The sequence below is a fragment of the Bacillus sp. EKM202B genome (genome assembly GCF_011066025.1).
Classification (GTDB): Bacteria; Bacillota; Bacilli; order Bacillales; family Bacillaceae_G; genus Bacillus_A; species Bacillus_A toyonensis.
In genome coordinates this window covers 57,672-115,342 of the sequence record NZ_JAAMNK010000012.1, presented here as the reverse complement: position 1 = coordinate 115,342, position 57,671 = coordinate 57,672, and the positions used below count along the sequence as shown (strand labels likewise).

At 34.7% G+C, this 57,671-nt stretch carries 55 protein-coding genes, 1 pseudogene and 1 riboswitch (2 of these 57 cut by a window edge); of the genes and pseudogenes, 22 read left to right on the top strand and 34 right to left on the bottom strand.

The window, feature by feature from the left end:
• Positions 1–279: the 3' portion of an octanoyl-[GcvH]:protein N-octanoyltransferase gene (gene lipL / locus G9F74_RS16255; protein ID WP_000071939.1), read on the top strand. Its footprint begins 567 nt before the window's first position; the window shows 279 of its 846 coding nt (coding positions 568–846); its start codon lies beyond the left edge, outside the window; its stop codon occupies positions 277–279.
• Positions 280–328: 49 nt separating this feature from the next.
• On the opposite strand, the gene pta is transcribed toward lipL, so the two are convergent.
• On the bottom strand, positions 329–1,300 hold the full coding sequence (pta, locus tag G9F74_RS16250) for a phosphate acetyltransferase (protein WP_000067215.1): 972 nt from the start codon (positions 1,298–1,300) through the stop codon (positions 329–331).
• 279 nt (positions 1,301–1,579) lie between these two features.
• Between pta and hemQ the strand changes: the two genes are divergently transcribed.
• From hemQ to gerQ, 4 genes are all read left to right on the top strand, one after another.
• The gene (gene hemQ, locus G9F74_RS16245) at positions 1,580–2,323 is read left to right on the top strand and encodes a hydrogen peroxide-dependent heme synthase (protein ID WP_001287596.1); all 744 of its coding nucleotides are present in this window, start codon (positions 1,580–1,582) and stop codon (positions 2,321–2,323) included.
• 258 nt (positions 2,324–2,581) lie between these two features.
• Positions 2,582–3,853, top strand: coding sequence for a serine hydrolase (locus G9F74_RS16240; protein WP_016107317.1), 1,272 nt, complete (start codon positions 2,582–2,584; stop codon positions 3,851–3,853).
• 328 nt (positions 3,854–4,181) lie between these two features.
• Complete coding sequence (gene cwlJ, locus G9F74_RS16235; RefSeq protein WP_000538157.1) at positions 4,182–4,604, top strand: cell wall hydrolase CwlJ; 423 nt, start codon at positions 4,182–4,184, stop codon at positions 4,602–4,604.
• Positions 4,605–4,631: 27 nt separating this feature from the next.
• Complete coding sequence (gene gerQ, locus G9F74_RS16230) at positions 4,632–5,060, top strand: spore coat protein GerQ (protein ID WP_000068641.1); 429 nt, start codon at positions 4,632–4,634, stop codon at positions 5,058–5,060.
• Positions 5,061–5,092: 32 nt separating this feature from the next.
• Here the strand turns inward: gerQ and G9F74_RS16225 are convergent, their stop codons facing one another.
• From G9F74_RS16225 to G9F74_RS16215, 3 genes are all read right to left on the bottom strand, one after another.
• The gene (locus tag G9F74_RS16225; protein WP_000688311.1) at positions 5,093–5,461 is read right to left on the bottom strand and encodes a DUF423 domain-containing protein; all 369 of its coding nucleotides are present in this window, start codon (positions 5,459–5,461) and stop codon (positions 5,093–5,095) included.
• 64 nt (positions 5,462–5,525) lie between these two features.
• Complete coding sequence (locus G9F74_RS16220) at positions 5,526–5,822, bottom strand: YwdI family protein (RefSeq protein ID WP_016107318.1); 297 nt, start codon at positions 5,820–5,822, stop codon at positions 5,526–5,528.
• Positions 5,823–5,828: 6 nt separating this feature from the next.
• Positions 5,829–6,821 carry a potassium channel family protein gene (locus tag G9F74_RS16215; protein WP_000994012.1) on the bottom strand — a complete coding sequence of 331 codons (993 nt, stop codon included), beginning with the start codon at positions 6,819–6,821 and terminating at the stop codon, positions 5,829–5,831.
• A gap of 95 nt (positions 6,822–6,916) precedes the next feature.
• Between G9F74_RS16215 and G9F74_RS16210 the strand changes: the two genes are divergently transcribed.
• From G9F74_RS16210 to G9F74_RS16200, 3 genes are all read left to right on the top strand, one after another.
• Entirely contained in the window at positions 6,917–8,200 is a 1,284-nt protein-coding gene (locus tag G9F74_RS16210) for a purine/pyrimidine permease (protein WP_016107319.1), read from the top strand.
• A 228-nt stretch (positions 8,201–8,428) separates the two neighbouring features.
• A complete protein-coding gene (locus G9F74_RS16205) occupies positions 8,429–9,250 on the top strand; it encodes a Cof-type HAD-IIB family hydrolase (RefSeq protein WP_000221383.1) in 822 nt (273 codons plus the stop codon).
• A 211-nt stretch (positions 9,251–9,461) separates the two neighbouring features.
• Positions 9,462–9,755, top strand: coding sequence for a DUF3817 domain-containing protein (locus G9F74_RS16200; protein WP_000953396.1), 294 nt, complete (start codon positions 9,462–9,464; stop codon positions 9,753–9,755).
• 110 nt (positions 9,756–9,865) lie between these two features.
• On the opposite strand, the gene G9F74_RS16195 is transcribed toward G9F74_RS16200, so the two are convergent.
• The 5 genes from G9F74_RS16195 to G9F74_RS16175 are packed head-to-tail and all read right to left on the bottom strand — an operon-like array spanning position 9,866 to position 14,331.
• Positions 9,866–10,543, bottom strand: coding sequence for a uracil-DNA glycosylase (locus G9F74_RS16195; protein WP_016107320.1), 678 nt, complete (start codon positions 10,541–10,543; stop codon positions 9,866–9,868).
• 19 nt (positions 10,544–10,562) lie between these two features.
• Positions 10,563–11,555 carry an ABC transporter permease subunit gene (locus G9F74_RS16190; RefSeq protein ID WP_016107321.1) on the bottom strand — a complete coding sequence of 331 codons (993 nt, stop codon included), beginning with the start codon at positions 11,553–11,555 and terminating at the stop codon, positions 10,563–10,565.
• Positions 11,548–12,465: an ABC transporter ATP-binding protein gene (locus G9F74_RS16185; protein ID WP_016107322.1), complete on the bottom strand. Its 918-nt coding sequence runs from the start codon at positions 12,463–12,465 to the stop codon at positions 11,548–11,550. Before G9F74_RS16185 ends, G9F74_RS16190 begins: the two co-directional genes overlap by 8 nt.
• Positions 12,462–13,343 (bottom strand): SGNH/GDSL hydrolase family protein, encoded by an 882-nt coding sequence (locus G9F74_RS16180; protein WP_002092964.1) that lies wholly within the window; start codon positions 13,341–13,343, stop codon positions 12,462–12,464. Before G9F74_RS16180 ends, G9F74_RS16185 begins: the two co-directional genes overlap by 4 nt.
• Before the next feature lie 10 nt (positions 13,344–13,353).
• Entirely contained in the window at positions 13,354–14,331 is a 978-nt protein-coding gene (locus tag G9F74_RS16175) for a LacI family DNA-binding transcriptional regulator (protein WP_016107323.1), read from the bottom strand.
• Between the two features lie 98 nt (positions 14,332–14,429).
• Here G9F74_RS16175 and G9F74_RS16170 point away from each other — a divergent pair, with 98 nt between their 5' ends.
• Positions 14,430–15,056 carry a YczE/YyaS/YitT family protein gene (locus tag G9F74_RS16170; protein WP_000943407.1) on the top strand — a complete coding sequence of 209 codons (627 nt, stop codon included), beginning with the start codon at positions 14,430–14,432 and terminating at the stop codon, positions 15,054–15,056.
• A gap of 170 nt (positions 15,057–15,226) precedes the next feature.
• Here G9F74_RS16170 and G9F74_RS16165 read toward each other — a convergent pair whose 3' ends face one another.
• The 3 genes from G9F74_RS16165 to G9F74_RS16155 all read right to left on the bottom strand — a co-directional run bounded on the left by G9F74_RS16165 (position 15,227) and on the right by G9F74_RS16155 (position 18,851).
• Entirely contained in the window at positions 15,227–16,522 is a 1,296-nt protein-coding gene (locus tag G9F74_RS16165; RefSeq protein WP_000659113.1) for a homoserine dehydrogenase, read from the bottom strand.
• A 141-nt stretch (positions 16,523–16,663) separates the two neighbouring features.
• Positions 16,664–17,569, bottom strand: a complete 906-nt coding sequence (gene metA / locus G9F74_RS16160) for a homoserine O-acetyltransferase MetA (RefSeq protein ID WP_001121528.1) — start codon at positions 17,567–17,569, stop codon at positions 16,664–16,666.
• Positions 17,553–18,851, bottom strand: a complete 1,299-nt coding sequence (locus G9F74_RS16155) for a bifunctional O-acetylhomoserine aminocarboxypropyltransferase/cysteine synthase (protein WP_000504769.1) — start codon at positions 18,849–18,851, stop codon at positions 17,553–17,555. The genes metA and G9F74_RS16155 overlap by 17 nt, the downstream gene beginning before the upstream one ends.
• Positions 18,852–18,943: 92 nt before the next feature.
• Positions 18,944–19,048, bottom strand: a riboswitch (SAM riboswitch).
• A 311-nt stretch (positions 19,049–19,359) separates the two neighbouring features.
• On the opposite strand from G9F74_RS16155, the gene G9F74_RS16150 reads away from it, so the two are divergent.
• The gene (locus G9F74_RS16150; protein WP_000185592.1) at positions 19,360–20,589 is read left to right on the top strand and encodes a chloride channel protein; all 1,230 of its coding nucleotides are present in this window, start codon (positions 19,360–19,362) and stop codon (positions 20,587–20,589) included.
• 43 nt (positions 20,590–20,632) lie between these two features.
• On the opposite strand, the gene G9F74_RS16145 is transcribed toward G9F74_RS16150, so the two are convergent.
• A complete protein-coding gene (locus G9F74_RS16145) occupies positions 20,633–21,328 on the bottom strand; it encodes a YjjG family noncanonical pyrimidine nucleotidase (RefSeq protein WP_000760213.1) in 696 nt (231 codons plus the stop codon).
• A gap of 106 nt (positions 21,329–21,434) precedes the next feature.
• Between G9F74_RS16145 and G9F74_RS16140 the strand changes: the two genes are divergently transcribed.
• A complete protein-coding gene (locus G9F74_RS16140) occupies positions 21,435–22,106 on the top strand; it encodes a transcriptional regulator YeiL (RefSeq protein ID WP_016107324.1) in 672 nt (223 codons plus the stop codon).
• A 59-nt stretch (positions 22,107–22,165) separates the two neighbouring features.
• Here G9F74_RS16140 and G9F74_RS16135 read toward each other — a convergent pair whose 3' ends face one another.
• From G9F74_RS16135 to G9F74_RS16125, 3 genes are all read right to left on the bottom strand, one after another.
• Positions 22,166–22,792, bottom strand: coding sequence for an FMN-dependent NADH-azoreductase (locus tag G9F74_RS16135; protein ID WP_000246726.1), 627 nt, complete (start codon positions 22,790–22,792; stop codon positions 22,166–22,168).
• A 191-nt stretch (positions 22,793–22,983) separates the two neighbouring features.
• The gene (locus tag G9F74_RS16130; RefSeq protein WP_000695803.1) at positions 22,984–23,631 is read right to left on the bottom strand and encodes a response regulator; all 648 of its coding nucleotides are present in this window, start codon (positions 23,629–23,631) and stop codon (positions 22,984–22,986) included.
• Positions 23,632–23,651: 20 nt separating this feature from the next.
• Positions 23,652–25,223, bottom strand: coding sequence for a GAF domain-containing sensor histidine kinase (locus G9F74_RS16125; protein ID WP_000488135.1), 1,572 nt, complete (start codon positions 25,221–25,223; stop codon positions 23,652–23,654).
• A 134-nt stretch (positions 25,224–25,357) separates the two neighbouring features.
• Between G9F74_RS16125 and pdxK the strand changes: the two genes are divergently transcribed.
• Positions 25,358–26,182 carry a pyridoxine/pyridoxal/pyridoxamine kinase gene (pdxK, locus tag G9F74_RS16120; RefSeq protein ID WP_000174255.1) on the top strand — a complete coding sequence of 275 codons (825 nt, stop codon included), beginning with the start codon at positions 25,358–25,360 and terminating at the stop codon, positions 26,180–26,182.
• Between the two features lie 88 nt (positions 26,183–26,270).
• Here the strand turns inward: pdxK and G9F74_RS16115 are convergent, their stop codons facing one another.
• The 8 genes from G9F74_RS16115 to G9F74_RS16080 all read right to left on the bottom strand — a co-directional run bounded on the left by G9F74_RS16115 (position 26,271) and on the right by G9F74_RS16080 (position 35,428).
• Positions 26,271–27,326, bottom strand: a complete 1,056-nt coding sequence (locus G9F74_RS16115; RefSeq protein WP_016107325.1) for a diguanylate cyclase — start codon at positions 27,324–27,326, stop codon at positions 26,271–26,273.
• A 147-nt stretch (positions 27,327–27,473) separates the two neighbouring features.
• Complete coding sequence (locus G9F74_RS16110) at positions 27,474–27,677, bottom strand: YbdD/YjiX family protein (protein ID WP_000914411.1); 204 nt, start codon at positions 27,675–27,677, stop codon at positions 27,474–27,476.
• A complete protein-coding gene (cstA, locus tag G9F74_RS16105) occupies positions 27,670–29,745 on the bottom strand; it encodes a carbon starvation protein CstA (RefSeq protein ID WP_016107326.1) in 2,076 nt (691 codons plus the stop codon). The genes G9F74_RS16110 and cstA overlap by 8 nt, the downstream gene beginning before the upstream one ends.
• Before the next feature lie 122 nt (positions 29,746–29,867).
• Positions 29,868–30,584 (bottom strand): LytR/AlgR family response regulator transcription factor, encoded by a 717-nt coding sequence (locus tag G9F74_RS16100; protein ID WP_000698261.1) that lies wholly within the window; start codon positions 30,582–30,584, stop codon positions 29,868–29,870.
• A 141-nt stretch (positions 30,585–30,725) separates the two neighbouring features.
• Positions 30,726–31,925, bottom strand: coding sequence for an MFS transporter (locus G9F74_RS16095; RefSeq protein WP_000521085.1), 1,200 nt, complete (start codon positions 31,923–31,925; stop codon positions 30,726–30,728).
• A gap of 150 nt (positions 31,926–32,075) precedes the next feature.
• Positions 32,076–32,816, bottom strand: coding sequence for a WecB/TagA/CpsF family glycosyltransferase (locus G9F74_RS16090; RefSeq protein ID WP_000290755.1), 741 nt, complete (start codon positions 32,814–32,816; stop codon positions 32,076–32,078).
• Between the two features lie 15 nt (positions 32,817–32,831).
• A complete protein-coding gene (locus G9F74_RS16085) occupies positions 32,832–33,932 on the bottom strand; it encodes a glycosyltransferase family 4 protein (protein ID WP_016107327.1) in 1,101 nt (366 codons plus the stop codon).
• Between the two features lie 77 nt (positions 33,933–34,009).
• Positions 34,010–35,428, bottom strand: coding sequence for an O-antigen ligase family protein (locus G9F74_RS16080; protein WP_000943144.1), 1,419 nt, complete (start codon positions 35,426–35,428; stop codon positions 34,010–34,012).
• A gap of 271 nt (positions 35,429–35,699) precedes the next feature.
• On the opposite strand from G9F74_RS16080, the gene G9F74_RS16075 reads away from it, so the two are divergent.
• The 3 genes and pseudogenes from G9F74_RS16075 (at position 35,700) to G9F74_RS30565 (ending at position 37,763) form a co-directional block, all read left to right on the top strand.
• Positions 35,700–36,332: a trimeric intracellular cation channel family protein gene (locus tag G9F74_RS16075; RefSeq protein WP_000924376.1), complete on the top strand. Its 633-nt coding sequence runs from the start codon at positions 35,700–35,702 to the stop codon at positions 36,330–36,332.
• A 129-nt stretch (positions 36,333–36,461) separates the two neighbouring features.
• Positions 36,462–36,959 (top strand): annotated as a pseudogene (locus tag G9F74_RS30570) (protoglobin family protein); the annotation flags it as partial.
• A gap of 102 nt (positions 36,960–37,061) precedes the next feature.
• Positions 37,062–37,763: a methyl-accepting chemotaxis protein gene (locus G9F74_RS30565; protein WP_371399255.1), complete on the top strand. Its 702-nt coding sequence runs from the start codon at positions 37,062–37,064 to the stop codon at positions 37,761–37,763.
• Between the two features lie 69 nt (positions 37,764–37,832).
• On the opposite strand, the gene G9F74_RS16065 is transcribed toward G9F74_RS30565, so the two are convergent.
• Positions 37,833–39,146, bottom strand: a complete 1,314-nt coding sequence (locus G9F74_RS16065) for an ArnT family glycosyltransferase (protein WP_016107329.1) — start codon at positions 39,144–39,146, stop codon at positions 37,833–37,835.
• Between the two features lie 321 nt (positions 39,147–39,467).
• On the opposite strand from G9F74_RS16065, the gene G9F74_RS16060 reads away from it, so the two are divergent.
• The 3 genes from G9F74_RS16060 to G9F74_RS16050 all read left to right on the top strand — a co-directional run bounded on the left by G9F74_RS16060 (position 39,468) and on the right by G9F74_RS16050 (position 42,735).
• A complete protein-coding gene (locus G9F74_RS16060; protein WP_000412115.1) occupies positions 39,468–39,980 on the top strand; it encodes an acyl-CoA thioesterase in 513 nt (170 codons plus the stop codon).
• Between the two features lie 451 nt (positions 39,981–40,431).
• Complete coding sequence (locus G9F74_RS16055; RefSeq protein ID WP_016107330.1) at positions 40,432–41,886, top strand: oligosaccharide flippase family protein; 1,455 nt, start codon at positions 40,432–40,434, stop codon at positions 41,884–41,886.
• Positions 41,887–41,913: 27 nt separating this feature from the next.
• Positions 41,914–42,735, top strand: coding sequence for a glycosyltransferase family 2 protein (locus G9F74_RS16050; RefSeq protein ID WP_016107331.1), 822 nt, complete (start codon positions 41,914–41,916; stop codon positions 42,733–42,735).
• 47 nt (positions 42,736–42,782) lie between these two features.
• On the opposite strand, the gene G9F74_RS16045 is transcribed toward G9F74_RS16050, so the two are convergent.
• Together G9F74_RS16045 and G9F74_RS16040 are read right to left on the bottom strand one after the other, a co-directional pair.
• On the bottom strand, positions 42,783–43,718 hold the full coding sequence (locus G9F74_RS16045; RefSeq protein WP_185157060.1) for an SDR family NAD(P)-dependent oxidoreductase: 936 nt from the start codon (positions 43,716–43,718) through the stop codon (positions 42,783–42,785).
• Between the two features lie 56 nt (positions 43,719–43,774).
• A complete protein-coding gene (locus G9F74_RS16040) occupies positions 43,775–44,347 on the bottom strand; it encodes a TetR/AcrR family transcriptional regulator (protein WP_016107332.1) in 573 nt (190 codons plus the stop codon).
• Positions 44,348–44,516: 169 nt separating this feature from the next.
• Between G9F74_RS16040 and G9F74_RS16035 the strand changes: the two genes are divergently transcribed.
• Positions 44,517–46,070, top strand: coding sequence for an ABC-F family ATP-binding cassette domain-containing protein (locus G9F74_RS16035; protein WP_016107333.1), 1,554 nt, complete (start codon positions 44,517–44,519; stop codon positions 46,068–46,070).
• A 194-nt stretch (positions 46,071–46,264) separates the two neighbouring features.
• Here the strand turns inward: G9F74_RS16035 and G9F74_RS16030 are convergent, their stop codons facing one another.
• Positions 46,265–47,704 carry a glycosyltransferase family 39 protein gene (locus tag G9F74_RS16030; RefSeq protein ID WP_000439394.1) on the bottom strand — a complete coding sequence of 480 codons (1,440 nt, stop codon included), beginning with the start codon at positions 47,702–47,704 and terminating at the stop codon, positions 46,265–46,267.
• Between the two features lie 379 nt (positions 47,705–48,083).
• Between G9F74_RS16030 and G9F74_RS16025 the strand changes: the two genes are divergently transcribed.
• Both G9F74_RS16025 and G9F74_RS16020 read left to right on the top strand, forming a co-directional pair.
• Entirely contained in the window at positions 48,084–48,467 is a 384-nt protein-coding gene (locus G9F74_RS16025) for a GtrA family protein (protein WP_000413274.1), read from the top strand.
• Between the two features lie 36 nt (positions 48,468–48,503).
• Positions 48,504–49,475: a glycosyltransferase family 2 protein gene (locus tag G9F74_RS16020; protein ID WP_000413116.1), complete on the top strand. Its 972-nt coding sequence runs from the start codon at positions 48,504–48,506 to the stop codon at positions 49,473–49,475.
• Between the two features lie 30 nt (positions 49,476–49,505).
• On the opposite strand, the gene G9F74_RS16015 is transcribed toward G9F74_RS16020, so the two are convergent.
• Complete coding sequence (locus tag G9F74_RS16015) at positions 49,506–50,378, bottom strand: TetR/AcrR family transcriptional regulator (RefSeq protein ID WP_016107334.1); 873 nt, start codon at positions 50,376–50,378, stop codon at positions 49,506–49,508.
• Positions 50,379–50,530: 152 nt separating this feature from the next.
• On the opposite strand from G9F74_RS16015, the gene G9F74_RS16010 reads away from it, so the two are divergent.
• Complete coding sequence (locus G9F74_RS16010; RefSeq protein ID WP_016107335.1) at positions 50,531–53,647, top strand: efflux RND transporter permease subunit; 3,117 nt, start codon at positions 50,531–50,533, stop codon at positions 53,645–53,647.
• Between the two features lie 28 nt (positions 53,648–53,675).
• On the opposite strand, the gene msrB is transcribed toward G9F74_RS16010, so the two are convergent.
• The 5 genes from msrB to G9F74_RS15985 all read right to left on the bottom strand — a co-directional run.
• Entirely contained in the window at positions 53,676–54,641 is a 966-nt protein-coding gene (gene msrB / locus G9F74_RS16005; protein WP_000290143.1) for a peptide-methionine (R)-S-oxide reductase MsrB, read from the bottom strand.
• Positions 54,642–54,732: 91 nt separating this feature from the next.
• Positions 54,733–55,776 (bottom strand): AI-2E family transporter, encoded by a 1,044-nt coding sequence (locus tag G9F74_RS16000; RefSeq protein WP_001166022.1) that lies wholly within the window; start codon positions 55,774–55,776, stop codon positions 54,733–54,735.
• Positions 55,777–56,093: 317 nt separating this feature from the next.
• Positions 56,094–56,786: an antiholin-like protein LrgB gene (gene lrgB, locus G9F74_RS15995; RefSeq protein WP_000168869.1), complete on the bottom strand. Its 693-nt coding sequence runs from the start codon at positions 56,784–56,786 to the stop codon at positions 56,094–56,096.
• A gap of 34 nt (positions 56,787–56,820) precedes the next feature.
• A complete protein-coding gene (gene lrgA / locus G9F74_RS15990; RefSeq protein WP_000104898.1) occupies positions 56,821–57,252 on the bottom strand; it encodes an antiholin-like murein hydrolase modulator LrgA in 432 nt (143 codons plus the stop codon).
• Between the two features lie 132 nt (positions 57,253–57,384).
• On the bottom strand, positions 57,385–57,671 hold the 3' portion of the coding sequence (locus tag G9F74_RS15985) for a LytR/AlgR family response regulator transcription factor (protein WP_000921837.1). Its footprint extends 454 nt past the window's final position; the window shows 287 of its 741 coding nt (coding positions 455–741); its start codon lies off the right edge, out of view — the gene reads right to left on this strand; the stop codon is at positions 57,385–57,387.

Sequence of the window (57,671 nt, the reverse complement as noted above, 5' to 3'; positions counted from 1 at the left end):
GCTGCGCTTGTTCGCGACTTTTACAATGTAGCAATTCAAGGAGAAGAAACACGCTTCACGTATCCTGAAATTGTACCGAGTACAATGGCCTCACTCTCAGAATTACTTGGTGAAACAATTACAGTACAAGATTTAATGATGCGTCTTTTAAAAACATTACAGCAATTCGCTCCAAAGTTAACACCATCTCAATTAACAGTAGATGAAGTTCCTTTATATGAGACGAATTTACAGCGTATTATTGATCGTAATAATAAAGCACTTGGCTTAGAAAAATAAAAATGACCACCCTAAGGGTGGTCATTTTTCATAGCAATTCATTATAGAATTAAAGTGCTTGAGCTGCTGTAATTAAAGCTAACTTGTATACTTCTTCTTCGTTACATCCACGAGATAGATCATTTACAGGCATGTTTAAACCTTGTAAGATCGGTCCTACTGCTTCGAAGTTACCTAAGCGTTGAGCGATTTTGTAGCCAATATTACCAGCTTCTAAGCTTGGGAATACGAATACGTTAGCATCACCTTTAATTGTAGAACCTGGAGCTTTTTTCTCAGCTACAGATGGTACGAATGCAGCATCGAATTGGAATTCTCCATCTAAAGTTAATTCTGGAGCCATTTCTTTTGCAATGCGAGTTGCTTCTACAACTTTTTCTGTTTCTGGAGATTTCGCAGAACCTTTTGTAGAGAAGCTTAACATAGCAACGCGTGGGTCAATGCCAAATAGTTCAGCAGTTTTCGCACTTTCAATACCAATTTCAGCTAAATCTTGACTGTTTGGTGCAATGTTAATTGCGCAATCAGCGAATACATATTTCTCTTCTTCGCGTACCATGATGAATACGCCAGAAGTTTTTGTAACGCCTGGTTTTGTTTTAATAATTTGAAGTGCTGGACGAACTGTATCAGCTGTAGAGTGAGCTGCACCACTTACTAAACCATGTGCTTTGCCCATGTATACAAGCATTGTACCGAAGTAGTTTTCGTCTTTAAGGATTTTACGAGCGTCTTCTTCAGTTGCTTTACCTTTACGGCGTTCAACGAAAGATGCTACCATTGCATCCATTTCTTCGTATGTAGCTGGGTCATAAATATCAACGCCTGCTAATGTTAAATTCATGCTAGCAGCTTTTGCGCTAATTTCTTCTTTATTACCAACTAAAATTGGTTTTACTAACTCTTCTTTTGCTAAACGCTCTGCAGCGCCTAAAATTCTTTCATCAGTTCCTTCAGGAAGTACGATAGAAATGCCTTTTCCTTGAACTTTTTCTTTTACTGTTGTAAATAAGTTGCTCACGAATAAACCCTCCTACATATGTTAAAAAACTCTATCTTTAAGAATACTGCTTTTCCTCTATATTTTAAACTTATAGCTCCCAAAAAATAGATAAAATGAAAATGATTATATTTTCATAAAATTCAGCCGAAAAATATGTCCTACTTAAGCCTTATTTTCTCCCGATTTCTAATAAATATAAATGTGACAATTTTATGTGCCGGAACTTTATATAGATGATTTTAAAACTATATATGCTATAGTTAACGTGTAAAACTATCATTAACTGAGGTGAATAGAATGAGTGAAGCAACAACAACGTTAGATGGCTGGTATTGTCTACATGATTTACGTTCTATTGATTGGGCTGCATGGAAAACATTATCTAGCGACGAACGCGGACAAGCTGTGTCTGAATTTTTAAATGTCGTTGAAAAATGGAACGAAGTAGCTACTGCAAAAAAAGGTAGTCACGCAATGTATACAGTTGTTGGTCAAAAAGCTGATATTATGCTTATGATTTTACGTCCAACAATGGAAGAATTAAATGAAATTGAAACAGAATTAAATAAAACAACATTAGCTGAATATATGGTTCCTGCATATTCTTACGTATCTGTTGTTGAACTAAGCAACTATCTTCCAGCTGATGAAGATCCATACCAAAACCCACAAATTTTAGCTCGCTTATATCCTGAATTACCAAAAGCAAATCATATTTGCTTCTATCCAATGGACAAGCGTCGCCAAGGTGATGACAACTGGTACATGCTTCCTATGGAAGAACGTAAAAAAATGATGTACAGTCATAGTAAAATTGGTCGACAGTACGCAGGTAAAGTACGCCAAGTTATTTCAGGATCAGTCGGATTCGACGATTTCGAGTGGGGCGTAACATTATTCGCTGATGATGTTCTTCAATTTAAGAAACTTATATATGAAATGCGCTTCGATGAAGTAAGTGCTCGTTATGGTGAATTCGGAACATTTTTCGTTGGAAACATTTTACCGAACGAAAAAGTAGAGAAATTTTTACACATATAAAGTGAAACTTTAATCAGCCCTCACCAATCGGGCTGCCTGGCCAATAGCTGGATAAATAGTAAAAAAGGAACGAATTTCGTTCCTTTTTTTATTTCCCTCTATATTTCTCCTCAAAAAACTTCTTTTCTCCGCAAATTTGAACAAAAATCGACAAATTCTTTTCAAATTTCTTGTAAAATTGTAACCTTTTTATATATAAAGTTATGCTAAAATGATACGAGCTATATGCTAAATACCGATGCGAAGGTGATAATCTATATGAAGAAAATCTTGTCTATTTTACTATTGCTTTTGTTGCCAATTTCTTCCTTAGCAGTAACAACATCCCATGCGGAAGAAAAAATACATATTGAGGCAGCCGCTGCACTTCTATTTGATGCAGATACAGGAAAAATACTGCATGAGCAAAATCCAGATGAATTACTAGCTATCGCTAGTATGTCAAAATTAATTGTTGTTTATGCTGTTTTAGAGGCAATTAAAGAAGGGAAAATTACTTGGGATACAAAAGTAAATATTTCTGATTATGCTTATGAAGTCTCTCGTAATAACGAATTCTCTAACGTACCATTTGAAAAAGGACGTCAATATACTGTAAAAGAATTATATCATTCTATCGTTATCTTCTCTGCGAATGGATCTAGTATTGCTTTAGCAGAACTTCTTGCAGGAAGCGAAAAAAACTTCTTAAATCTTGCAAATGACCATGCAAAAAAACTAGGGTTAAAGAAATATAAATTTGTAAACGCTACTGGGTTAAATAACGCTGATTTAAAAGGGAAACATCCTGAAGGAACTGATCCGAATGGAGAAAACTCCATGTCAGCTCGCGATATGGGTATTCTTTCAAAAACAATTATTACAAAGTATCCAGAAATGCTAGAGGATACAAAACAAAGATTTAGAAACTTCCCGGATAATCATCCGAAGCCAATTCGTATGGAAAACTGGAACTGGATGTTATCAGGTGCTGCTTTCGCTTATGAAGGGTCAGATGGTTTGAAAACAGGAAGTTCTGATACGGCTGGATATGGATTCACTATTACAGCAAAACGTGGTGATTTACGTCTTATTTCCGTTATTATTAAGACAAAATCAATGGACGAACGTTTCACAGAATCTCGTGCATTAATTGAATATGGATTTAATAGCTTCGAAAAACAAAAGCTGAAAATTAATAAAAATAATACAATCTCTGTAGTAAAAGGGAAAGCAGATCAAGTAACTGTTGCACCTGAAAAAGAAATAACAGTAATTGCGAAAAAGGGTGACAAATCACCTTACAAAATTTCTACTGAAGCAGATAAGTCACTCGCTGAAGATGGACATTTAATTGCTCCTATTAAGAAAGATACAAAGGTGGGTTCCATCGTTTTAGAATCAACTGATAAATATGGTTTCTTAGATGGAAATAAGAGCATGAAGGTTGCTGCAAAAACGACAGAAGAAGTAGAAAAAGCAAATTGGTTCGTATTAACAATGCGTTCCGTTGGTGATTTCTTCTCAAACTTATGGTCCAAAATATTTTAATGATAAAAAGCTAGCACACGCTAGCTTTTTTATTTTCCTCTCTCAATGTAAAACTTCGTTTGGTTGTCATATCTGAGTCCTTTTCCTCATACGTATGAACTAGTAATTGTTCCACACTTCATCTAGAGATAAAGTGAAACTTTAATCAGTGGGGGTTTTGTTCATCCCCCACTAATTATTAACCTTCACCAATCAGGCGTTTAGGGGCAGTTTGATCTCCCACCCACCTTCTTTGCTCCAGCCAAATTTTAAGGTGGGAGTCTTACTGTCCATTAATGCGGGATAAACCTCTTTCCAAAAGGTATTCCACAAAGAGAGGTGACACATAATGGGTGTTATTGCTTATAACGAAGAAGATGTAAAGTTATTAGCTAGACTGATGCGTGCTGAAGCCGAAGGAGAAGGGCAACAAGGAATGCTAATGGTCGGAAACGTTGGGGTAAATCGTGTCCGCGGAAATTGTTTAGATTTTAAAAAGATACGTAATTTACGTCAAATGGTTTATCAAAATCCTGGTGGTTTTGAGGCAACTCAAAAAGGATATTTTTATCAGCGAGCGAGGGAGCAAGATATCGCATTAGCAAGACGGACCATTCAAGGACAACGTTTTTGGCCCGCTAACTTTGCCTTATGGTTTTTTAGACCTGAAGGTCCTTGTCCGCCAACTTGGTATGACCAACAAAATTCTGGTCGCTTTAAAAAGCACTGCTTCTTCCAGCCATCTGCCGGAGACTGTCCAAGCGTATATTAGGGAATGAAAATGAGGAGGGATTTTTGAATGGCACAGCAACAAAACCCGTACTATGGAACAGGTTTTTATCAACCATCAGGCACTTACGTACAACCACAACAAATGACCGCGCAGCAACAGCAACAACAGCAAGCAATGCAACAACAAGCTGCTCAGGCTCAACTTGCAGTTTCTCAAGGGATGTTACCGCTCGAGCAATCATACATTGAAAACATTCTTCGCTTAAATAAAGGAAAGCAAGCTACAGTTGTAATGACTTATGAGCGTGGTAGCTCGCTCGGTACACAATCTTATACAGGGATTATCGAAGCGGCCGGACGTGATCATATCGTTATTAGTGAACCACAATCAGGGAAACGTTTTTTACTATTAATGATCTACTTAGATTATGTAGAATTCCCAGAAGAGATTACGTATTTACCTAGTCAACAAGCAACTTATGCTCCGAGACCATAAAAAAAAGCTGGCAAATGCCAGCTTTTGTTTTTTTATAACCCTTTTACTACTGCAGTTCCTACTAAAATCCACGCCACAATAAACGCTACACCACCAAGAGGTGTAATTGGACCAAAGAACTTAATACCTGTCGTACTTAGTGCGTAAAGACTACCTGAGAACATAATAATCCCAGCTACCATAAGCCAACCAGCAGTAGTTAAAAGTGATGATTGAATCTTATCCATCAATAGAGCAACTACGAATAGTCCACCTGCATGAAACATTTGATATGTAACGCCTGTTTTCCAAACTTCTAACATTTTCGCAGAAATTTTATTTTCTAAACCATGTGCCCCAAAGGCTCCTAACGCAACAGATAGCCCCGCTGCAATACAACCTAGTAAAAAGAAAATTTTCATCTTAATTCCCCTTTTTTACTTTTATCATAAGCAATTTTTTCATATAAGCCAAACGATTTAATCCTTAAAAATCAAATAAAGAATTACCATTTGCACCTTCTTCTTTTATATACACAGGTTCTCCAGAAACCGGTATAACTGGTTGGACTGGTTGAACTGTTGTTATAGGCTGCGATCCAATTACTTGCGATTGAATTTGCGGCTCTCTATACGTAGAAGATTCAACCTGTTCATCTAATAGTAAATCGCATAAAGCACGCACAACTAATAAATGATCTTTTGATTTTTGTCCTTGACTACTTTTTGCCTTTGCAATTTCATTCGCCATTTTATTTAAAATCTTATCGCTCGATATTTGCATTCCTTATCACCTCGTACTTTGTAGTTCTTTCTCAAATTGCCCCAGCTTCTCTACTGAACCAAATACTATTATCATATCATGTTCTTGCAATTTTTCCTGCCCCGTCGGATTATGTATAATATCCCCACTTCTCAAAATCGCTAAAATTGTTACATCAAATTGATTTCTCACATCACTCTCTAGTAACGATTTATTGACTAAGATAGAATCGTTTCCGACTGAAATTTCTTCAATTACAAATGATTGCTCTATTCCATACAGTACTGTATCAATATAATGAACTGTTAGCGGATTCGCAATACCTTTTGCAATATGAATTCCTGCCATACTAGATGGATTAATAACCTTATTTGCACCAGCACGCCTTAATTTTTCTTCGGTTTCTTGCTTTTCCGCTCTTGCTACAATTTTAATTGCATCGTTTAATCCTCTTGCCGTTAATGTAATAAATACATTTTCAGCATCATTTGCAACAATAGCAACTAAACCAGCCGCTTTTGAAATTCCAGCATGATGTAAAACTTGATCCTCCGTCGCATCTCCATGTATATACAAAAGCTTTTCCTTCTCTAATATGCTTTCATCTTTATCGACAACAACAAATGGAATTTTCTTTTCTTGCAATTCGTGTACAACTTGAAGCCCCACTCTACCGCAACCACATACTATAATGTGATTTTGTAACTGTGCTATTTGTTTATCCATCTTCTTCCTCCGCACTGCATGAAATAAATTCCCTTCAATAATTATAGCTGCCACTACTCCAATTGCATATGTAACAATACCAACACCAACAGGAATAATAAGGAGCGCAAATACTTTCCCTGCTTGCGTTACAGGAACGGCATCTCCGTATCCAACAGTCAATACAGTAATCATCGTCATCCAAAATGCTTGAAACAAACTAATCTCTTCAATTGTCATAAATCCTAGTGTTCCTAAAATTACAACAAAGGTCATACATACAACAGCTATCCATAATTGCTTACGTGCATTCATATCGTGTTTCAACTCTTTTCTCTATCTACAATCTTTGCCAGTGGAAATAAAATACGTATATACTAGATACGGAATCTATGAAAGAGGTTGATATAATGAAGACATTTCTTTCCGCCTTACAATGGGCACTATTTATTTTAGCGGGAAGCCTTATTGTACCAATTAGTGTCGCAACTAGTTATGGTCTTGATGGCGCTGAAGCTATCGCATTCGTACAAAGAACATTATTTGTTCTAGGCTTTGCTGGTCTCTTGCAAGCTATATTTGGGCATAAACTTCCTATTCAAGAAGGTCCTGCTGGCCTTTGGTGGGGAATTTTCTCCCTTTACGCAAGTTTAGGCGTCATATTATTTGGATCAAGCAATGAGACACTTAAAGTTCTTCAATATGCTTTCTTATTAAGCGGTATTATTTGCATTATTCTTAGCGTTTTTGGACTCATTGATAAACTAGTTCGCTACTTTACACCGACAGTTATTGGAACATATTTATTTCTTCTTGTCACGCAACTCAGTAGCTCCTTCTTAAAAGGAATGTTTGGTCTTGATGGACAACATACAGAAGTACAACCAAAAGTATTTATTCTTTCACTCATTGTTATTTTACTATCCTTTTTCATTATGAAGCTACCTATTATTGGACAATATTCCGTTCTCTTCAGTATTGTCTGCGGCTGGATTTTATTTGCATGCTTCGGATTATCTAATCCTGTAACACCTGTAACAGACATAATCCGTCTTCCATCTCTATTCGTTTTCGGAATGCCTCGCGTTGAATGGAACATGGCAATTACAGTCATTTTCGTTACACTATTACTTCTAACAAATATGTTAGCAAGTATTCGTGTTGTACAAAAGGTTGTTTCTAAGTACGAAACAGATGCAGCTCCAGATCGATTTAAACAAGCTGGCATTATAACGGGAATAAATCAATTGCTAGGCGGTCTATTTTCAGCTATTGGACCTGTTGCCATTTCTGGATCAGCAGGATTTATTGCAACGACTAATATTTATAAACGCCTTCCATTTATATTAGGATCAAGCTTTATTATTGCCGTTAGTATATTCCCAAAGATCACTTCATTCTTTGCAGCAATCCCTGTTGCAGTTGGTTATGCCGCTATTTATCCTGTATTCGCAAGCATGATTGGCCTCGCCTTTCGAGAATACGAAACTGTCCAGGATAAAGAACGATTATTTAAAGTAGCCGGTCTTTCAATCTTTACAGGAGTCGGAGTTATGTTTGTTCCAGCAGGAGCATATTCCACACTTCCACCATTTCTAGCATCTTTTTTAAGTAATGGTCTCGTTCTTGGATCTGTAATGGCAATCTTGCTAGAAATACTATTTTCTCGTTCCACGGCAAAACAAATATCTTAAATTGGAAAACTTCCATTATTGCACTCTACCTTTAGAGTTGTTACGATAAAATCAAACTTTAATCATTGGGGTTTTATTCATCCCCAATGATTATTAACCAATATTATGAGCAACACACTCATAATAATTTATCTACTTCTTTTCAAAGAGGTTTGATGTCTTACTATTATTCCTCAACATCTTCATGAACATGTATTTTGATTTCAATTAAAGAAAGGAATTTTCTATATGACTTATAAAATGATTGTTTTAGATTTAGATGATACTTTATTACGTGATGACCATACTATTTCACCTCGTACGAAAGAAGCTTTAATGACTGCACAAGAGCAAGGGGTAAAGGTTGTACTTGCTTCTGGACGTCCAACGTTTGGTATGCGCAATGTAGCCAAAGAACTTCGTTTAGAAGAATACGGCAGTTTCATTCTATCTTTTAATGGTGCAAAAATTATTAACTGTAAAACAAACGAAGAAATCTTTAGTAGTACGCTATCTCCCGAAATCGTTCACAACCTATTTGAAATTAGTAAAACTGAAGATGTATGGATTCATACTTATATGGGCGATGATATCGTAACGGAAGAAAATAACCCTTATACTGAAATTGAGGGCGATATTACTGGTATGCCAATTGTTGTAGTAGATGACTTTAAAGCCGCAGTTAAAGAGCCGGTAGTAAAAGTATTAATGAATAAAGAGGCTGAACGTCTTGTTGAAGTTGAAAAGAAACTACAAAAACAACTAGAAGGCCAATTAAGCGTGATGCGTTCGAAACCATTCTTCTTAGAATTTACAGAAGCCGGTGTTACAAAAGGAACGAGCTTAAACAAACTGATCCAAAAGCTTGGCATTAAGCGTGAAGAAGTTATCGCAATGGGCGATAGCTATAACGACCAAGCAATGATTGAATTTGCTGGTCTTGGCGTTGCAATGGGCAATGCACCTGATGATATTAAAGAAATTGCAAACTATGTAACAGATACAAATATGAACGATGGCGTTGCAAAAGTTGTAGAGAAATTCGTTTTAAAAACAGAAGTACTTGTTTAATATTTTCATTCATAAAACCTATTTGAAGTCAAACACTTCAAATAGGTTTTTATTTAAATTCTCGTGCTTTTGTGACTATATTTTGAACTTTTCCCTATTCTCGTAGTGTAAACTTTCTTTTTGTATATAATGAAACAAAATAGACTATTTTATTTTGAAAAAGAATACAAATTTACTATAAACAAGCATACGTTAAAGGAGGCTACTTTACATGTTATCTACACCAATCGGACGATTAAGAGCAATTGGACTAGTTGAGGGGATTTCTTTCCTATTACTATTATTTGTAGCAATGCCATTGAAATACTTCGCAGGATTTGCAACAGCTGTTAAAATTACAGGCATGGCTCATGGTGTTCTATTTATTCTATTCATCTTTGCAGTCATTCAAGTAACAATCGTACACCGTAAATCAATTTTATGGGCACTTGGAGCATTCGTTTCATCAGTTATCCCATTTGGTACGTTTGTACTAGATGCAAAATTAAAGAACGAGCAACAATGATAATAAAAAGGTAGTTAACGACTGTTAACTACCTTTTCTATTTACCCCGATTGGTGAGGGCTGATAATCAGTAGGGGGTGAACAAAACCCCCACTGATTAAAGTTTCACTTTACAAATTTGGAATTTCCCAATCAATTTCTCTCTCATCCATATTAGCTAAAATCGTATTTACTTTAGAGTACGGCTTACTTCCAAAGAAACCACGTCTTGCTGACAATGGGCTTGGATGTACAGATTCGATAATATGATGATTTGGATTCGTAATAAACTTCTTCTTCGCCTGTGCATGGCGTCCCCACAATATGAAAATAACTGGTTTTTCACGTTCATTTAATAGCTCAATTACACGATCAGTGAAATGCTCCCATCCTTTTCCTTTATGAGAATTTGCTTCACCTTGCCGAACTGTTAATACAGTATTTAATAATAAAACTCCTTGCTCTGCCCACTTTACTAAATAACCGTTATTTGGAATGCCATACCCATATTCATCTCGAAGTTCTTTATACATATTTAACAACGACGGTGGCGTTTTAATACCGGGTTGCACAGAAAAGCTTAAACCATGCGCTTGATCCGGTCCATGGTATGGATCTTGTCCTAAAATAACGACCTTTGTATTTTCATAACTTGTATACTCTAGAGCGTTAAAAATATCTTCTATCTTTGGATAAACAACATGTGTACTGTATTCTTCTTTCAAAAAATTAGCCAATTCGCGATAATATTCTTTCTCAAATTCTGGTGCCAATAACGGCCCCCAATCATTTTTTAAAACATTTTCCATACTGTCACTTCCTGTCTAATTAATTCAACATATCCTGTTTTGTAAATACTACGAACGAAATAATAAGGGAAACAACTGCCCAAACAGTTAAATTCATCAAAGAAAATCCCATCGATAAACCTTGTAATGCAGGTAATTTTCCTGATAAATAATCCGTTAATGATAGGTTCACACTAAAAATATATTTTGAGCCTTCCCAAGACGTTGCAAATGAACTTAAAATACCACCTGCAATTAATGCAGCTAACATAACACCCATACCAGCTGGTGTATTGCGAATTAAAACAGAAACCATAAACGATATAGTTCCGACAACGATAGCAACAAACCAGGCCAGTCCATACGCCATTAAGATGTATTGCCACTGCGGAATAAGGTGCACAAAGTTCGTATTTAACGTTTCCTTATCAATGACAAATCCAGTTAAAACAGGTAAATTCCATCCCGAGTACCCAAATACAAGCCCTGATAATATGTAAGCAAACAAACCTACAAGAAGCAATATGAGCGAAATGAAAAATAACATCGTCACGTATTTACTAAGTAGTATTTTCCAGCGCCGAATCGGCCGCGTAAGTAACATCTTCATCGTCCCATCACTCCGTTCTCCCGAAACGATATCAATAGCGACAATCATCACGAGAAGCGGAATAAACAATGTAATTCCTTGTTCAATAAATGCTCTGACAAAAGTCGGTGCGCCCGGCGCCATCGGGTTAATATCATGATCTAAATAATATTGTTGTTGCTCAACTCTTACTTTTAACCAATCACGCCATTCTTCTGGCAACCTAGAATTGTTCAACCGGTTCTGAGAATCAACAATTTGCTGTTGTAATGAAACTTTCCAATCCGTTGTACCGAGTCTTTTTTGTGTCGTTTCTATTTCACGATACTGCGCATACACAAAAAGCGGGATTAATATTGCTAAAATAAGCATGACAACAAAAATACGTTTCTTACGGTAAATCTTTTCTGATTCATTTAAAACTAGATTCGCAAATTCACGCATGCTGCTCACCCCTTGTGAGTTCAATAAATAAATCTTCTAGCGTAAATACAAGCTCCTTAACGCTATGCACATCTATCTCATTTTCTACAAAGTGTTTATTCCAACTACTTATAGATGCAATATCCATGCGGCATAGTAATCGCTCGCCTTCTACACTCACTTCTCTTACTTCCTCGGCCGCTTCTAGCATATCTTTCGCCTTAGAAATTGGTGTAACAATCCATTCTACACGATCACTTGCTGTTTTAATTAACTCTTCAACCTTGGCAACTGTTATCATTTTTCCTTTATGAATAATTGCGACACGATCACATATCATTTGTACTTCACTTAGCAAGTGACTTGAAATAAACACGCTCATATTTTCTTCTTTCACAAGCTTATGTATAAATTCTCTAAGTTCTCTAATCCCAGCTGGATCTAAACCATTCGTTGGCTCATCTAATATGAGCAACTTTGGATTCCCAAGGAGCGCCTGCGCAATTCCAAGGCGCTGTTTCATACCGAGTGAGTACGTTTTTACCTTGTCATGAATTCTTTCATCCAAATGAACCATTTGAGCAATTTCAATAATACGTTCATCTGATATATCACCTAACATACGAGCAAATTGCTTTAAATTTTCCCATCCTGTTAAATATGTATACAGTTCTGGGTTTTCAACGATACTCCCAATTTGACGCATCGCTTCTCTGAAATTTTCCTTAATCGAATAACCACCGATAGAAATCGTACCTTCTGTCGCCTTAATCAATCCGACTAACATTCGAATGGTAGTCGTCTTTCCAGCACCATTCGGTCCTAGGAACCCGAACACTTCTCCTTGCTTTACATCAAAGGAAATATTCTCTACAAGAGTCTTCTTTCCAATTACCTTCTTCAAGTCTCGCACGGAAAGTATCATCGTCATTTTACCCCTCCTTGTTCTAGTTTTAACTTACTCACAACATTTTGAACTAATCGTTCTGCCATATATGTGTACCCTACTTCATTCGGGTGAAAATGATCAGAGTATAATAAATCTTTTCCACGGTTTTGAAATAAATCAAATGTCGGTGTAATATATACATTTTTATCATTTAACGCTAACTTCTCTAAAGAAGCGTTCCAATCCACAACAATGTTTGAAGACCCTTTTAAATCTTCTACATCTTCAAAAGGATTATATAAACCTAGCCAAAAAATAGGGCTATCTGTATTTAACTTACGAATTTGTTCTATAATTTTCTTAGCTTCATTTTGGAACGTTTCCGTATCAGGACGGTATGTTTCTAAATCTATCTTTCCAAGCGATTCCCAGCCTGGAAATAAATCATTTCCGCCAATTGTTAAAACGATCACATCTGCTTGCTTAATTGAATATTGAGCACCGCTGCTTTCAATTTGTTTTAATAAATCGGGCATTTTCGCACCACTCACTGCCAAGTTAGTTAGTGCAACCTTTTGCTTATAATCTTTTTGTAAATCTTCTTTCATTCGTCCAATATAGCCAATGCCTTCTTTATCACCAACGCCGCGCGTTAACGAATCACCTAAACTAACGACTTGCAATGTTCCCGTTTTCTTTTTCTCTTTTGCTACTACATCCGTTTTCTTAATTAAACTTGAAGCTTTCGGATTTAATACATCATTTACACCTGAAACAAAGCCATATGCAAATAAACAAAAAGATGCAATTGTAATGAGTAGGATTACTTTTACTACTTTTGATCTCATGTCAAAACCCCTTTTAGCCCTCTTAGATTGTCCATAATTATACCAAACGAAATTTTGAAAAGCGATTTTCACACCTTCCCTATCACGTCGTTTCTCTATTTACTAACTTTGGTAATAACTCTATATGTTTCACATCTAATTTCTCTGCATTAATCTTTTCATATAATAATTCAAACGCTTTTATCCCGACATTTTTACTAGGATGGGAAATTGTTGTTATACCTAATATATCTGCTACCTCTTGATCATCACACCCGATAATCGTAATATCCTCTGGAATACGAATTCCTTGTTTTTTTGCTTCTGTAACCATCCCCGCTGCAATATGGTTACAAGATACAAGGAACGCCGTCGGTTTTACTGACATATGAGCCCATTCTCTAATTACATTGCGTCCATCTTCCACTGTAAAACAGCCCTCAAATTTCCAGGTCTCTAACGGTGTTACGATACTCTGTTGAAGCGAATCTTCATACGCCTTCTTTCGTCTTTGGCTATTAATGCTATTACTTCTTCCAATGCAATATCCAATACGTGTATGACCGACATCTATTAAGCTTTTCATCCCATGCGAAAATACTTTGTAGTAATCAATATGCACACTTGAAATGCATTTCGAATCTATTTCTTCACACATAACAATCGGGCCGAATTTCGTATATTCTTCAAGTTTCTCCTTACTATTTGCACGGGAACATATAATAACCCCATCAAGCTTTTTCATTTTTAACATATGCAAAATTTCTAGTTCTCTTTCTTCGCTGTAATTTGTCTGGCAAAGCATCATATTATAATTATTCTTTGCCGTTTCTTTTGATATCCCCTCAATAATAGCACTATAATATTGATCATTTACGTGTGGCAATAAAACGCCAATTACATTCGTTTTTCCTTTCACTAAATGAATCGCGTTCACATTTTGCGTATAATTCAATTCCTCTATAATTGCTAAAATTTCTTTTCGTTTCTGTTCATTCACGTATGGATGATTATTTAGTACACGTGAAACGGTTGAAACCGATACCCCGGCAAGTTCAGCAATCTTTCTTATATTCGTCATCTCATTTTCTCCTTCTCCTCAAAAATTCTCGCTTGACCTGGTAAGCTTTCCACAATATATCCTTTCCTAGCAAATACATTTAGAAAGGATATACAACTATGCTTCGATTCAAATTAGAATATATATTTTTTATTGGCGGTTTACTCATTCTCGCCATCGGTATTAATATGATGACGACAATTACTTCCTTTGGACTTAGCCCTTACGATTCCTTCTTTATTGCACTATATCAAAATTTCGGGATAAGTATTGGTTTTTGGATTTTCATGATTAACTTTGCTTTTACACTTATCGTACTCTTTTGGAATAAAAAACAAATTACAATCGGCACAATTGTAACGATGATTCTTATTTCTCTTTTTGTTGACTGGATTGGTTCCATTACAATTATTATGGACGCTATCCGCTCTCTTCCAAAATATATAACACTTATTTGTGGAAATCTATTTGTCGGAGCTGGCATTGGCCTTTATGTCTCAACAAACCTTTGCGCAGCACCTCAAGAAGCTTTCGTTTTAACAGTTGCTGAGAAGAGAAAATGGACGTTTAGAAAAACAGAGATTTCATTGGCTTTTCTATTTTTAACATTAAGCTTCTTATTAGATGGACCCATCTATTTTGGAACAATTATCTTATCCTTTACAACAGGTTGGATCATTCAAGCATTTATTCAAATTGGTACGCAGATTTTAAATAAAAAAGAGCCTATTAAGCAAGCTGCTTAATAGGCTCTTTTTTATTTTATCCCGTTATTTGTGGGCAGTAAAACTTCCACCTCAAAGTCCAGCAAAGGCAAAGAAGTTAGGCGGGAGATAACTTCCCCTAAATGCCCGATTGGTGAAGACTAATGATCAACTTAGGATGGACACCCCGTTTCACTTTATGATAAGAGATACTACTTAGCATCCCCTTCAATTCGATAATTTGCTTTCACGCAATCAATTTCTTCATACCCTTGCAATGTATGTAGAATGTACTCGTAATCCGCAAGAGAAGCACGATGCGTTACAATTACAATTTCTGCTTTCCCTTTCTCTTCAAGCGGCATTTGAATAATTTTCTCAAAGCTAACTCCGCGCTCAGAGAACAATGAAGTAATTTTTGCAAATACACCAATTTCATCTTTTACATGCAGTCTTAAAAACTTTTTCACGACAATTTCGTCTGGCTCTTTTAATACTTTTTGATATTGCGGGACTACAGCACTATTTCCTGTTACCCCTAGTCTAATATTTTGCATCACAGCAACCAAATCCGAAACAACCGCTGTTGCTGTCGGTAAGCTTCCTGCTCCCGGCCCATAAAACATCGTTTCTCCTACCGCTTCACCGTACACATACACAGCATTATATTCATTTTGCACTGCCGCAAGAGGATGTGTATTGGGAAGTAAAGTCGGTTCAACTGTAACCTCTAATTTTTCGCCATCTCTCTTTGCAAGACCAATTAATTTAATTGTATAACCTAAGCTCTTACTATATTCAATATCTTCTTCTGTAATAGAAGTAATTCCTTTTACTTTCACATCTCCAAGCTCTACGTTTGTAGAGAAACCGAGAGTAGCTAAAATCGTCATTTTTCTTGCCGCGTCTAAACCTTCTACATCTGATGTTGGATCTGCTTCTGCAAATCCAAGTTGTTGGGCTTCTTTTAACACGTCGTTATATGCTCTCCCTTCATCTGACATTTTCGTCAAAATAAAATTTGTCGTTCCATTTACAATTCCCATTACTTTCGTAATAAGATCTGAAGAAAGTCCTTCTACGATGCTTCGCAAAATCGGGATTCCTCCAGCTACACTTGCTTCATAAAACAAATCAGCCTTATTATCCTTTGCTACTGCTAATAGTTCCGCTCCGTGTAACGCCATTAAATCTTTATTTGCAGTCACAACGTGCTTCCCACTTTGTAAAGCTTGTAAAATATATGCCTTTGCATCATCAATGCCACCCATCACTTCGATGACAACATCAATATTTGGATTATCTAAAATTTCATTTGCATTTTGTGTTAATAGAGTAGAAGGTACCTCTACCTCTCTCTCTTTCTCAATGTTTTGCACCAATACTTTCGTTACCTTCACTGGACAACCTACTTGGTGTATAAGTCGCTCTTGATGATCTGTAATAATACGAACTACACCGCTACCAACTGTCCCAAGACCTAATAGACCAACCTGAATTTCTTTCATAATACTGTCCACCCCTCAAAAATTGTGTTTAGATGAAATTATATGAGTAAAAAATCTGAAAAACAATGTATTTTGAACATTCGGAAAAATAAAGAGTAATCCTTACAAAGAAAACGTTGCCACGTGTTACACAATCTTTTTTTACAATACATAAGGGGTTTCTTGATACACGTAATAATTCAACCAATTAGAGAATAATAAATTCCCATGACTCCTCCACCTAACAAGCGGCTTTTCATCTGGATTATTATGTTTAAAATAATTTTTTGGCACGTCAATATTTAACCCTTTGTCACGATCTCGTTCATATTCTTGTTTTAACGTCTCACAACTATATTCACTATGTCCGAGGGCGAAAACTTGCCTTCCTTCTTGCCCAATAACAAGGTGAACACCAGCTTCTTCAGAGTTTGCTAACAACGTTAATTCTTTCACCCCTCTAATATCACTCTCTCGTACTTCTGTATGACGGGAATGCGGGGCAAAAAACAACTCATCAAACCCCTGTAACAGTTTCACATGTTGCTCACAGACTTCATGTTCAAATACGCCGAACATTTTTTCCTTAAGGGGATACTTCGGAACGCCGTAATGATGATACAAACCAGCCTGTGCCCCCCAGCAAATATGAAGCGTGGATGTTACATTCGTTTTTGAATACTCCATAATACGTTTAAGCTCTTCCCAATAATCTACTTCTTCAAAAGAAAGAGTTTCAACTGGTGCTCCTGTAATAATGAGCCCATCAAATTTTTCATTTTCAATATCACGAAACGTTTTATAAAAGCTTGTTAAATGGTCCTGCGCTACATTACGAGACAGATGTGATTCCATATGAAGCAAATGAACATCTAATTGCAACGGTGTATTTCCAATTAATCGAAGTAATTGTGCCTCTGTGTCTTGCTTCGTTGGCATTAAATTTAATATAGCAATTTTCAATGCCCGAATATCTTGTGTTTCTGCTCGTTCCTTCGTCATTACAAAAATATTTTCTTTTTGCAATACTTTACGAGCTGGTAAGTCTTTATCAATTATGATCGGCATGTTGTTTGCCTCCGACTAATGCCGCTTCTAAATCTGCAATAATATCAGAAACATCTTCTATACCAACCGATAAACGAATTAAATCAGATGTAACACCAGCTAAACGCTGATCTTCAGCACTTAATTGTCTATGCGTCGTACTAGCAGGATGTATAACACAAGTTCTTGCATCAGCTACATGCGTTACGAGAGTCGCTAGTTTTACATTTGCGATAAATTCTTTTGCTGCTTCTAATCCACCTTTAATACCGAAAGTTAAAACTCCACTAGCACCTTTTTTCAAATACTTTTGTGCTAACGAGTAATTTTCATTACTATCTAACCCCGGATAATTCACCCATTCAATACGTTCATGGTTAGCAAGCCACTTGGCAACTGCGAGAGCATTTTCGCTATGACGCTCCATTCGTAAATGCAGTGTTTCTAAGCCAATATTGCTAATATACGCATTGAATGGGCTCATACAATTTCCATAGTCTCTTAACAGCTGAACACGTGCTTTCACAATATAAGCTGCTGCCCCGAAGTTTTGAACATAGCTTACGCCGTGATAACTTGGATCTGGTTCAACAAGCTCAGGATATTTCCCTTTTGTCCAATCAAAATTTCCTCCGTCAATTACAATGCCACCTAAAGAGCTTGCATGCCCATCAATATATTTCGTCGTAGAATGAACAATAATATTTGCTCCATGTTCGAACGCTTGGCATAAATAAGGAGTCGCTAATGTGTTATCAACGATAAAAGGTACTTCCAGCTCCTTGGCTGCATCTGAAAATTCTTTGAAATTTAAAACGTTCATTGCTGGATTTCCTAACGATTCTGCATAGATGAGTTTCGTCTTATCATTAGCAAGTGCCACAATTTCATCTGCTGCTAAATTTGGATTAAAGAACGTAACATCAATGCCAAGCTTACGTAAACTTACTCCAAATAAATTAAACGTCCCCCCGTAAACTGTTGAAGAACAAAGAAGATGATCTCCACTACTACAAATATTTAAAACTGCTAGCATAATGGCTGCCTGCCCAGAAGCTGTTGCAACCGCTCCTACACCGCCTTCTAAATCTGATAACTTCTGCTCGAATGCAGCTAGAGTAGGATTGCCAATACGCGTATATATATATCCTTCTGCCTCTAAATTAAATAGTGCTGCTAAATCATCCGACGTATCGTATTTATACGTTGTACTTTGATAAAGCGGCAAAACACGTGGTTCACCATTCTTTGGTGTATAGCCACCTTGCACACAAATCGTTCCTTTTCCCCATGATTCTCCCATCTCTCATTCTCCTTTCTTTTATACAAAATAAAAAACTGCCCCTTTCCTGAAAATAAGAAAGGAGCAGTTTGAAAACACGCTCTAAAGGCTCTTTCTTATCTCTCAGGATTATTACCTGCAGGATTTGGCACAATTCCGTTATACGGCTGTTGCCAAGGTTTCATCGGGCCTGTCCCTCCACCTTTTCTTGATAAGACTATGCAATTACCGTTGATTTTATAGCAATAATTTCCTAATGTCAATCGATTTTTCCGAATGTTCTAAAATAAACGTTAACAGTTTTATAGAAAGCAACAAAAGAAATATATTCCATTCTATTTCAAAAAAGACCTTTAAAAAACTCAAATCAATCTATAAAATTAAATAAGTAACTTAAACTATAAATTCAAAAAATCGCCCTACATGTTGAATAAGCAATCCTCTCAAAAAGATACTATACATATTCAATCCATTTCACACTAACATCTGCAACCTTTTCCTACTAAAACTTGCATAACGGAGGTATAACATGACAAATACAAAAGACATGCATTATATAATCGTCTTATATGGCATTCTTCTAGGATCCATAGTAGGCGCTACAGTCTGGCTATTTTTAGTTACGATAAATATCGGGATCCATTTTATTTGGGGTTATTTACCTAGCGTTTTCTCTTCCCCCCCTTATTACACCCTTTGCGTAACCACAATCGGCGGGATTCTTGTTGGTTTATCACAAAAATACTTTGGTACATATCCACGTCTTATGCCAGAGGTTATGGATGAATATAAAAAAACAGGTAGGATTGAATACCGTTTTGTCCATCAAGCTACTTTAACTGCGATTATTGTCTTAATATTTGGGGCTAGTCTCGGTCCAGAAGCCGCACTTGTTGGAATTATTGGCGGACTTTGCACATGGGTTGGTGATCGCTTTAAATTTGCTTTAAAGGGAATGAATGAACTAACAGAGGTTGGAATTGGTGCTACTTTAAGTGTCATTTTTAATGCACCATTATTCGGTTACTTGGCCCCAAATGAAAATGAGAGTGAGCAAATTAACGAATTTTCTAAAGGAAAAAAAGCAATAGTATACTTAACTACTACTTTTGCAGGTTTTTCTGTTTATTTACTACTGAGTAAACTCGATAATCGAGGATCCTTTATTGTTGATTTTGGAGAAGGTTCACTTTCTTTCAATGAATGGATCGCATTTCTCCCGCTTGCTAGTATTGGTGCTATAATTGGTTTCTTTTATTTCAAATTAGAATTCATATTAGAGAAGTTAATTCATCCTTTTACAAAGTACAAAATTACACTTGGAATTATCGGTGGTATTTTATTAGGAATTGTAGGCACTTTTCTTCCGTACACATTATTTTCAGGGGAACATCAATTAAAAGAATTAGTTGTTGAATGGGGGCATTTATCCTTTTGGATACTACTTCTTTCAGGAGTTTTAAAGCTATGCATTACTGCCGTTTGTTTAAATACGGGGTGGCGTGGTGGACATATTTTCCCAATTATATTTTCAGGGTCAAGTATTGGATACGCTATAGCTTCTATTCTTCCTATAGATCCAGTAGCATCTGTGGCCATCGTAACGACAGCGATTTCGAGCTATGCGTTACGAAAGCCAATAGCTATAACTTTGCTATTACTTATGTTTTTCCCGCTTAATTTACTATTACCAATGCTCGGGGCAGCAGCGATTGGTAATGCATTTCCGCTTCCTAAACGGAACGAAACTACAAATTAATAAAAGTAGGCAGTAGGGACAAAAATTCCACTGCCTATTTTTGTTACACATGCCGCTTCAATAGAGCGTATAAATCTTCAAAACTATGCACTTCATATGTTGGCACAATCTCGCTATCATTTAATTTCTTTTCTGGATTAAACCAACAAGTATCTATTCCCGCTACATATCCACCTTTAATATCGGCGCTTAATGAATCCCCAATAATAAGCCCTTCCTCAGAAGCAAAGTTAGGAATCCGTTCAAAAACATAATCAAAATACTCTTTCATCGGCTTTTGAAAACCTGTATCTTCAGAAACAAAAATACCTTTAAACAATGAATGTAACCCTGCATTACGTAAACGTTTATCTTGCGTCTTAGAAATGCCGTTTGTCACTATATATAAATCATACTCATTTTGAATTTGATTTATAAATTCAAATGCACCTTGTATGAGTTGATTTCCTTCTTCTAAGTAGCTACGGTAATTATTTTCGAATAATATCCCATCTACTTCTTTCCCGTACTCTTTGAATAAAATGGAAAAACGTGTATTTACAACTTCATCGCGGTTGATTTCGCCTTTTTCAAAAACATCCCAAAGACCTTTATTAACTTTTTTATAACGCGCTTCAACCTCACTAGTTAGAGGAATCCCTTTCTCCTCAAAAAGCATACGTAATGCCACTTTCTCCGTCTTCTGGAAATCTAACAGTGTATCATCTACATCAAACAACAAGGTTTTATATTTTTTCATAAACCCCTCACACTCTCTTTTCTACAAAAACAAATTTAAGTAAATCGTATCATTCTTTCTTGTAAAAATAATAGGAGATATCTCATACTAAATATGAGGTGAAAATATGAAAGTCAGCAAAAACAACGAAGAAATTTCTCATTACATGCAAACTTACAATCTCCACACTCTTTTTTCTTTTGATGTCTTACCGTATGCTGAGCTACATTCCTTTCAAAAGAAAGAAAAGATATGTACTGAAGGGGTTGATTTCCCTTATCTTTATTATTTAATTTCTGGGAAAGCAAAAATATATATGAGTCACAAAAACGGAAAGGTTTCATTAATTAACTTTATTCAAGCACCTTCGTTCATTGGAGAATTAGGATTAATTGGTGTAGAATCCTTTACTAAAGCAGTTGAGGTAATCGATGATTGTATTTGCTTAGCACTTCCTCTTAAAGATTGTCAGCATCTTTTATTGCAAGATGCTACCTTTTTACAGAAACTATGCAAATTCATTGGCGAAAAAACAATTGCCCGAACAGAAAGTTATGCAAAAAACAATAGTTATCCGTTCGAAAATCGATTAGCGGCGTTTATTCTATTAACAGAACAAAATAATTGCTATACCGAAAAACATACCGAAGCCTCAGAATACTTAAACGTCAGTTATCGTCACCTTTTATACGTATTAAACCAGTTTTGCCAGCAAAATTATTTAAAAAAAGAAGGCCGAACATATTATATACAAGATCGAAGTCAATTAGAAAAACTTGCTGATGAGTTAAAACTATAAAGAAACAGCATTAACGTTTATGTTAATACTGTTTCTTTGAGTGGCGATTATAATTTCAATTAAAATTTGCTTGCTACTTTAGCTGCTTCTTCAAGACCCGCAGTAATGATTTCTTCTGCTTTATCTGGGAATTGGTTATGTCCTTCAATAACCACTGTTTCCATATTTGTTGCACCGAAGAAGCCCATCATACTTGCTACATATTTAACAGCCATTTCTACTTCAGCCGCTGGACCTTCAGAATATACGCCACCGCGTGCGTTTAATAATGCGATTTTTTTATCTCCAATAAGTCCAACTGGACCTTCTGGTGTATATTTAAACGTTTTACCAGCACGGTTTAAATAATCAATATACGTGTGCAATACTGCTGGAATCGTTAAGTTCCATAATGGGAAACCGAAAACAACTTTATCAGCTTCTAAAAATTGATTTAAGTACTTATCAGCAACTGCTACTGCCTTTGCTTCCTCTTCCGTTAAATCAAATCCTTTACCTGCTTTGAATGTACCATTAATCATGTCTACGCCTACATATGGTAATTCTTCTTTATATAAATCAAGTTCTACTACTGTATCATTTGGATGTGCTTCTTTATAGTTTGCTAAAAATGCCTCATATAATTTCACACTAACTGCTTGTTCCGCTGGACGATTGTTTGCTTTTACGAATAAAACTGTTGCCATTATTTCTTCCTCCTAATACTCACTCTTACGTTGTTATATGTTTTTAAAAAAGGTATCCCTTGTAATTGTTGTTTTGTTGCTTACAAACATATTTTATCTTTATATCAAGACAATTTCGTCCTCACATAGACGTATTTTTCCATAAAAAAAGTCCACCTCCTAAAGGCGAACTAGGTCTTACGACTTTCGTCTTATACAATCCCATTTTTCACTGCATATAATGCTGCCTGCGTGCGATCAGATAAGTTTAATTTACTCAAAATACTACTTACATGTGCTTTAACCGTTTTTTCTGTAATAACTAAAACAGAGGCAATTTCTTTATTGCTCATCCCTTTTGCTAATAGTTGTAACACTTCGTTCTCTCTTGCTGTCAATACATCTACATGAACGAAATGTTCCTCTGCCCTCTCTTCTTGAGGCAATGTTTGAGAGATAAGGGTGCTCGCAATATCGGGATGTAATTGAATATTACCTTTATATGCGCTTCTAATAGCTTCAACAAGTTGATCCGGTTCTACATCTTTTAAAATATAACCACTTGCTCCAGACCTTAATGCTGGTAACACATGCGCCTGATCAGAAAAGCTAGTTAATACAATTACTTTCACATCCGGATATTCTTTTTTAATACACGCTGTCGCTTCAACACCGTCCATTTCGGGCATATATAAATCCATTAGTACAACATCAGGATTTGTTTCTCCTACTTTCACTAATGCTTCTTTCCCATTATTTGCTTCTCCAACTAACTCTAAATCTTCCTGTGTACTCAAGAAAAATGCTAACCCTTTTAAAACGACTGTATGATCATCAACTAACAATACTTTTATTTTCACAAACTTCCCTCATTTTCACATCATAATGGTACATTTACTTTTACGCTCGTTCGTCTCTTGCTACTTACAACTTTAATTGTTCCACTAACTAATTCTACTCTTTCACGCATCGTAGTCATACCGAGTGATTTTTTCTCTTTTATATCTTTTTCTACAAAGCCATTTCCTTGATCAACTATTTCTAATGATACATTTTTCTCAGTCACTGTAAAATAAACCGTCGCTTCTTTTACACCTGCATGCTTACTTACATTGTTTAACGCTTCTTGTCCAATGCGCCATAATGCCTCTTCTACCACACGAGGTAAGTCACGAACACCGGTAACTTGCTCCCTAATTTTCAATCCTAAGTTTTCACCGTACTGCTTTAGAGCAGGTAATAATCCTTTTTCTAATCCTGCCGGACGAAGCTGCCAAATTAATGTCCTCATTTCTTTTAATGCCCCTTGCGCTAGTTCACGCATGTCATGCAAAGATCGATCCACTTTTTCGTTTTGACCTTTTAAAACTGCCTCAGCACCTTTTGTCATAAAGGTTAATGAAAATAATTTCTGTGAAACAGAATCATGTAAATCTCTTGCTAATCGATTTCTTTCTTCCATTCGTACAAGTTCACGACGCTGCTCGTTTAATCTTAAATTCTCTATTATTAACGAAATATGATTCGATAGCGCTTGGATTACATCTATTGTATTCACATCAAATTCTCCATTATTTAAACTTACACATAAAACACCAAATACATGGCTTTGAATATGTATTGGCGTAGCAATAACAGCTCCATTTAGATGTACATTATGACCAATTTGACGTTTTAAAAGAACCGATTCACCTTTTACTAGCGCCTTCTTTGCCGCTTCTTTTACATCTTCTTGTAACTCTTCCTGACTAAAAGACGCTCGCAAAGATAATTCTTTTTCTTCTCTAATAAAAAACGCCACTTGATTCCATTGAAATACTTCACCTACGTGATTTACAACTTTTTCAGGTAATACATTAAACCTATGAATTGTTTTTAAATCTTGAATAAAACGTTCCAATTTCACATAATAATGTGCTCTTCGTTTTTCATTTTCATATAATTTCGTTCGTTTTAAAGCCGTCCCAATTTGGAAAGCAACGGATTGGAGCAATACTAATTCTTCTTCTGAAAAATGTGTTTTACCTGGACTCGCTACATTTAATAAGCCAAACTTTTCTCCTCCTGCTTTTAAAGGAACTGTAGCATGATGAAGAATTCCTTCTGTATCTCCCCAATTGTATTCAATTGCATTATTAATTCTTTTACATTCAATAATGTTAACAGCTCGTTCTAATTTCCCATCTACAAATCCACGTAAACACCAACATTCACCTTCACACATCGGGCGTTTGTTTTCATATGTCAGTGCCTCTGGTAACTGGTAATCGATCAACTTCGTATACTTCCCATTTTCATCCGCAAGAAAGATCCATCCTGTCGTCAAACCTGTTACACTTAGCAATTTTTCTAGCACCGCTTGCAATACATGATATGTATCATTTGATGTATTTAGTGTTTCTGCAATTTCTTTTAATATAACTAATTCATTTGTACGATTATCTCGAAACATGCTCAATCTCCTACATACAAGATTTTAAATCGCCTCTAAAGTAAATCATCTACTTTTCACTTTGTACTTATTCGTAACATTGATATAATGGTGAAAACATAGTTTTCATTATATCACTTGAGGGGGATTTCATAATGACATTAAATAAAGCACTTACTATCGCTGGTTCTGATACAAGTGGCGGTGCTGGTATACAAGCAGATTTAAAAACATTCCAAGAACTTGGCGTATATGGAATGACATCTCTTACGACGATCGTAACGATGGATCCACATAACGGTTGGGCACATAACGTATTCCCAATCCCAGCTTCTACATTAAAACCACAATTAGAAACAACAATTGAAGGTGTTGGCGTAGATGCTTTAAAAACGGGTATGCTTGGATCAGTAGAAATTATTGAAATGGTTGCAGAAACAATTGAAAAGCATAATTTCAAAAACGTAGTAGTTGATCCTGTTATGGTATGTAAAGGCGCAGATGAAGCATTACATCCTGAAACGAATGATTGCTTACGTGACGTTTTAGTTCCAAAAGCATTAGTTGTAACACCAAACTTATTTGAGGCTTACCAATTAAGCGGCGTGAAAATTAATTCTCTTGAGGACATGAAAGAAGCAGCGAAGAAAATCCACGCTTTAGGTGCTAAATACGTCCTAATTAAAGGCGGTAGTAAACTAGGTACAGAAACTGCAATCGACGTCCTATATGACGGAGAAACATTCGATCTTCTAGAATCAGAAAAAATTGATACTACAAACACACACGGCGCTGGTTGTACATATTCTGCTGCAATTACAGCAGAACTTGCAAAAGGAAAATCTGTGAAAGAAGCAGTAAAAACTGCTAAAGAATTTATCACAGCTGCTATTCGTTACTCATTCAAGATTAACGAATACGTAGGACCAACTCATCATGGTGCATATCGTAAATTCGTTGCACCGAAAGAGCTTGTCTAGCGTATAAATAAAAACACCCGCAGAGCTAATACGTTGCCTCTGTGGGTGTTTTTTTTAATAAACTTTACATCTTCTGGTCATCTTACCTTTAAGATGCAGAATTGACCTGATTTCTACCATTTCTTTTTGAGTAATATAACGCGTCATCAGCCGCTTGAATAAGCTGTTCCTGTGATCCTTTATACTCTGAAATCCCTACCGACACTGTGATTTTTATTTTCGTTCCATCTAACAATTGAAATGAATGTTTTTCAACAGCTATACGGATTTGTTCCCCAAGATGAATACCATAAGATAGTCCCCTCTGCGGTATCAAAAGTGCAAATTCCTCTCCACCCTTTCGAAAAACCAAATCCGGAAATGTTGAAATTCCTCTTAAAATACACCCTATTTGTTTTAACACTTCGTCTCCTGCAGGATGCCCATACGTATCATTTACATACTTAAAGTGATCAATATCTATAAGTAGTAAACAAAGTGAATCATTTTCCATGTGTTTATTACCAATATGATGATTCATCTCTAGATCAAACTGCCTTACGTTTCCTAAACCTGTCAATGCGTCTATCGTTGCGTATTGCTTCATCGTTTGAAATAGCTCATTGGATTGTAAAACATAGTTTGCACTTACGAATGTTATGTAGCCTGTAGTAATACTTGAAATTAAATACAGTACAACTACAGATATATCGTTAAATAATATATACATCGGTACTACTAAAATAGAAAGGCAGTATACGTGTAACCATATCAACTTTAACATAATGGAAATTTGCATTCTTGCAATAAAGATAACACCAACTCCACTTAATACAATTGTATAGCAAGCCAATTCAGAGGCTAAAGAGTACTCGGTAAAAACTATCCTTGTAATTAAAATCATAATAACTGTTATACTACTAGCTATCGGGCCTCCAACTATAATTGCTAAAATAACAGCTAGATAGCGTAGATCCAACATAATATCTTCAATATGTACACCAAAATGCATTATTAATATACCTAATATTCCAGTAAAAATACCTACTACACATTTCTGCCAGAAAGAGAATCCTTCTTTTAACGGACTATCTCTTAAAAGCTGACCTCCAATAAAGATAAAGGAAAGAATGATTGTTGTGTTTACAAATAAATCCCTTAACATAAAATAATCTCCCTACTTTTTCGTCTATCCCTTTCCTTACTTTATTGTATACGAACTCCCTATAATTCCCAAAGGTTTTTATTTATTTTTGCTGTTCCACGTGAAACAGCAAAAAATAAAAAAGGACGAAGATTCGTCCCTTTTTTATTAACAACAACGTGATATCTTGCCGCCTTTCGCATTAAATCTAGCTTCTTGCGCCTCAGCGAAAAATTGCTTCTGACATACAATCTCTTCTTCTGGATGATGCTTTTTCATATGCTCCACATATGCTTCATAACTTGGTACCCCTACAAGTAAACTAATAAACTGTTTCCTTTTACCCCATACTTGCCGTAGTTTTTTAAGCATAATTCCTCGACTCACTTTCATCCCTAGGAATATATGGTGCCTCTTTTAACGGCATCGGCTTATTTCTTAATACTTGAATCCAAATTCGAATTGCAGAAATTAATACGGCGATTACAACTATCATAAAAATCCCACAAAGTGCGGCATCGATATAATCATTGAAAATAATTTGTTTCATTTGAGCGACATTTTTAGCTGGAGCTAACACTTTCCCCTCATCTAATGCTCCCTGAAACACCTTTGCATGAGATAGAAATCCTATTTTTGGATTTTCATGAAATAGCTTTTGATAACCAGCTGTCATTGTTACAATTAACAATCCGACAGTCGGGATAAGTGTCACCCAAACATACGCCTTTTTCCCCATTTTGAATAAAATTGTCGTCCCAAGTAATAATGCAATACCCGCTAACATTTGGTTTGCAATACCGAACAATGGCCATAATGTATTAATTCCACCAAGTGGATCTATTACTCCTTGGTATAAGAAATATCCCCAGCCTAATACACATAACGTTGTAGCTATTACATTCGCTAATGTAGAATCTGTTTTCGCAAACGGCTTATATACATGTCCTAAAATATCTTGAATCATAAAGCGACCGACACGCGTTCCTGCATCAATCGTTGTTAAAATAAATAGTGCTTCAAAAAGAATGGCAAAATGATACCAAAATGCCATCATTGCGGTCCCACCTATTACTTGTGAGAAAATATATGCCATACCTATCGCTAACGTTGGTGCGCCACCTGTACGTGATAAAATCGTTTGTTCTCCAACGTTTACAGCAAGATCTTTTAATTCATTTGGTGTAATAGCAAATCCCCATGAAGAAATAACTTGGGCCGCCTGAGATACATCCGTACCGATAAGTGCTGCCGGACTGTTAATTGCAAAATAAGTTCCTGGTGTTAATACACAAGCCGCAATCATAGCCATTGCTGCTACAAACGACTCCATCAACATTGCTCCATAACCGATTGGCTGTGCATGCCCCTCTTGCTCAATCATTTTTGGCGTCGTACCAGATGAAACAAGCGCATGGAATCCAGACACCGCCCCACAGGCAATCGTAATAAATAAGAACGGGAATAAGTTACCTGAGAAAACAGGGCCTGTTCCATCGATAAATTTTGAAACTGCTGGCATTTGTAAATCTGGTGCTACAATTAAAATACCGATTGCCAATCCAACAATTGTCCCTACTTTTAAAAATGTACTTAAATAATCACGCGGTGCCAAAAGCATCCAAACTGGTAATGCCGATGCAATAAATCCATATACGATGAGCATAATAGCAATTGTTTCACCACTAAACGTAAACATACTTGCAAGCGTTGGGTTTTCAGCTACATACTGACCTCCAATAAGAGATAGAATAAGTAGAATAATACCAATTACCGATCCTTCACCAACCCGGCCAGGTCTAATGTAGCGCATGTATACTCCCATTAAAATAGCGATAGGAATCGTTGCCGCTATCGTAAACATTCCCCAAGGGCTTCCGATAAGTGCCTTTACTACAACTAATGCTAATACTGCTAATAAAATAATCATAATGCCTAAAATACCTATCATGGCAATGAGCCCAGTCACAGGGCCTATCTCATCTTTAATCATTTCACCTAACGATTTACCATTACGTCTCATCGAAGCAAATAAAATTACAAAATCTTGTACAGCTCCAGCGACCACTACCCCGACAATAATCCAAATTGTCCCTGGTAAATATCCCATCTGTGCTGCCAAAATAGGTCCTACTAAAGGCCCTGCCCCAGCAATTGCTGCAAAGTGATGCCCGAATAATACCCACTTATTTGTCGGAACATAATCTTTTCCATCATTCAATGTATGGGCTGGCGTTTGCCGATTATTATCTAAATCAAAAACCTTTCTCGCTATAAATCTACTATAAAATCGATAAGCAACTGCATACACACATACTGCAGCTACTAAGAGCCACACAGCATTAATAGTTTCACCTTGTGATAAAGCTATTACACCAAAAGCACCTGCTCCTACTGCCGTAATAACCCCCCAAAGTAAAATCGACTTCAACGTCTTCACATACAATCCCCCCAATACTACTTCTTAGTGGAGATTGTACTAAATTTTCTGAATATTTAAGTTGAATCCTCCTTATCATGAAGGATTTTTAGTTTATCATGTTAAAATACTCTCATTACCTACTATAATTCAATTTTATTTCGAAGGCGCTTTACATAATTACGGCTGACTGGAATCGGTTGCTCATCATACCTGTCTAAATATAAATTATACGTGCCGTTATAATATGGTTTCAGTTCTTGTACATATGACATATTAATTAAATAACTTTTATGCACACGTAAAAAATCATATACATTTAGTTTATTTTCCAATTCCTGAAGTGTATATGTTGAAATATACTGATTATTTGTTGTATAAATTGAAACCGTCTTATTCTCCTTATTTTTACTCACATATACAATATCTTCTGGGAAAACATATCTAATTCCCTCTTGACCTTCTATCGGTAGTTTTCGCAAATAACTCTTTGCTCTCTCTCCTTGCTCTTTACCCATTCTATATAAAAGAAATTGTAAATCTTCTTCACGAAATGGTCGTAATAAATAATAAAATGCTTGAAAACGAAATGCTGTAATGGATTCTTCTATATCCTCACCCATAAAAATAAATTTCGTATAGCAATTTACTTCTCGTAATAAACTCGCATATTCAAAACCAGTACCATCTATTAATTGCGAACTTAAAAAAACAAAATCTGGTGTATGTTTTTTCATTATTAACAAAGATTCTGTTCCTGTATTCGCTTCAAAACATTCTATATTTCGAATATTCTCAGTAAAGTTCTCAACTAATTTCCTTCGCTCTTCTGCCTCTTCCATGATAAGTAAAATTTTCATTTATCCAACCACCTAATTCCTTTGTCCGTATGTCCTGTTGTATACATTCTCTTTAATAAGAAACAATCCCTTTTTCTTACTATACCATTATTTATCTAAAAAAACAGAAAAAAGGAAACCACCTCGGTCCCCCCTTTCCTTTTACGCTAATTCTCGTTGCTTCGTTTCTTGCCCAAGTATAACTACAGCAAGTGCTCCAATTAAAATTGATCCACAGAAGATCGTAAATATTAGCGAAAGTGAAGCTTGTGCAGCAACTAAATAGCCTACTAATAACGGGCCAATAATACCACCAATACGACCAAATGCGGCCGCCATTCCTGCACCTGTACCACGAATAGCTGTCGGATACTGTTCAGGTGTATAAGCGTATAATGCCCCCCAGGCACCTAAATTAAAGAAGGATAGTAACATGCCTGCCACGATTAAAACTGTTAATGAATCTGCAACTCCAAACAAGTAGGCACTGCACGCTGTACCGATTAAATACGTAACTAATACAAACTTTCGCCCAAGACGTTCAATAAACCAAGCGGCTGTGAAATACCCTGGAAGTTGAGCTAATGTCATAATAAGTACGTACTGGAAACTTTTTATTAAACTAAATCCTTTTAATACCATTACACTAGGTAACCAAAGGAACATTCCATAATAGGAAAAGACAACACAAAACCATAAAATCCATAACATAATTGTAGCTTTACGATATTCTCCAGACCAAACTGACTTTATATTTTCGATAACAGACGGTCTTTTTTCGACCTTTTCAAATCTCGGAGAATCTGGTAAATTCCATCTTAAATATAAAGCATATAGTGCCGGAACCGCACTCAACACCATCGCAACTTCCCAACCATATTTCGGAATAACGAAATATGAGATAAGAGCCGCAATTAGCCAGCCACCTGCCCAAAAACTTTCTAATAGCACAACTATTTTACCTCGTTCATGTGCTTCAACACTCTCTGATACTAGTGTAGAGGCAACCGGAAGCTCACCGCCAAGCCCCATACCAATTAAAAATCTTAAAACGAGGAACATCGCGAGTGTCGTCGTTAAAGCAGTTAAACCACTACCGATAGAAAATAGTAATAATGTAATAATAAAGACTGATTTTCGGCCTATTTTATCCGATAGTATCCCAAAAAGGAGCGCTCCTACTGCCATACCAATTGAATTAATACTACCTATCCATCCCATTTCTTGCGTACTTAATCCCCAATCTTTTTGGAGTGCCACCATTACAAATGAAAGCATTCCAACATCCATTGCATCAAATAGCCATCCAAGCCCCGCTATGCCAAGTAGCTTTCGCTTCGAAATTTCTTTTACCTTGCCCACAAGAAGTCCTCCTCACACAGGTGTCTTTACACATCATTTTACATGTGTGAATTACATAAGTAAAATACTTTCGTGTAAAAAATTCTCCTTCATCATTCCCAAAATTTAAAATATTTATCAAAAATCAACAAAAAAAGTAGCGAGATTTCGCTACTTTTTTGAACGCATTACTTCTTTTAAAAATTCCGCTAATACTAACTGACGACGCCAGCGTGTTGGATTACTACATAACCTGTAAAACCACTCTAAATGAATCGCTTGAATCCACTTTGGTGCGCGTTTTACCTCTCCCGCCCATACGTCTAAACTTCCACCTACTCCAACAGCCATTTTCGTTTCTAAACGATGCTTATTGTTTTGGATAAAGTTCTCTTGTCTTGGGAAACCAAGTGCAACAAGTAGTAGATCTGGTTTTGCTTCTTGAATACGAGAAACGATATTCTCTTCTTCTTCTTGCTTAAAATACCCATCTTGCGTACCAACGATAGATACAGCTGAATATGTCTTCTTTAAATGATCCGCTGCAGCTTGTACAACATGTGGTTTTGCTCCTAATAAGAAAACGGATACTGGTTTATTCTCTTCTGATAACTTCGCAAACAAATTACACATTAAATCAAAACCTGCTACACGCTCTTTTACAGGTGTACCAAGCATACCACTTGCTTTTACAACCCCAATACCATCAGGTGTAATTAAATCTGTATTTAATAATGTTTTATGGAACTTTTCATCCTTTTTTGCACACATAACAATTTCAGGATTCGCTGTTACTACCTGAAAGGTATCATTTTGCTCCGATTCTAGTTGTTCCTTTAAATATTGGACTGTTTCATCCATTGTCATTGTAGAGAAAGGAACGCCTAGAATATCAACTGTTTGTACTGCCATAATTAAATATCCTCTCTATTTCAATAAAAGTTTTTTATATGCACTACGAGTATCTTCATACAAATTCTTTAGCGAGAAATGAGTAGATGCGTAATCATATAAACGATTTCCCATCTCTTCTAATTCCCCATTCAACCACTTTTCATAAGCATTTTCTAATGATTTTGCTAACGAATCTGCATCACCAATCGGTACAATCCATCCATATGTATCATCAACTATTAGCTTTCTCATATCCCCCACATTTGTTGCAATAGATGTTAAGCGCTGATTAGCTGCTTCTAATAAAACAAGGGGGAAACTTTCACTATAAGAAGTTAACAAATTAATGTGTGCAGATGCATATAATTCTTTTGAATCTGTACGAAAACCTAGAAAAATCACCTTATCCTCTAAGTTTTTTTGTTTCACCATCGCTTTTAATTCTGCTTCTATAGGTCCATCACCAAGCAAAAGTATCTTTATATTTTGGATTTTAATTTTTTGTAACGCTTCAAATAAAATACTATGTCCTTTAACAGGATGAAGACGAGCTACTTGGATCGCTGTAAATACTCCTTCATCGATACCAAATTCAATCTTATCATAAGCCTTTGCTGGAATATTATCATACTCAATTCCATTATAAATTGTACAAATTTTCTCTTCTGATACCCCAAGCTTTATTATATTTTCCTTAAAGTTTTCCGTAATTGCAAAAAACAAATCTACCTTCTTGAAAGAACGTAAATTTAATTTCGTAAATACCCATCCTTTTAATCCCCCCTTCATAAAATCTAAGGTTGGATCACTATGAACGGTCATTATCCATTTCGCTTTTATACCTTTTTTCAAGAGGGAGAGGTAGAAATTCGCTCGTGCGCCATGTGTATGCACAATGTCAAATTGATTTTCATTAATAAATGATTTTATTTTTGAAAGAATTGATAGGTCGTACCGAGATGACTGAGTAAAAACATGTACTTGAATACCAAGGTTCCTCGCTTCTCTAGCAATCGCCCCTTCTTCAAATACCATTAATTCCACTTCTTTCTGTGGAAACTGAGATAAGAGTGAAATAATATGTGTTTTCCCCCCACCTTCTTCTGCACCAGCATTAATATGCAACACTTTCATTTCTTACATCCTCCATTTTTATTTTTATTTACTATAACAAAAATAAAAGCTAACATATGCTAGCTTTTATTTTTCTATCATTCAATTTCCAAGTCAACTATTAAATATGCCATGAGTAATACTAAGTAAAAACTTACTCCAGGTGCCATTAAAATATGCCCCGCGATAAATGAGATACCTAATCCTAACAGGATTGCTGCAATTACCATTGCGTACCTTACTGTAAATATTTGTTTAAACTTAGTAAATACACATGCGATGAATTTAATACCAAAGTATACGAACGGAACTACCAGTAAAATAAATCCTATAATTCCGAATGAATAGAACCAATCATGAAAATCACGTTCAATTAATTTCGGATCTGCTTTATAGTTACCAGCATAACCCATACCTAATAATTTTTGAGACATTGGGGCTTCCTTATAAAAATCTTTATACATTTGCTCGAATATTTGACGTCCACTAAAAATAATAGCTTGAGTTTCTTCCTTTTTCTCAGCTACTTTTTCTTTCTCTTTTTCTTTCTCTCTTTCTTTTTCTTGTTCCTTTTCTTTCTCTGTCACTGGAGGTTTATGCTCTTTCGCTTCCTCTTTCTTTCTCTCTTCATTTTTCGCACTCTGTTGCTGTTCAATAAATTGGAAATGGAATCCCATGTTTTTCATGAATGGCGAAAAAGGTGTATATGCCATTATGCCTACAAAAACAGTCATTGCAATAAAACCATTTAATAAATAGACATTTTTCTTTCCATCTTTACGCTGTGTATATGCCTGGATAAAGCACATAACAACTGCAATAGCCATTGCCACAAAGATGGCTCCTACACCAACCTTCGTTCCAATTGCAAATAGTGAATAGACAACTAAAACTGAAGGAATCCAATAATATACTTTACCTATACTTTTTGTTTTTTCAATTGAATACAAAATAACAATTGGGCACATGATGGCTAAAATAGATCCTAGCTCGTTACCTGCATAAAACCAACCACGAGACCCCAATTTCAACCACGTATAACTATTGTAATCTGTTCCCGTTGCAATCGAAACTACCATTACTATTCCTATGATTAACGATGCATACGTAATATATTCAAGCATTTTTGAATGTCTTTTTTCTTTTAAAGATTTAAAAACAAACACATAACAAGTAAGCATAACAAACGGATATAAAGCTTTTGCTATAAACTTAACTTCTTCTGTAAACACCATAGGGTTCTTTGTAAATTTATTATTTATTAACCCAATAGTGAAAACAATTCCAACTAGAATTATATACGATATATATTTTATACTCTCTCTCTTCTTTGTTTGAATTAAAATATATATTCCACCTAGAAGCATAACGAATAAACGTGTAATAACTCCAATAGTCGTATCAATTTTTAAAACCATTATACAGAATGCTGTAAGCAAATCTAAAATGGGTTGCAACAAAATAAAGATTAATAGAAAATTTTCAAATTTATTACTTGTACTATTTTCCCTTAACATCTAGAACCTCCATAACTTATACCTAAATTCACTCTATACAATTATTATTATTTTTCTCATCTCAAATATGTATTATAACATATATTTTTTAATTAAACGTCTCACATTTCTATCCAACCTTACCTCATAAAAAAAGTAAATTTGCATTTTCAAACGCTTTCCTTCCTTATTTTTTCTTTTTTTCTACATGTAACGAAAATGCATTGTTATTTACATAACTTTAGTGTATATTTTTTCTCTGGAACATCTTTAGGAGGAAGGGATTACAGCCATGTTATTAATCGACATATTTACGTTTCTTGGCATTATCGCCGCTGCTATTTCTGGTACATTAGTTGGTTTAAAAAAAGATTTAGATTTATTCGGTGTCCTTTGTTTAGCTGTAGCTACTGCGCTCGGCGGCGGTATTATTCGTGATATTATGATCGGTAACCTGCCTCCTGTCGCATTTGTAAAACCTATTTACTTTTTCGTAAGCGTATTATCAGCACTATTTACTTGTATGTTTTTTGAGCGTATCAATAAACTTCAAGTCGTTATTATGCTTTCTGATGCCGTTGGCTTAGGTGTTTTTACAGCCATTGGTGCAAATGCGGCAATGTCACATCATGTTGATGCCTCATTTTTAGTTGTTTCAATGGGAGTCATTACGGGGATTGGAGGCGGTATTTTGCGTGATATATGCGCCCAAGATATCCCTTACGTATTCCGAAAAGAAATTTACGCAATCGCTTCTATATTAGGAGCAATTAGCTTCTTAATCACATATGCAATGGGGGCGCACGTATTAGCTTTCTATGTTTGTTTATTAGTAACATTCATTATTCGTGTCGTCACTGTAATATATAATGTACATTTCCCTGTTTTCTTTAAAACACATGCTAAAATTAATAAAGGTCATTAAGAGAATTCTACATAGAATTCTCTTAATTTATATACTATTCTATACACAAATATAGAGTAATTGAATATAAAAATATATAATTATATTAGAAACAAAAATGAAAACGCTTCACAAACAGGGGGAAGAACGATGCTTGGGGTTTTTAAAAAACATACTCATAAAACAAACACCAGTATAATTGAATTAAGTAAGGCACAACAAATAACCTTTAACGTACCTGCTAATTCCGAATTAAGGATTCAAATGGATATGCTACATATTTCAAAGGAAGATTTACAAATTGTAAAAGTACTACAGCCCTTTATTTATGAGGAAATAGATTGGATTACAGAAAAATTCTATGCCAATATTACAAAACAACCTAATTTAATTACTATTATTGAACGTTACAGCTCTATTCCAAAACTAAAACAAACTTTAAAAACACATATTAAAGAATTATTCAGTGGAGATATGCACGAAGATTTTATTGAACAACGTGTCAGAATTGCCAAAAGACATGTTCAAATTGGCTTACATAGAAAATGGTATACGGCTGCCTATCAAGAATTATTCCGTTCCATCATAAAGATTTTACAAACAAAGATTACAATAATCGATGATTTTTCATATTCTATAAATGTAATAAACAAATTATTCACACTTGAACAAGAGCTTGTTCTTGCAGCTTATGAATCTGAGTATGAACAAATTCAAAAAGAACATGAAAAAGAAAAAGAAATAACGGCTATGACAATTACACATATTGCAAATGAACTAGCAGCTGTATCTGAAAAAACAAGCTCTTCTATTCAAAAATTAACTGCTAAATCCGAAACTATTGTAGAGATTGCCAAAACCGGTACATCATTAGCAACAACATCAGAAGAAAAAGCTAATAAAGGTAAAGAACAATTAAATCAGCAAAACAAACGAATGGGATATATTCAAACAAATATGGAAACTATCATTACAGATACTCATGAACTTCTCAATATTTCTAACAAAATTAACGAAATCATAGATATCGTTAAATCAATTGCAGAGCAAACAAATTTACTAGCACTAAACGCCGCTATTGAATCTGCACGTGCTGGAGAGTTTGGCAAAGGTTTTTCTGTTGTAGCTGGAGAAATCCGAAAATTATCAGAGCAAACGAAAGAATCGATCTCCAACGTTACAAAACTCGTTGAAAAAACAAATGAACAGATTATTCATGTTTCTTCTTCTGTAAAACAAATTAGTTCTCTCGTATCTGAAGGAACTGATAGTATGTACGCGACAGATCAATACTTCCATGAAATCGTAAAAGATATGTCTAATTCGAAAGAACAGAATAAAAAAATTGAAAATGAATTAGAAGCTATTTCGCAAGTAATGAAGGGCATTCAAGATGATTCTTCAAAAATGGCTCTAACAGCTGATAGTCTAAAACTAGAACTAAACCGATAAGGCGAAGCTTATATTAATAACGATTTTTCATCATCTAACAATAAAAAAAGAATCCATTTTGGATTCTTTTTATTTTCTAAAAAATATTTTTTGACAATATACATAACTCATATAGACACCAAAGCTTTGTAAAATAAACAATGCTGGCATAATAATATTATAGTATGCCATATCTACTTGAAAGATTTTTAGCAATACATATCCGCTAATCAACAATAAGAACAACATGTATCCTTCATTCTTTTGTTTCTTAATAAGGAAATGTAATAAAGCTATAGCCATGAATAATGTTATTGCTATATATATCAGCTTTTCACATTTGAATAGGATAGAATTTATCCCCTCATCTGAAAACTGATTCATTACTGGTTTTAGCAGTTTAAATCTTTCACTCTCAATCTCTTTTAACTTTTGATCAATATGTTCTATTACAGTTTGATTTTCCAGTATTTTTTCCTTTTTTTGATTTTTACCGATTAAAACCGATTGAACATACGTCTCATTCGAAATCGTATATTGTGACATTCCCATCGTCTTAATTCCGTAACTCACGCCAAAATGAACACTATAAAATAGAATAAGCATCCCTATCATCTTTAATAGTATTTTTTGTTTCGTTGCAGATTGAAACAATTCAATTAACAACACATATACCGCAATAAAAATAGGAAGAAATAACCCCATTGGGAACAGCATATTGCTAAATGCAAATAAAGTCGCTGAAAGCACCCACATATAAGGATGTTCTAATCCTTTATATAAAAGTATGTAACAAGCAAAATAAAATAAGCATATTGCGAGCGACTCAGGCGCTAATAAGGAACTCATAAATATATTTGGAATATATAAAGCGTAAAATACGGACGCAATGCGACCACATTCTTCCCCAAAAACCATAGCGGCAATACGATAAATTAAAAATGCAGTTCCTGTACAGAACAAAATATTAAATAACTGTAAAACAAATACCGTATCACCAAATATACGAATAACCATCGATTCATAAATGATAAAGGGTAACTGTGTTACATTCTCTATATTATTGCCAATTGCAATCTGCTTTGCAGACTCATACATCGCTTTCATATCACCGATGATTGGAACATCTACAAATAAAACCATACTAACTCTCACAACTATAGATACGCTCATAAGAAAAATAAAAAATTGTTTATCTGTAAAACGATATTGTAAAATTGATGCCACTAACAATATGAGGATGACGAAAATTGCCAATACGATTGTTACACTCGTTGTACTTCCTCCAAAAAATTGCTTACTTGTTTCAAACGCCGACCAACAACTATAAACAAAAAATGCGAGCATCGCACCAATCATTATTTTACTGAAAAAAGACGAAAAATTTGTTTGTATATGATTCATATGTCCATTGCACCTCTATCTCCATTCATAACAAAACGATTCTATCATGAATAGGTACACGGCTGATAGGGAATTTCTATGACAAATATATAGTCATTACTTTTTCACTTGCAATGTAAGCGAATCCTCTTTTACACTACACTTTAGACAAAATAAATTTTCTTTCAGTTACATGAATATACTTTCAAAAGTATTATTACTCCTCTACTCATACATTTTACTTGTTTAAATACCCGGTAAAATCAAATAGGAACTAACCTTCCTTTTATGTCATAAAGAACATGTCACTCTGATTGAAAATGTACACTAGGGGCTGAATATATGGAAAAGAAATTTATGAGAGAATCAAAAGCAATTAAAACAACACGTGTTTTTCCAAATGATTTAAACAACCATCAAACATTATTTGGTGGCAAATTATTGGCTGAAATTGATAGTATTGCTTCTATTGCAGCAGCAAGGCATAGTCGCAAGCATTGTGTGACAGCATCCATTGATTCTGTTGATTTTTTAACACCTATTCATCAAGCTGACTCTGTTTGTTATGAGGCATTTGTTTGCTATACTGGGAAATCATCTATGGAAGTCTTCGTAAAAATAATTGCAGAAAATTTATTAGAGGGAGAACGCCGTATCGCCGCTACTTGCTTTATTACATTCGTAGCATTACAAGATGGAAAACCTTCTTCTGTACCTCAAGTATTACCAGAAACTGAGGAAGAACATTGGTTGCATAAAACTGGTTCCGAACGTGCTGAGACCCGAAAAAAAGGACGTTTAAAAAGCAAAGAAATGGCTGAGGTATTAACTTTAAATAAGCCTTGGAGTGTATAAAATTTCAATATCGAAAATACCTTCTGAGCGGATAACTAAATTGTATTCGCTCATTTCTTTATAAACAGTTCAAGTCTCTCATACAATCTCTACGTCTTTTCACAAATACTATGTAATATTTTTATACATATCTTGGCTAGGCTATTTCAATATTAACTTTTTCTAGTGTATAAAGTTCTATTTATAACTCGCTTCTAATCGAGGAATAGTTGCTTTACAAAGTTTATGTAAGGTACACTTATACGGGCGGTCAGCAAACTAATTTGAAAATTTGCAAGTTGTGTAGAAAACGCCTTGTTTTTTACTATATCAAAATACAATAAAAAACGATCATTATTCTTTACCAACGAAAAACAATTTCATTTTAGTTGAAGTAATTATCCCTACTTAAAAACTTTAATATAAAACGCATTTTAATTAAATTGTATTACTTTAATGGAAAGGTGAAACTATGCAAAAGTCTATTGTTTCAAATATTTTTTATAAAATACTACTCAATACGTTTAACATTATACTTCCCATCTTAGTTGGTCCATACGCATACCGCATGCTAGGAGCCAATTCAATGGGAACTGTTAACTTTGCTGAAACTATTTTTAATTACTTTTTCATATTCGCGGTTTTTGGTGTATATCAATATGGCTTACGTGAAGTTAGCTTAATTAAAAATGATAAAAAGAAAGTTTCTCAATTATTCACAAGTCTCTATGTAATTAATGTTACAACTAGCCTTTTAGCTTTATGTGCTTTTTTAGCCTTTAGTTATATTGGATATGGAAATGAAAGCTTATTTCCTGTTCTTCTTATTTTTGGCTTCAATTTTATTTCCAATCTATTTTATGTGGAATGGTTCAATGAAGCATATGAAAATTATGACTTCATCACTAAAAAAACAGTTATTGTTCGACTAATTTATGTTGTACTGCTTTTCTGCCTAGTTCATGGAGTGGATGATTATAAAACATTCGCAGGTTTATTAGCACTATCAACATTTTTAAATCATTCTATTAGCTTTGTATATGTGAAACGCCAAGTTAAGTTTGATTTTTCTAACTTAACCATTATCCCGCATTTAAAACCGTTGCTATTAGTCGTCATTTTTTCAAATGCTAATATTTTATATACACAATTAGATCGTCTTGTGTTAGGTGAATACGCCGGAAAAGCAGAGGTCGCTTACTACGTTATGGCTTTTCAAATTATGACCATTATTAATACACTTATGTTAAGCGTTGTACAAGTAACAATTCCACGGCTTTCTTACTTATCAGGAAATGCATCTGAAAGTGAGTATGAATCTTTGTTAAACAAAATTTCAAAAGTGTATTTTATTACCCTATTTCCCGCCGCAATTGGTTTAATGCTCATTGCTCACGGAGCTGTTGTCATTTATGGTGGATCAGAATTTGCTGGGGCTGGTAATACATTAATTGTGTTCGCTTTCTATATGATTACAGTTGGTATTGAATCTATTTTATCGAATCAAATTATTTATGTTAAAAAGAAGGAAGGTATTTTAGTACGCTTCTTATTCATTTGCGGGTTTATTAACCTAGCATCTAATATTGCACTAATATTCTTCCATGTGCTTACACCAGCGACAGCAATTTTCACAACTACAATTGCTAACAGTTTATTAATTGTACTTGAATATATTTATGTTAAAAAGAAATTAAAAGTGAATTATACATTATTTGATATGCAAAAACTTAAATATCTATTTTATTCACTAACATTTGTACCAATAGCATTCGTTATTCGTATGTTCGTATCTGGACAAATACTACAAGTTCTCCTAGTCATGGTAGCATGCGGATTAACATATGCTCTTATCCTTTTCTTAACAAAGGATGAAATTCTCTTTACTCTAATAGAAAAAATACAAGCACGATTTAAAAAAGCTTAAACGTAATTCTTAAAGGAGCTGTTAAAATTGAAATTCTCTTTAATCATGGCTACTTGTGGCAGACGTGATGATATTCTTGACTTACTAAAATCACTTGAAAAACAAACTTACCAAAACTTTGAACTCATCGTAGTAGATCAAAATGATACTCCAATCTCGGATCTCTTTGATGAATATAAAGAAAAATTTTCTATTAACTACATTTATACACCTATTAAAGGGTTATCTAGAGCTCGAAATACTGGATTAAAAGTAGCGGATGGCGATATCATCGCTTTTCCAGATGACGATTGTATTTATGAAACAAATGTTTTAGAAAGTATATTAGAAACTTTCAAATCTAATAACGATGTTCAGTTTATATCAACAAACACTACTAATGTTGAAGGAACTGGTTCTTTAATACTTGCACCTAATACAGACATTATTCTTAATAACAAATATGGATTTTTAGGTCCCTCTTTTACACTATTCTTTACAAAACAATTTGTACAAGATGTAGGTACATTCGACGAGGATTTAGGTGTTGGCTCTGGAACGATTTATGGAGCTGGTGAAGAAACCGACTTTGTTCTACGCGGTATGAAAAAAGACCACACTGGTTTATTTAGAAAAGATCTGTTCGTATACCATCCTGTAAAAGAAGAAGTTATAAATGAACAATCATTAAAACGTGCCATTTCTTATGCTGGCGGTTTTGGCAGAGTGATTCGCTTACATTATGGATTCCCTTATTTCTTACGTGCTGTTGCTGCTGCCACATTCCGTATGACACAAAATATTTCTAATGATAAACGTAAATTCCATGCAAATCGTTTACGCGGGATTATTCGTGGATATTTAAAATAAACTCATATGAAAAAGGTGTAACCATTTCTATGAAATGGTTACACCTTTTATTTCTTTTGCATAGATAAGATTGTTTCCTCTAATCCTTCGCGATAAGATGTTTTAGGTACTTTCCCAATGAGCATTTCATATTTTTCTCCACTTAATACAACCGGTTTTTCTGTCAAATAGAGCATTTCTACATATTCTTTCATCTGCTTATCAAATAAACCCATTAACTTTATTATTCCTCTTTTTACGGTCATAACTTGTTTTGTATATCCCGTCAATTCGCGTATATATTGCATCATCTCTTCTCCGGTAATGACACCGCAACCTGGTATGTTCCACTGTTGTCCATAAGCCTCCTCACATAACGCTAATTCAACCATCGCTTTTGCGCCATCGGGCGTAAAAATATACTCGCGTGCAATTCTCTTATCTCCAACAAAGCTAGACACTTTATTTGCAAGTACGCCATGTAAAGTATGATGAACAAGTATGCTTTCCGCATTTGGACCGTAAAAATCAGGAAAATGAGCAATAAACATTTTGACGCTACTCTGCTTTGCCATCGCTTCAAGTTGTAATCGTATTTTCCCCTTCTTCGTATGAGGATTCTTTTCAGCATCTTCTTTAACCAGCCTTTGATTTTGCCTTCCATATGCATAAATATTATCAACGATCCCTAACTTACTATCACTCTCTTTTGCTACTTCCAATATGTTTCTTAATAGTTTATGTTGCTTCTTTTCCCAATCTGAATATGGGATATTTACAGCATGGAATATAACATCTACACCTTTCGCCGCATCTATTATATCCTCTTTTACAAATACATCTCCTGCTACTGTTTGTATATGTTCCTCTCCTTGAAATAAATTCTCCAACTTCTCCTTATTTCTTGCAAAGGCAACTACATCAATCCCTCTATTACATAACTCCTTTGTAATCGCATATCCCATTGCTCCTGATGCTCCCAGTACTAACGCTTTTCTCATCATAAGTTCCCCCTCTAATTAATTAACCACTGTTCAATTAATAACAAAAAGAAAATCACCTACATTAGAAGCGATTTTGAAATAAACTCTACATGCACTTGAGCAAGCCCCTTTAATTCTTCAAATGTTTGCCCACTTCCGCAATAATGTGCGACAAACCCATGTAATGATAAAAAGACAGACCATATCGTCATTGTATCTATTTTTTTATTACATAAAGAAAAAACAACCTTTGCAAATTTTTCATAACTAACATTTGGGCCGTCTGCCAAACATTCCTTTAACTCATCGTTTTTAATTAAAAACATAATTTCATAATGACTTTGATTTTTCAAACCAAACTCTATAAAACCAAATAAAACTGCTTTTAACTGCTCTTCTCGAGATAAGTTTCTTTTACTAATTTCATCTAACTTTTCATTTAACAATTGAAAGTCTTGTTCTACCATCGCATAAAAAAGTTCAGCTTTATTTTTAAAATGGTAATAAATTGAACCATGGCTATACCCTAGTTCCGTCGCAATTTTACGCATTGAAGTGTGCTGATATCCTTGTTGTACAAATAAATTTCTTGCTACGTTCATAATCATTTCTCTTGTTAACTCTTGTTTGACTGCTCTTCTTGGCGACATTTTTTATACCTCACGATTTAATTAACCACTGTTCAATTATATTATATATTTTTTCCAAAATAATGCAACTCCTTATTTGAAAAAATATACATTTTTGAAATGATAGCATTATATCGAAGAATTTAGTATCATGATTCAAGACACTATTTAGAATTGAACGGAGGACATTATGAGCTTATTAACTGTTGAAAAATTAGGCCATACATTTGGTGATCGTACATTATTTAAAGATGTATCCATGCGCTTACTCGCAGGAGAACACGTTGGATTAGTTGGAGCAAACGGTGTTGGTAAATCAACATTTATGAATATAATTACTGGTCAACTTATCCATGATGAAGGCCGAGTTGAATGGACACCTGGTACAAATTATGGTTACTTAGACCAACATACAATTTTAACACCTGGCCGCACAATTCGTGACATATTAGCAGATGCGTTTTTACCTTTATTTGAACAAGAAAAAGCTTTAAATGAAGTTACAGAAAAAATGGGAACTGCTACACCTGAAGAATTAGAAGAGCTTCTTGAGCAAATGGCAGAAATACAAGATGCTCTTGAAGCAGGGGGTTTCTATTTATTAGATATGAAAATTGAGGAAGCAGCGCGTGGTCTTGGAATTGACGCAATTGGTTTAGATCGTGATGTTGCCGCATTAAGTGGTGGACAACGTACAAAAGTGTTACTTGCAAAATTACTACTTGAACAACCAGAAGTATTACTATTAGATGAACCTACCAACTATCTAGACGTTGAACATATTCATTGGTTAACAAATTATTTAAAAGAATATCCACATGCATTCCTATTAATTTCCCATGATACGGAATTTATGAATAAATGTGTCGATATTATTTTCCATCTAGAGTTTACAAAAATGACGCGTTATACAGCGACATATGAAAAATTCCTAGAACTTGCGGAAATTAATAAAAACCAACATATTAATGCTTACGAAAAACAAAAAGAATTTATTAAAAAACAAGAAGATTTTATTGCGAAAAATAAGGCTCGCTACTCAACGACAGGTCGTGCAAAGAGTCGTCAAAAACAACTCGATCGTATGGAACGTATCGATCGTCCTGAAACAGCAATTAAACCTGAATTCTCATTTAAAGAGAGTCGCGCAAGTAGCCGATTCGTCTTTGAAGGAGAAAATGTAGAGATTGGATATACACATCCGTTATTACCAAAATTAACGATGACAATCGAACGTGGTGAAAAAATTGCAATCGTTGGATGTAATGGGGTCGGTAAGTCAACACTATTAAAGACAATTTTAGGTAAGATCAAACCATTAAGCGGAATAACAAGTCTTGGTGACTTCTTAAATCCATCATACTTCGAACAAGAAGTAAAAGCTGATAATATAACACCAATTGATGATGTTTGGAATACATTCCCTAGCATGGACCAACACCAAGTACGTGCAATGCTAGCAAAATGCGGTTTGAAAAATGAACATATTTCTCGTCCACTGAACCAATTAAGCGGTGGTGAACAAGCAAAGGTTCGTTTATGTAAGCTAATGGGAGAAGACAGCAACTGGTTACTATTTGACGAGCCGACGAACCACCTTGATGTTACAGCAAAAGAGGAACTAAAAAAGGCGATGAAAGCATATAAAGGAACAATTCTTCTTGTATGCCACGAACCGGACTTTTATGAAGATTGGGTAACAAAAGTTTGGAATATAGAAGAATGGGCTCAGCAAAAAGCTTAATTCTTAATAAATATCCCCTTACATGGTATATCATTTATACAAGGGGATATTTATTTTTCTCGATAAGCTGTCCTTCCAAACACATGTAAATTCTTATCCTTCAAATTTTAAAAATAAAAAAGCAATTGCTTCCAAAAGGTTTCATATGCTCCCTTTTGAAACAATTGCTTTTTTTATTTATCCTTTTACTATATCTACATCTCTTTTTTGTTGTATATATAATTAATACCAAAAGCAGCTAGAAGTATCATAGGTATTGTAGCTGAATAATGATATCTCGGTGCCACTTCTACTATCATTTGTGCCATTGTTAGCCCAATTGTATATAAACAAATAATGAAAAGTGAAGATTTATTTTTGTTTTTTATAGCTAATAATGCTCCGAACAATGAAGTAGCTAGTAAAAAGTAATAAAAAACATTCGTTATTATATTATATCGTACTTCATGATCTAGTCCTGGCCCTGCATATGAGACAGCTTGACTATCGTTACCTAAAAAGATAATAAATTTATCATAAAATAGTTTCCCGAAATCTATATTATCGTTTTTTATCCTCTTTTTAGCTTCTTCGAGCATTTGTTTTTGAGCATCGTCTGCGCTCCATCCTGGTTTATCACTGTAATAAAATAGTAGGTCTGAATCGGCTTGGTTCCATGATCCTGAAGCCGCCTTATTAAATCCTACATGAATATTGTACCCTGGTACTGATGCTATATCTTCACCTAAACGTAATGTTATATAATGATTTATTGCCGAAGAGAGCATTAAGTATGTAATAACGATAACACCTACATAAGTTATCTTGTTAATAAGCATCTTTTTATTACCGATATGTTTTGTATCTATAATAAACATCCATATTGCTAAAGCTATAATTGGTACTGCTGCAATTGGCCTTACCATATTCATTAAAGCAAGTAATACAGCTAATAGAATTGAGTACACAACAATCTTTTTAATAGTTATATTTTGGAATTTCTCATGAATAACTAACATAATTGCCCAAGTTAATAACAATATTGTACAATAAAACGGTTCTGAAATTGCAAACATATTATAAATTGTTTGCGATGGCAAGAGAATCCATAAAACACTCGCTGTTATAGCTGTTCTCACTCCACCAATTTTTCTAGCTATAAAATATATTAATCCCATTGATATTGTAGTTAAAACAACATTAATAATAGGTGGAATCATATAGCTTGACCCGAATATTTTTAGAAAAATACTTAAGAATGAAGCATAACCAAAAATATGTGGAAATAACGCTACATATCTACTGCTAATAACAAAATCTTGTCCTAACGCCTCTGCAGTATAGAAAAAGGTTGCATAATCACCAATTGGATGAATCTTGTAGGTAAGAATCCATGCCGATTTAACTATTACACAAAGAATTAACAATGCCGAAAGACATATTTTCTCGTTTACTCTTTCAAGATATAGCGATCCCTTTCTAAGTATAAAGTTTCCGATCGTACATAAAAATAAAAATCCGACTAGTATCATTACATAATTATATTTTCCAGTATTTGAGAAATAATCGAAAATTAATATAGCAACGAAAAAACTATAAATGCCATATACAGCACGCGTAGAAAAAGTTGATAACCCTGTTGAAAACCTTTCCACCAAAACTCACTCCTTAAACTATTTATAAAAAAAAAAATTATATTTTCCCAAAATATAATTTTATAGTGTCTATTCCTATCCATTCTATACTCTTTGATTAATGACGCACATTCAAAAAATATATTTGAATTACACTACCTGCTACTATACCTTAATATAATCATAATTTCCATATTTGATTTTATATTACGCAGTATTCAAATTATAAATAACAATTCCTTAATTATTAGAAAAACTATTCTATAATTTCAAAATAACATCCATTTAAAACATATAACACCTTAATACAAACTATGTTATAATTGGTAATTGTGAAATATAAACAATAACGCTGTTCACCTATTTTATTTATATATTCTATAAAAATGAGGATAATATTATGGAAAAACTCTTAAAGTTTGGTTTAGTAGGAATCTTTAATACACTCATTACAATTATTAGTTTTGGGATATTGGTAAAGCTCGGGATGAACTATCTTGTTGCGAATACCATTGCCTATTTAATTGGTGTTGCCAATAGCTATTATTGGAATAAAAATTGGGTGTTTAAACCTAATAATAAAAGCACGTCAATGTTCTTTAAATTTCTAACTGTAAATTTAATTGTATTGGCTTTTAATACATTATGTTTGTTTATATTAGTAGATAAACTTACCTTTAATGCATTTATTGCACAAATCTTCGCAATTGGTGTTGGAATGGTTATAAATTTTATCCTTAATAAAATTTGGACATTCAACCAAACTGAACAGGCTACCAATTAAACTTAAGCAACTTATTAAAACTACGGAGGATACAACATGGAAAAATTAATTTCGGTTGTAGTTCCTATGTACTTCGAGGAAGAAGTAGCACAGGAATGTTATAATCGTTTAAAGTCCGTTATGCTTCAAAATAATATTAATTATGAATTTGTCTTTGTAAACGATGGCAGTACAGATCGTACAATGGACATTTTATCTGAGATTGCAGCAAATGATTACCGTACAAAAATTGTTAATTTTGCACGTAACTTCGGACACCAAGTAGCTGTTACAGCGGGTATTGCTGCTGCAAAAGGTGACGCTATTGTAATTATAGATGCAGATTTACAAGATCCACCAGAAGTTATTCCTGAGCTTATTGCCAAATGGGAAGAAGGATATGAAGTTGTTTATGCAAAACGTAAACAACGTAAAGGTGAAACTTGGTTTAAACTTTTAACTGCTAAATATTTCTATAAATTCTTAAACTATATGTCTGATATCGATATCCCAAAAGATACAGGTGATTTCCGAATCATCGATCGCAAAGTTGCTGATGTGTTCAATCAAATGACAGAACGAAATCGCTTTATTCGCGGTATGATGTCTTGGGTTGGCTTCCGCCAAACGTATGTTGAATATGAACGTGACGAGCGTTTTGCTGGTGAAACAAAATATCCATTAAAGAAAATGATTAAATTTGCATCAGATGGTATCATTGCCTTTTCGACAAAACCGTTACGAATTGTTATGTCTTTAGGCTTATTATCAGTTCTCATTTCTATAATTGTCTTGCTGTATACAATTACTGTGAAAATCATCGGTGATGGTACTCAAACAGGTTGGGCATCCATTATGGTTGCTATTACATTCTTTAGCGGTATTCAGTTACTTGGTCTTGGAATCGTCGGTCAGTATATTGCTCGTATTTATGACGAAAGTAAAAACCGTCCGATTTATATCGTGAAAGAGACAATCAATATTGAACAAGAAGAGGCTGCACAGAAAAAAGAAAAAGTGAATGCATAATAAAAAAGGTAACAATGAAAACTATCATTGTTACCTTTTTATATTGTAATACCCCATAAGTCTCAAACGGAACTCTTTTAAATTTGGGTATACATCTAAATTAGACAACATCCCTTGAATGACTGGGACCCTTGGATTTGGCAATCTCATTTCTGCCTCTAAAACATCTAGCGTAATAAGTAATTCATCATCTTCTAATTGATCAGCTAATGTACGCTTAAAAACAATTATTTCTTTTAAAAAATGCTCCTTAACTTGTTCTTTAATAAGCTCTGATTTACAAAGAAACTCTCCAAGTCTTTCTTCATGTAAAACAGGTTCTTCCGAAGATTCTATAAGTCCATCTACTAAATGATCCACCCTTTTTAAAATAAAAGCCGATACATAGGACAAATCAATTTCTGGCGCTTGTAAAATAATTAATTCTAAATATCCACGGCAGATCCCTTCTACCATAATTACTAAATCTAATAAATACGGCATAACCTTGTCACCATAAATAGACAACAAACTATTTCGATAAAATGCATGAGATTCCAATTTCATCCGCATCATAAATTCTTCTACTTCTTTATTAAATGGAATAGCATTTTCCCTCGCATGCATAATAATAAATTCCTTATGCTTTTGTATATCATTAAACTGGCAGCACAATTGTTTTTCAAATTTTTCACGCGGTAATAGTGATTCTTTTTCAATATCCGTCATTTTATTTTGAATCTTGTCATAATAATATCGAAGTGTTGCTAATAAAAGCTCATCTTTCGATTTAAAGTATAAATAAAAAGCTCCCTTAGATATACCACAAGCTGTCACAATTTCCTGCACTGATGTCGCATTTACACCCTTAGTCGCAAATAACTTCATAGCCATCTCTATAATTAAGCGCTCTTTTTCTTTCATATCTTCTCTCCTACGTTTAATCTCGCATCATATTATAAACTCGAATTTGATTTTATTATACCATCTCTTTTCATTGACTACTGACCAATCAGTCAGTTATATTATGTATTAGACTGACCAGTTGGTCAATACGATATAAAGGGAGCGCAAACATGAACAAAATCATCAATTTCTCATTAAAAAATAAGTTCGCAGTTTGGCTACTAACCATTATTGTTACCATTGCAGGGATATATTCTGGGCTTAATATGAAACTGGAAACAATTCCTGATATTACAACACCTGTTGTAACAGTAACTACGGTTTATCCTGGTGCTACACCAGAAGAAGTAGCTGACAAAGTTTCAAAACCGATGGAAGAGCAATTGCAAAATTTAAGCGGTGTAAACGTTGTGAGTTCATCATCTTTTCAAAACGCATCTTCTATTCAAGTAGAGTATGATTTTGATAAAAATATGGAAAAGGCCGAAACAGAAATTAAAGAAGCTCTCGCGAATGTGAAACTTCCTGAAGGCGTAAAAGATCCGAAAGTTTCACGAGTAAACTTTAATGCCTTTCCTGTTATTTCGTTAAGTGTAGCAAGTAAAAATGAATCTTTAGCTACGTTAACAGAAAATGTAGAAAAAAATGTTGTTCCAGGATTAAAAGGACTTGATGGTGTTGCATCTGTTCAAATTTCAGGTCAACAAGTAGATGAAGTACAACTTGTTTTCAAGAAAGATAAGATGAAAGAATTAGGTTTAAGTGAAGATACTGTAAAAAATGTGATTAAAGGATCGGATGTATCTTTACCACTTGGCTTATATACATTTAAAGACACGGAAAAATCAGTTATTGTAGATGGAAATATTACAACAATTAAAGCATTAAAAGAGCTAAAAATCCCAGCTGTACCTTCAGCACCTAGCGCTCAAGGTAATCAAAATGCTGGAGCCGGTGCACAAACGCCGCAAATGAATCCAGCCGCTATGAATGGAATTCCAACAGTTACATTAGACGAAATTGCTGACATTAAAGAAGTTGGGAAAGCAGAATCTATTTCTCGAACGAATGGAAAAGAAGCCATTGGAATTCAAATTGTGAAGGCTGCTGATGCAAATACGGTTGATGTTGTAAATGCAGTGAAAGATAAAGTAAAAGACCTTGAGAAAAAATATAAAGACTTAGAAATCATCTCAACATTCGACCAAGGTGCACCGATTGAGAAATCGGTTGAAACAATGCTTAGCAAAGCAATTTTCGGGGCTATCTTTGCGATTGTTATTATTATGTTGTTCCTACGAAATATCCGAACAACATTAATCTCTGTCGTTTCTATACCACTTTCTTTATTAATTGCTGTTTTAGTTATAAAGCAAATGGATATTACCCTTAACATTATGACGCTTGGAGCAATGACAGTCGCTATCGGACGCGTTGTCGATGACTCAATTGTTGTTATTGAAAATATTTACCGAAGAATGTCGTTATCAGAAGAGAAACTACGCGGAAAAGATTTAATTCGTGAAGCTACGAAGGAAATGTTTGTCCCAATTATGTCTTCTACTATTGTAACCATTGCTGTATTCTTACCTCTTGGACTTGTAAAAGGTATGATTGGTGAAATGTTCTTACCATTCGCCTTAACTATCGTCTTCGCTTTATTAGCATCGTTACTAGTAGCAGTTACAATCGTACCAATGCTAGCTCATTCTTTATTTAAAAAAGAGAGCATGAGAGAAAAAGAAGTACATCATGAAGAGAAACCAAGTAAATTAGCAAACGGTTATAAACGCATACTTGCATGGGCTTTAAATCATAAAATCATTACATCAAGTATCGCTGTCCTTCTATTAGTTGGTAGTCTCGCACTTGTGCCGATTATCGGTGTAAGCTTCTTACCTTCTGAAGAAGAAAAAATGATTATTACAACATACAATCCAGAGCCAGGTCAAACATTAGAAGACGTTGAAAAAATTGCAACGAAAGCTGAGAAGCACTTCCAAAATAATAAAGACGTCAAAACAATTCAATTCTCATTAGGTGGCGAAAACCCAATGAGTCCTGGTCAATCAAATCAAGCAATGTTCTTCGTTCAATATGATAACGATACGAAAAACTTTGAAAAAGAAAAAGAACAAGTCGTGAAAGATTTACAAAAGATGTCTGGAAAAGGCGAATGGAAAAACCAAGATTTCGGAGCAAGTGGCGGTAGTAATGAAATTAAACTATACGTTTACGGAGATAGCTCGGAAGACATTAAGCCTGTCGTAAAAGATCTTCAAAATATCATGAAGAAAAACAAAGATTTAAAAGACATAGACTCTAGTATTGCAAAAACATATGCAGAGTACACTTTAGTAGCAGATCAAGAAAAGCTAAGTAAAATGGGTCTAACGGCCGCTCAAATTGGAATGGGTCTTTCTAATCAACATGATCGCCCTGTTTTAACAACAATTAAAAAAGACGGTAAAGATGTAAATGTATATGTAGAAGCTGAAAAACAAAATTATGATACAATCGATGATTTAACAAATCGAAAAATTACAACACCACTTGGCAATGAAATTGCTGTTAAAGATGTGATGACTGTAAAAGAAGGTGAAACTTCTAACACAGTAAAACATCGTGATGGTCGCGTTTATGCAGAAGTTAGTGCGAAATTAACATCGGATGACGTTTCAAAAGCATCTGCTGCAGTTCAAAAAGAAGTAGATAAAATGGATCTTCCTTCTGGTGTAGACGTTTCTATGGGAGGCGTTACAAAGGATATTCAAGAATCATTCAAACAACTTGGCTTAGCGATGTTAGCTGCGATTGCCATTGTATACTTCGTTCTTGTCGTTACATTTGGTGGTGCCCTTGCACCATTTGCGATCTTATTCTCGCTACCATTCACAATCATTGGTGCACTCGTTGCCTTACTAATCTCTGGTGAAACGTTAAGTGTATCTGCAATGATTGGTGCGCTTATGTTAATTGGTATCGTTGTAACAAACGCAATCGTGCTTATTGACCGTGTTATTCATAAAGAAAATGAAGGTTTATCCACACGTGAAGCATTACTAGAAGCTGGTGCTACACGCCTTCGTCCAATTTTAATGACTGCAATTGCAACAATCGGGGCTCTTATCCCGCTTGCATTAGGATTCGAAGGCAGCGGCTTAATTTCTAAAGGACTTGGTGTAACAGTAATTGGTGGATTAACAAGTTCAACGTTATTAACACTTCTTATCGTTCCAATCGTTTATGAAGTATTAAGCAAGTTTAAAAAGAAAAAAGTAAAATAATAAAAAAATAACCTCGCAATTAGCGAGGTTATTTTTTATCTCCAAACAAGATTAGGCAATCCCCATATCCTTCTTTCTCTAACTCCCGTTTTGGGATAAATCGAAGAGCTGCTGAATTTATACAATAACGAAGGCCATTTGGTCCTGGGCCGTCTGGAAATACATGCCCAAGATGTGAATCTCCTTCCTTACTTCTCACTTCCGTGCGCGTCATATTATGACTAACATCCATTTTTTCTTTCACACTAGCTGACATCACCGGTTTCGTAAAGCTCGGCCAGCCACATCCACTATCAAATTTATCTATAGAAGTAAACAATGGCTCGCCTGAAACGATATCTACATAAAGACCTTCTTCTTGATGGTTCCAATACTCATTTCGAAATGGTGGTTCTGTACCGTTTTCCTGTGTTACATAAAACTGCATCTCATTGAGTTTTTCTTTTAAATGAGCATTATCCTTTGGCCAATGTTGCTTAATAAAAGCATCTCGTCCCGATCCTTTACGATATAACTCATAGCGGAATGTATTTTTCTTATGATATCCTTGATGATATTCTTCAGCTGGATAAAATGTAGCAGCTGGCAATATTTTTGTCGCAATTGGCTTTGAAAAGCGCTCACTCTTCGCAAGTTCTTCTTTTGAAGCCTCTGCCTTTTTCTGTTGTTCTTCATTATGATAAAAAATCACTGTTTCATAAGACTGTCCACGGTCATGGAATTGTCCGCCGACGTCAGTTGGATCAATTTGTCTCCAATATATTTGAAGCAACTCTTCATACGGCATTTTATTTGCATCAAATGTAATTTGTACCGCTTCATAATGTCCCGTCGTTTCTGAACAAACTTCTTTATAGGTTGGATCTTCTTTATGACCACCTGTATAGCCAGAAACAACCTTTATAATACCTTCCATCTCTTCAAATGGCGAAACCATGCACCAGAAGCACCCGCCAGCAAATGTAGCCAATTCTATCTTTTCATTTACAGCCATTATTTCACCCCTATTCTATATTCTTCTTACAGTATGGCATAAGAAACATAATGTTATAAAAGAAAAAGCATCGAATATCGATGCTTTTTCTTTACTTCACTCTATTTTTTTCAATATCCCTCTCCATTTCATCACTCGTTACATCTAAAACATCTAATAAGAAAATGAAGATCGGAATACCGATAATAAGTCCCCACACACCTAAAAAGTGCTCTGAGAAAATTAATACCATAAACGTATAGAAAATCGGTAAATTTGTTTTTTGGGACATAAACTTCGGATTCAATACGTAACTTTCAAGTGCATGAATAACTGTTACGATAATTAAAATATAAACAACGTACATAATACCGCCGATATTGTAAGCAATCATACAAAGCGGGAATAACGAAATAATAACCCCAGCTACTGGAATTAAACCAAGTAAGAAGATCATTAACGCTAAACCTAATAATTGTGGAAATCCTAATATCCATAATGCAATAACAGATAAAACACAGTTAACAACCGCAATTAAAAATTGTGCTTCAATTACTTTTCCAAATGAACGTGCAAATTTCTTTCCGAAGTACTCAATTTCATGATAGAAAATTGCAAGCCTGCTTTCTTTAAACTTTGCAGTAAAAGCAACGATACGGGCCTTTTCCAACAAGAAAAATAAACTTAAAATTAAAGAAAGTAAAACTTGAAGACCGAACTTCCCAACATTCGTAATAGATTTATACAAAATGTCTACGCCTTGTCCTACGTATTTCGAAAGTTCCATATGATTGACAGCATTAACCGCATACTTAATCAATTCACTATCCGGTGGATTTCTTAAAAATACGTTAAATTGATAAATCAATTGTGAAATTTGTATCGTTAATACTGGTAAATATTTAAATAGTGTAATAGCAATTCCACCAATTAACATTACGTATAGAAATGCTATAATGAGTTTTCGATTAATGGGCATAAAATTATCTAATTTGCGAGAAATAAACTTTTGGAATCGATCCATTAAATACGTAAGAATAAACGTAATTAATATTAAATTCAACATACTTTGCAACCCATATAACACGAGAGCAAGTATTACTAATACGAGTAACCTCTGAAATCCTTTGCTTTGAAACAGGTTTTTTATTTGCATAATCGACGAGTACTCTCTCCTGTCCTATAAAGTAAAACGTTAATAAGTAGATTTCTCTCTATTTTCTACCTATAATTTATTCATTCATATGAAGATGAGCTATCATATAATTCCTAAAACCATACAGTAGCTTACTTCTTATTTTACAATACAATGACCTAATTCAAAACGTATTCTACACAGTATTAATGAAGATTTAAGGAAACTTGCATTTTGCTAACAATAGGTCTTACCACTACTGTAACATAAAAAGCAAGCCATCAGTAGGAATGTGTCCTACAAATAGCTTGCTTTTCTCATTTTTTAAGTAAGTTTTACTATCCAATGAATGGCATGAACATCGGTATGACGACAACTGTTACAACCCCAACTACTGTTACAGCAATACTTGCCATAGCTGCCTCTACTTCACCCATTTCAATTCCTACCGCAACACCTAATGCATGACCTGCTGTTCCAAGTGCTAGACCTTTCGCAATTGGATGTTTCACTCTAAATGTTTTTAAAAATAATGCTCCTAATGCGTATACGATAACTGCGTTAAAAATAACTGCAAACGATGTTATGGCTGGAATACCACCAATACTTTCAGAGATTGGTAATGCAATTGCTGTTGTTGCTGCCTGTGGTAACATTGAATTCATTACTGCTGTATCTAAACCAATTGCCTTTGCTACAATGAATACGACAATTACTGAACAAATAGATCCAACCACGATAGCCGATAAAATTTGCCACCAATATTTTTTTAACTTATCAACTTGTTTATATAATGGAATGGCAAATGCGATTGTTGCTGGCTCTAAGAAGAAACTAATCATTTTTCCGCCAGTATTATATTCTTCAAAAGTAAAATTACCTACCTTTAGAAAGACAATCCCTAATACCATTGCCACGAATAACGGTGTAAATAAGAAGAATCCTTTTGAGTGCTTAAATAATAATGTGCCGATTCCGTATGCGATTAATGAAACGACGATTCCGAAATATGGAGTCATTGTACTTGCCATGTTCATTACCCCCTAACAATATATACTAAAATGGTTACGCAACTTTTCCGTGCTTGCGTCCTTTATTGACTACTTTCAATTCTTTTGTATCTTTTGTTTCTTTGTCATCTTTTCCTAAAATAAATTGTGCAAATAACCCTGTTACAGCGAGTAAAATAATTGTTGCGACAACAATTACAGTTAGTATTTGTACAAAATATTGTCCCATTACACCAAGAGAATTAATAACTGAAATACCTGATGGGACGAAAAGGAATCCGATAATACCTGTTAAAGCTGTTCCGAGTGATTCAACCTGCTCTAATTTAATAACTTTTAAGCATAATAGACTAAATAAAATGACTAACCCGATTACCGATGAAGGCATCGGAATTGGTAAATGTGTTGCAATAATATTAGAAATTAACATAATAGCTGAGAATATGAATGCTTGTGATAAAAAACTATATACTTTTTTCGTACTCATTTTGGCCACCTCTTTCGATTTGGTACCTTTATTGTATAAGATGTACACGTTTTGGTAAGCGTTTACAAAACAGAGCGTCACATATACAGAATCAGTTACAAAAATAAGAGGATGAAATACAAAAGCTGCTTCTTAAATACGAAGCAGCTTTTTAAGTTCTTTTGCATATGTACGGCTAACAGGTACTTTTGATCCTTCTTTCATAATTAAATTATAAGTAGAATTGAACCACGGCTGCACTTCTGTAATATGATTAATATTTGCAATAAAACTACGATGAACACGCATAAAACTTGTTTGTGGTAACTTCTTTTCCAAAATTACAAGTGTATCGTGTGTTACATATGTTTCCCTCATTGTTTTTACTGTTACTTTCCCATCTACGAGTCCTACATATATAATATCTTCAATATTTACAA

What these genes read in the sequence shown, in the direction of transcription:
- hemQ (WP_001287596.1), top strand. Translation starts at nt 1,580, where the DNA reads ATGAGTGAAGCAACAACAACGTTAGATGGCTGGTATTGTCTACATGAT.
- G9F74_RS16240 (WP_016107317.1), top strand. Translation starts at nt 2,582, where the DNA reads ATGAAGAAAATCTTGTCTATTTTACTATTGCTTTTGTTGCCAATTTCT.
- cwlJ (WP_000538157.1), top strand. Translation starts at nt 4,182, where the DNA reads ATGGGTGTTATTGCTTATAACGAAGAAGATGTAAAGTTATTAGCTAGA.
- gerQ (WP_000068641.1), top strand. Translation starts at nt 4,632, where the DNA reads ATGGCACAGCAACAAAACCCGTACTATGGAACAGGTTTTTATCAACCA.
- G9F74_RS16225 (WP_000688311.1), bottom strand. Translation starts at nt 5,461, where the DNA reads ATGAAAATTTTCTTTTTACTAGGTTGTATTGCAGCGGGGCTATCTGTT.
- G9F74_RS16220 (WP_016107318.1), bottom strand. Translation starts at nt 5,822, where the DNA reads ATGCAAATATCGAGCGATAAGATTTTAAATAAAATGGCGAATGAAATT.
- G9F74_RS16215 (WP_000994012.1), bottom strand. Translation starts at nt 6,821, where the DNA reads ATGAATGCACGTAAGCAATTATGGATAGCTGTTGTATGTATGACCTTT.
- G9F74_RS16210 (WP_016107319.1), top strand. Translation starts at nt 6,917, where the DNA reads ATGAAGACATTTCTTTCCGCCTTACAATGGGCACTATTTATTTTAGCG.
- G9F74_RS16205 (WP_000221383.1), top strand. Translation starts at nt 8,429, where the DNA reads ATGACTTATAAAATGATTGTTTTAGATTTAGATGATACTTTATTACGT.
- G9F74_RS16200 (WP_000953396.1), top strand. Translation starts at nt 9,462, where the DNA reads ATGTTATCTACACCAATCGGACGATTAAGAGCAATTGGACTAGTTGAG.
- G9F74_RS16195 (WP_016107320.1), bottom strand. Translation starts at nt 10,543, where the DNA reads ATGGAAAATGTTTTAAAAAATGATTGGGGGCCGTTATTGGCACCAGAA.
- G9F74_RS16190 (WP_016107321.1), bottom strand. Translation starts at nt 11,555, where the DNA reads ATGCGTGAATTTGCGAATCTAGTTTTAAATGAATCAGAAAAGATTTAC.
- G9F74_RS16185 (WP_016107322.1), bottom strand. Translation starts at nt 12,465, where the DNA reads ATGACGATGATACTTTCCGTGCGAGACTTGAAGAAGGTAATTGGAAAG.
- G9F74_RS16175 (WP_016107323.1), bottom strand. Translation starts at nt 14,331, where the DNA reads ATGACGAATATAAGAAAGATTGCTGAACTTGCCGGGGTATCGGTTTCA.
- G9F74_RS16170 (WP_000943407.1), top strand. Translation starts at nt 14,430, where the DNA reads ATGCTTCGATTCAAATTAGAATATATATTTTTTATTGGCGGTTTACTC.
- G9F74_RS16165 (WP_000659113.1), bottom strand. Translation starts at nt 16,522, where the DNA reads ATGAAAGAAATTCAGGTTGGTCTATTAGGTCTTGGGACAGTTGGTAGC.
- metA (WP_001121528.1), bottom strand. Translation starts at nt 17,569, where the DNA reads ATGCCGATCATAATTGATAAAGACTTACCAGCTCGTAAAGTATTGCAA.
- G9F74_RS16155 (WP_000504769.1), bottom strand. Translation starts at nt 18,851, where the DNA reads ATGGGAGAATCATGGGGAAAAGGAACGATTTGTGTGCAAGGTGGCTAT.
- G9F74_RS16150 (WP_000185592.1), top strand. Translation starts at nt 19,360, where the DNA reads ATGACAAATACAAAAGACATGCATTATATAATCGTCTTATATGGCATT.
- G9F74_RS16145 (WP_000760213.1), bottom strand. Translation starts at nt 21,328, where the DNA reads ATGAAAAAATATAAAACCTTGTTGTTTGATGTAGATGATACACTGTTA.
- G9F74_RS16140 (WP_016107324.1), top strand. Translation starts at nt 21,435, where the DNA reads ATGAAAGTCAGCAAAAACAACGAAGAAATTTCTCATTACATGCAAACT.
- G9F74_RS16135 (WP_000246726.1), bottom strand. Translation starts at nt 22,792, where the DNA reads ATGGCAACAGTTTTATTCGTAAAAGCAAACAATCGTCCAGCGGAACAA.
- G9F74_RS16125 (WP_000488135.1), bottom strand. Translation starts at nt 25,223, where the DNA reads ATGTTTCGAGATAATCGTACAAATGAATTAGTTATATTAAAAGAAATT.
- pdxK (WP_000174255.1), top strand. Translation starts at nt 25,358, where the DNA reads ATGACATTAAATAAAGCACTTACTATCGCTGGTTCTGATACAAGTGGC.
- G9F74_RS16115 (WP_016107325.1), bottom strand. Translation starts at nt 27,326, where the DNA reads ATGTTAAGGGATTTATTTGTAAACACAACAATCATTCTTTCCTTTATC.
- G9F74_RS16110 (WP_000914411.1), bottom strand. Translation starts at nt 27,677, where the DNA reads ATGCTTAAAAAACTACGGCAAGTATGGGGTAAAAGGAAACAGTTTATT.
- G9F74_RS16100 (WP_000698261.1), bottom strand. Translation starts at nt 30,584, where the DNA reads ATGAAAATTTTACTTATCATGGAAGAGGCAGAAGAGCGAAGGAAATTA.
- G9F74_RS16090 (WP_000290755.1), bottom strand. Translation starts at nt 32,816, where the DNA reads ATGGCAGTACAAACAGTTGATATTCTAGGCGTTCCTTTCTCTACAATG.
- G9F74_RS16085 (WP_016107327.1), bottom strand. Translation starts at nt 33,932, where the DNA reads ATGAAAGTGTTGCATATTAATGCTGGTGCAGAAGAAGGTGGGGGGAAA.
- G9F74_RS16080 (WP_000943144.1), bottom strand. Translation starts at nt 35,428, where the DNA reads ATGTTAAGGGAAAATAGTACAAGTAATAAATTTGAAAATTTTCTATTA.
- G9F74_RS16075 (WP_000924376.1), top strand. Translation starts at nt 35,700, where the DNA reads ATGTTATTAATCGACATATTTACGTTTCTTGGCATTATCGCCGCTGCT.
- G9F74_RS30565 (WP_371399255.1), top strand. Translation starts at nt 37,062, where the DNA reads ATGACAATTACACATATTGCAAATGAACTAGCAGCTGTATCTGAAAAA.
- G9F74_RS16065 (WP_016107329.1), bottom strand. Translation starts at nt 39,146, where the DNA reads ATGAATCATATACAAACAAATTTTTCGTCTTTTTTCAGTAAAATAATG.
- G9F74_RS16060 (WP_000412115.1), top strand. Translation starts at nt 39,468, where the DNA reads ATGGAAAAGAAATTTATGAGAGAATCAAAAGCAATTAAAACAACACGT.
- G9F74_RS16055 (WP_016107330.1), top strand. Translation starts at nt 40,432, where the DNA reads ATGCAAAAGTCTATTGTTTCAAATATTTTTTATAAAATACTACTCAAT.
- G9F74_RS16045 (WP_185157060.1), bottom strand. Translation starts at nt 43,718, where the DNA reads ATGATGAGAAAAGCGTTAGTACTGGGAGCATCAGGAGCAATGGGATAT.
- G9F74_RS16040 (WP_016107332.1), bottom strand. Translation starts at nt 44,347, where the DNA reads ATGTCGCCAAGAAGAGCAGTCAAACAAGAGTTAACAAGAGAAATGATT.
- G9F74_RS16035 (WP_016107333.1), top strand. Translation starts at nt 44,517, where the DNA reads ATGAGCTTATTAACTGTTGAAAAATTAGGCCATACATTTGGTGATCGT.
- G9F74_RS16025 (WP_000413274.1), top strand. Translation starts at nt 48,084, where the DNA reads ATGGAAAAACTCTTAAAGTTTGGTTTAGTAGGAATCTTTAATACACTC.
- G9F74_RS16020 (WP_000413116.1), top strand. Translation starts at nt 48,504, where the DNA reads ATGGAAAAATTAATTTCGGTTGTAGTTCCTATGTACTTCGAGGAAGAA.
- G9F74_RS16015 (WP_016107334.1), bottom strand. Translation starts at nt 50,378, where the DNA reads ATGAAAGAAAAAGAGCGCTTAATTATAGAGATGGCTATGAAGTTATTT.
- G9F74_RS16010 (WP_016107335.1), top strand. Translation starts at nt 50,531, where the DNA reads ATGAACAAAATCATCAATTTCTCATTAAAAAATAAGTTCGCAGTTTGG.
- msrB (WP_000290143.1), bottom strand. Translation starts at nt 54,641, where the DNA reads ATGGCTGTAAATGAAAAGATAGAATTGGCTACATTTGCTGGCGGGTGC.
- G9F74_RS16000 (WP_001166022.1), bottom strand. Translation starts at nt 55,776, where the DNA reads ATGCAAATAAAAAACCTGTTTCAAAGCAAAGGATTTCAGAGGTTACTC.
- lrgB (WP_000168869.1), bottom strand. Translation starts at nt 56,786, where the DNA reads ATGGCAAGTACAATGACTCCATATTTCGGAATCGTCGTTTCATTAATC.
- lrgA (WP_000104898.1), bottom strand. Translation starts at nt 57,252, where the DNA reads ATGAGTACGAAAAAAGTATATAGTTTTTTATCACAAGCATTCATATTC.